The sequence below is a fragment of the Flavobacterium sp. FlaQc-48 genome (assembly GCF_044007335.1).
GTDB lineage: Bacteria > Bacteroidota > Bacteroidia > Flavobacteriales > Flavobacteriaceae > Flavobacterium.
This window is the reverse complement of record NZ_JBIPCR010000016.1, coordinates 1-57,671: the sequence shown is the minus strand read 5'-3', so window position 1 is coordinate 57,671 and position 57,671 is coordinate 1. Positions and strand designations below refer to the sequence as shown.

Genomic DNA, 57,671 nt, shown 5'->3' with positions numbered 1-57,671 from the left:
TGAAAATTTCAGGAGTAATTACATTATTAATACCAGACAAGTTATTACGGTTAAAAGAATGGGTATTTGCGGGCGTATTTTTCGACATTATCTTTGCTTTCTTTTCAAAATTGGCTGTCTTAGGATTTCCTGCTACAATCGATGCTATTATTGCCTTTATCATGGTTAGCGTAACATACATCATGTTTAGAAAATTATATGGGGCAACTTATACGATTAGAACTTAGTTTTTTAATCACAGATTTCAATTGATGGAAGCAAAACTTTGTCAAAGCTTAAACTTTGACAAAGTTCTCTGTTATACTCTAATACCTTATAGTATTTACTCCGGATTCATATAGTGTTTACTCTGCATTTTAATCCATTCATTATCCATCCAGGAATCTAAAATCCCAATTCCAAAAATCCTAGAATCTAAAATTTACCTATTCTCCAGCCAGCTCAAAAAAGCTGTTGCTTTCTCTTTTCCAACCAGTAATTTTTCTTCTGTTGGAATGGTTAATTTGATAATTAGTTTTCTTGAAAAATAATGCTCTGCTTCCCTTATTGCCGAAAAATTGAGCAAATATTGTCTGTTAATCCTAAAAAACTGAATTGGCGATAACAGCTTATGAACTTCATCAAGCGATTGTGTAATCTGATATTCTGCTTTGTCAAGAGTTACGATTGTAGGCGTTTCATTTTTAATGTAAAAAAAGGCAATATTCTCCGTTAAAATCGTTTGGTATTTATTGTTTTTGAAAACCAGAAAACTACTTTTTCCTTTATTTTCGCCCGTTCTTGTTAAGAGATAATCGAAATCAGGCATCATTTTTTTATTTCTTTGGAAGAAGTTTTTCAGTTCACCTGCTTTTTTAATTGCCTGTGAAATACTTTCTCTAGAAAAAGGTTTCAGGACATAATCAATTCCGTTTGATTTAAAGGCTTCGATCGCATAATCATCAAAGGCGGTACAAAAAATGACCGGGGATAAAACCTCAACACTTTTAAAAATTTCAAAACATAAACCATCTGCCAGCTGAATATCCATAAAAATCAAATCGGGCTGATCGTTTTCTAAAAGATAACTCACAGCACCATCTATACTTTGAATATACGACAAAATTTGAGCATCGGGCCTGATACTCAAAATGAGCTGACCAAGTGCTTTGGCCGTTTTTATTTCATCTTCAATTATTATGATAGTCATAAATCAGTGGTATTTTTACTTTAAAAATCGTTTCAGTTTTATCAATTTCAATTTCTTTGTGAACCAAATGCATAAAACGCTGATTGATATTGTCTAATCCGACTCCGGTAGACAAAATGCCCCGTTTAAGCTGAATGGGATTTTCGACTACCAGGAACTCATTTTCAGTATACAATCTAATTTTCAAAGGTTTATCAAGTGAAACTACATTGTGTTTAATGCAATTTTCAATTAATAATTGCAAAGAAAATGGCGGAATTGCCGAATCGTATTGTTTTTGATCGATTTCATTTACAACTTCAAATCCATCTTCAAAACGGGCTTTTAGCAGATATATATACGAATCTAAAATCTGGATTTCTTCTCTTAACGGAATCAAATCCATTTTCCTGCTTTCTAAGGTAAATCGATAAAAATCAGATAATTTTAAAATAAAATCAGAAGAATGCGGATCCTTCATATCGACCATCGATTTTAAAGTATTCAGGCTATTGAACAAAAAATGCGGGTTAACCTGTTGCTTCAATAGTTCGTATTGTGCCCCAAGATTTACAGCTTTGGTGCGTTCTAACTCCACTCCCATTTGCTGTGTCTGATAATTCTGAAAAAGCAAATGTAAAAACATGTACACAATCAAATTGATCAAAATGCCACGCAGTTCAAACATAATAGGCGCATCCATTTTAGAAACCTGAAAAAGTTCCTGATGTGCAATTACCAGTATCACCATCAGTAAAATCCCCATGACAACACTTAGTAAAAGTTTCCAGTTAAAGAGGCTTTTATTCGTACGCTGCGCTGAAAATTTCGGTAAACTGTAAATGTTATAGTACCATATAAAAATGGAAAACATCAGGGTAATCGAAGAGTTGATGATAATGTCTCCAGGAGTCGAACCGGTATCAAATAATTTGGGAACCGAAGCCAGAATTGCAAGTGCAATCGAACTTCCCCAAATAACTTTGAGTGAAACCTGAAAACGTTTTACTTTTGCCATAATTGCGTGCGTTTTTTTATCCTGTTGGTCAAAGATAAGTTTATTTTCAGAAGATTGAAATTGGATTTTTTAGCCTCTGTAAACATCGTTTATGTGGGTATCTAAAGCTATTTCAATTTTTTGAAAAAAGTATAGCCGTTTAGGTTTTTTATGCAGATTTAAAGAAATAAAGGCGGATAAACGCAAATTCTTTTTCCTTTGATCCGCCTGAATCCCCCTTAATGGTATGGGTGTTCCTCAAAAAAATCACCCTCTTTTTATGCCTAAAATAGCACCGGAATTCATATCCTGAACAAATCCGATGATTTCAAAATCCTGTGAGTTGTAGTTTTTAGGAAGACGAATTGCTGTGGTTCCTTTTTTGTTTTTATTTAAATCAACCGAATACAAATGACGGACGATTTGATAATGTGATAAAACCCGATTGGCATTCTCTCCTCTTTTTACATTGGTTTTAGCTTCTTTTTGAACGACAGCAAAAAATATGCGACTGTTTTTTGAAGTGCCTTCAACAGCATAATTCACAGAAAGATTTTCTCCATTTTGGGTGCTTTCTAAATTTAGACTGGCCAAAGCAGGCTTTGAAAGTGCAGATTTGATTCCGTTTCGCAAACTTGTTTCCTGCGATCCGATATAGTCAATTTTTCCATTGATGACAACTTGCGGTGTATAAACAGGATCTTTGCCCATATATTTTGCGTAATCGTATTGTCTTTTGGTATAATCGGCATCGCTAAAAATATCTTTCCAGCCTTGCTTGTCCCAATAATCAACGTGATAGGATAAAACATATACATGGTTTTCCAATTGTTCTTTTTGAATTTTTCCCAGTAATTCATCTGCAGGCGGACAACTTGAACAACCTTCGGAAGTATACAATTCTAAAAGGGCGAAACCCTTTTTATCCTGATTGCTTTGACTGAAAATGGTGTTTCCAATTAAAAGAAACAGCATCGAAAAAGCTGTTAGTAATTTTTTCATCTTCTTGAAGTTATAAGTTATAAGTTATGTTTTATGAGTAAAGAGTAAAATACTGAAAGTAAATCGTCGAATGACAAATAACATCTAACCTATAACTCTTTACTCATAAGGTATAACTTTTTACATAATATTAATTTCAACGTTTATATTTCCTTTTGTTGCTTTTGAATACGGACATGTTTGATGTGCCTGAGCAGCCAAAGTCTCTGCAGTTTTGCGATCGATACCCGGAAGACTGATGTTCAGACGCGCCTGCAAAGAATATTCTCCTTCACTAACGCACAAATCCACCTCGGCATCTACAGCAGTATCAGCCGGAAGTTTAATACTTTGTTTTGAAGCTGCAATTCCTAATGCACCTATAAAACAAGCCGACCATCCTGCAGCAAACAGCTGCTCCGGATTTGTTCCAGGACGCGGGGTTCCCGGCGAACTTAATTTGATATTCAATTGATCATCTGAACTTTGTGAAATCCCTTCACGACCACCAGTGGTGTGTGTTTTTCCTGTGTATAATACTGTTGTTTTCATGTTTTTTTTATTGTTTTTTTAAGTTGTGAAATGTGTCAATGTAATTTTAAAATTCAGTATTAAAATTTATTTCATTCCGTCTACATCTATAATTGCCTGTGCAAATGCTTTCGGATCTTCTTGCGGAACGTTGTGTCCGATACCTTTTAGAATTCGGTGTGCATATTTTCCGGTGAATTTGCTTGCGTATGCTTTTCCATCTGCAAAAGCGCCGTCAAAATCGCTACCAATTGTAATCGTGGGTACTTTTATTTCCGGTCTTACAGCCAGGCGTTTTTCTAAACTATCGTATTTAGGTTCTCCAGCTTCCAGCGATTGTCTCCATCTGTAATTGTGAATCACGATTGCTGCATGGTCCGGATTATCAAACGATTGTGCCGTTTGATCGTAGGTTTCTTTGTCGAAATTCCATAACGGAGAAGCTATTTTCCAGATCAGTTTATTGAAATCGTAAGTATTTTGGCTGTAGCCAAGTTTCCCCCGTTCGGTTGCAAAATAATATTGGTACCACCATCCTAATTCTGCTGTTGGAGACAATGGTTTTAAGTTGGCTTCAAGATTAACTACCAAATAACCACTTACTGAGACGAGACCTTTTACCCGTTCCGGCCAAAGTGCCGCTGTAACTACTGCTGTTCTTGCACCCCAATCGAAACCGCCAATAACGGCTTTATCAATTTTCAGGGCATCCATAAAGGCTATAAGATCGCTTGCTAATGCTGCTTGTTGTCCGTTTCTGAACGTCTCTCTTGCCAGAAAGGTGGTAGTACCAAATCCTCTTAAATAAGGCGTAAAAACATGATAGCCTTTTGAAACTAAAACAGGCACAACTTCATTATAGCTGTGAATGTCATAAGGCCAGCCGTGAAGCAAGATTACCGCAGTTCCTGTTGGCGGACCAGCTTCAGCATACCCAACATTTAATAAACCTGCGTTGATTTGTTTTAAAGTTCCAAGTGAATTATTTTGTTTTTCTGTTTGTGCATTAATTGCTATTGCATTTACTGAAAAAAAGGCAATTAAAACAAATGCATTTGTAAAACTGTTTTTGATTTTTACTATCGTTTTCATATTTTTTTGATTTTTGTTAGTTGATTATCAGTTAATTTCTTCCTCAAAGGTATCCTTAGACCTCTCTTTTTACAATCAGAAAACAGGTCAAATGGACGAAGTAAAGGGTGAAACGGACAGTAGGTACGTTGTGAATTATGAGATGTATCACGTTATTACTTTTACCTGAAACCTGAGCTTACTTTTTCATAACCAAAACCGGCTTCCCTTTTTCAACTATATAAGTTGCCAGTTCTGAAGCTTTTACATTTGTGTTATTTTTAGCCGAATGGATTTTTCCTGCCGGAATAAAAAGTACTTCTCCTGCTTTTAAAGTAACTGGTTTTTCGCCTTCCAATTCATACTCAAGTGTTCCTTCCAGTACATAAATAATCTCTTCTCCCGGATGTAAATGTTTCCCGAAAGCAGTATGTCCGTCAAAATCAATTCGCGCCTGAACAGTTTCTTTTCCCGGAATACTCAGATCCTGTTTTTGCAGATCAGTTCGTTTTATACCGTTTTGTGCAGCAATCTGATTTGGAATTAAAAAGGCGATGATACCTAAAATGATAATAGCGATTATGACCCATTTTTTCTGTTTTTTAGTTTCCATAACTTTGTTTTTAATGGTTAGTGAAGGGTTATCCTGACAGGTTTCGAAAATCTGTCAGGCATTATTTATTAGTTTATTATTTCCTCAATGATTTAAAAGCAGCACGAAGTTCAACTGAAAACAATTGTGGTTCTTCCCAGGAAGCAAAGTGACCTCCTTTGTTTACTTCATTAAAATAAATCAGGTTTTTGTATGCTTTTTCAGCCCATGTTTTTGGTGCCTGATATATTTCTCCCGGAAATACGGTTATGGCAACCGGGATCTTGATTTCTGCCGTTCTTTGTTCCAGAGCATTGAAATTGTTAGTGTTGTTTTCCCAATATAAATTAGCCGACGAGTTGGCTGTATTTGTTAACCAGTACAAAGAGATATCGTCGAGCATTTCTTCTTTTGTGAGTGATTTTTCAGCGTTTCCTCCACTATAGGTCCATTCGTTGAATTTATCCAGGAAAAACGAAGCCAGACCAACCGGAGAATCCGTAAGTCCATAGCCTAAAGTCTGCGGACGTGTTACCATCATTCCCGCATAACCGCCACCTTTTGTATACAATTTATTAAGCGAATTAAAAGCTGCGTTTTCTTTACCCGATAATCCTGAAGGCGCAGGATCCCCGTCTTTAAGAGCTTTTGCCACATCTGCCGGAACCGTTGCCGGCATATTTACGTGAATTCCTAATAAACCCTGCGGAGCCTGACGTGCCATGGCATCTGCAATTACCGAACCCCAGTCACCACCTTGAGAAACATACTGTTTGTATCCCAGACGTTTCATTAAAATATCCCAGGCATTTCCAATTTTTTCCGGTCCCCAGCCTGTTCCTGTTGGCTTTTCAGAAAAACCATAACCCGGCATTGACGGAATAACCAAATCAAAAGCATCTTCGGCTTTTCCTCCATAAGCTGTAGGATCTGTCAAGGGCCCGATGACTTTCAAAAGTTCGAAGAATGATCCCGGCCAGCCATGCGTAATGATTAAGGGCAAAGCGTTTTTATGTTTGGATTTGATATGAATGAACTGAATATCTAAACCGTCAATATGAGTCACAAACTGAGGTAAGGCATTTAATTTGGCTTCGGTTTTACGCCAGTCATAATCAGTCCCCCAATATTTTACCAGACTTTGAATTTGCTGTAATTTTACGCCCTGCGACTGATCTGCAACGGTTTCCTTATCCGGCCATCTTGTTGCATTTATTCGGGTACGAAGGTTTGTTAAGGATTCTTGTGAGATACTAATATGATAAGGACGAATTGCCTCTGCATTTGTTTTAGTGTTTCCCTGATTTTTTTGTGCAAAACCTGTAGCTGCGAGCAGCATAAAGGTTCCCGCAGCGATTATATGACCGAAACTGCGATTGTTTTTTTGAAGTGATTTCATTGCTTTTGATTTTTAAATTATTTGAATATCAGTTAATTTCTATGTCAAAAGTATTTCGATCCCCCTTCTTACGGAATTGGAAAACAGTCCAAACGGACGAAGTTGCGGGTGAAATGGACAATCCCTGAGTTAAAAGTTGTGGAATATGAAATGTGAATACTAAATACTTTTCTATTTTACCACAAAAAGTGTTAAGCTTTTTTTTGCAGTACTTTATAAAACGGAAAGATCGCAAAGCTATGTGTTTCATAACTTTGCGACCTGCTAAACCTTAGTGCTCTTTGCTGTTAAACGCTTTACTTTTTAAGCTAAAAAAAATTAAGCTAATACCATTCCTCCATCCATTATAATATCGGCACCGGTGATGAACACAGCAGCATCACTGCTTAAATATGAAACCATTTTGGCAACATCTGCCGAAGCTCCCATTTGTTTTAGCGGAACTTTAGCTACGACTACATCCATAATACTTTTTACGGTAGCTTCGTTTAAACCTACTTTTTTCATGACTTCCGTTTCTGTTGGTCCCGGGCTAACTGAATTCACTCTTATTTTTCTTGGTGCTAATTCTAATGCTGCCGATCTCATCACTGAATTCAATGCAGTTTTACTCGACGAATAAATAGAAGATCCGGGCCCCGGCATACTTGCAGTATTAGAAGAAAGAAACACCACCGAAGCACCTTCTTTTAAAATGGGGATAAAACGACTTAAAGTAAAATAAGCACCTTTAAAATTGACATCGATAATACTGTCGAATAATGCTTCTGTGGCTTGTTCGATATTACCTAAACCGGCAATTCCGGCGTTGATAAAAAGGATATCAACTGTTCCAAAATCCTCTTTTACTTTTGAAACCAGCTTCTCGATCTCCAAAACTTGTGACTGATCTGCTGTAATCGCCGTAACACCCAATTCCAGTGCTGCTTTCTCTATTGCTTCTTTTCTTCTTCCGGTAATAATAACCTCAGCTCCCTGCTCTTTTAATTGTTTTGCTGTAGCATAACCAATGCCACTGTTTCCTCCTGTAATTACCGCCACTTTATTTTTTAAATCATCCATTTTTTTATGTGTTTTTAAATTAATGGGACAAATTTAAACCGGAAAAGGTATTGGTTTCCTGGCGGTATCATAGAGTATACCTGATTAGGGGTTTTGAAGATAATTTTGTTTCGGAATATTTTATATCTAATTATAATCGAAGGTTAGACGTATGCTATACTGGTTTTATTATTTATATGCTATAAATGTGATTCACTATAGCATTACAGACAACATTATTCCTTGCCCCAAATCCTGGTATTCAAATCTAATTCATGAACAATGTCATGCATAAACTGAACAATCGAGAGGTCTTCGGTAAGTAAATCAGGAGTTAAGAGCGATTCGTGAATCGGAGCTTCGAAGTAATTACTGCTTAACGGAAAAGCAATATACATTTTAGAATTAAGGAACGAGAGCGAAATCGTCTCATTGGATTTATTGTTCAGGTTTAAGATTCTTTCCATCATTGCAGGTGTCAAAATATATCTTGCTTCGATTTGATTTCTGGAATAGGTCACAAACTGATTGTCAAAAGCTGTATTTTCTAACTGTACAATTTCATCGTTTCCAAAACTGAACACGTTTTTAGAAAACCACGCTCCCACCGCATTTCCAAAACTTTTTGGCCGGACAATGGTCGAAACATTAAAGTTTTTATTGAAATCGGCAACAAAAATAATTCCTTTAAAAATAGTATGCCATTCGGTACGCGTTCCGTTTTTTGTTTGCCTTTCCGTTTTGTATTCGGCGTGGACTTCGGCAAACCAAAAAGAAGTTTTTTCGACCGTACCGTTTATTAAATCTTCCGTTTTATAACGGTCCGGTTCTGTCGTAAAAAGTTCTGAACTTATAAATTCATATTCCGGAAGCCCGCTTTTAGGGGTCAGCGTTAAAGTATCGTTTATTTTTTTTAAAGCAGACCCTAATATCTTTGTTTTAAAAGCTATTTTGTATTGACGCGCATCATCATCAATCCTGAAATACATTACAATACCTACAATGGCGGGAACCAAACCTGCCAGCACAGCAACAATAGCAAATCCTATAAGTAAACCGGCGACTATAATTAATAATGCCAGTCCAAATAAAATGTAACAAGTGGTATAGGTTGAGGCTATTTTTTTGCGTTGCTCTTCTAATGTGTTCAAAACCTCCTGCAAGGCGGTATCGTGGTTTATTTCTGAATCCATTAACTATTAAAAAGTTCTTTTGCACGAATATTTTTACGCTCTTCTTCTGCTGCGGCCAAAACTTCAATTGGGCTGTAATTTAGCATACCGGCAAATAAATTCCCGGGAAACATCATAATACCATTATTGAAATCCGTAACGGAGGCATTATAAGTTCTTCTGGCAGCGGCAATTTGTTCTTCGCTTTCTGTCCAGGTCGTTTGCAGATTGGTAAAACTGGCATTTGCCTTTAAATCAGGATAGTTTTCTACGTTTACCATCAAACCTTTTACAGCGCTACTTAACTGAGTATCCAGATTCGCTTTTTCGGTATCACTGATCGGTCCTGAGATTGCTCTTGAACGAAGCTCAACAATTTTGCTTAAAGTACTTTGTTCGTAATCTGTGTATTGTTTTACGATTTCAACAAGATTAGGAATCAGGTCAAAGCGTTTTTTCAGCATGACATCAATTGCCGAGAAAGCATTGGTTACCTGATTTCTTTTTCCGATAAGGGAATTGTAATACACAATTCCAAAAAACAATAGGAAAACAACAATTCCGAGTACTATAAGCATAACTATAATTTTAAATGGTTTCAAAACAAATATAATAGAAAAGGAAACAAGTTTTATTCTTTTATTTTGAAGAATTTATGAGAAATAAAAAAATAAAACTTCATTAAGGCCCAAGTTCATACACAAAGATTAAAAAAAATCAAAATTTATTAAACACTCCTCCCGCCCTATCCTCTTTACTCGATCCTCTTTACTCTTTACTCTATCCTCTTTACTCTTTCCTCTTTCCTCTATCCTCTATCCTCTATCCTCTATCCTCTATCCTCTATCCTCTATCCTCTATCCCGCATCTTCACAACATTATAAATTATTTTTATAAACACACAAAATTATTAATTTGATTAATAACAACTACCGCCCTAAATTTGTCTCATCAAAATCAAACAACTGATTTGAGAATTAAAAAATAACTTTAAAAAATAGAAATCATGAAATTTACAAGAAGAGCAAACGCAAACTGGAAAGGTACAGGAATGGAAGGAAAAGGAACTATCAGTACACAAAGTACCACCTTAAACGAAGCACAATTATCTTTTAAAACCCGTTTTGATCAGGGTGTAGGAACCAACCCTGAAGAATTGATTGCTGCAGCACATTCAGGCTGTTTTACCATGCAGTTGAGTTTTTTACTTTCGGAAGCAGGTTTTGTACCCGAAGATTTGGATACCGTTGCCAAAGTAACTTTTGAAGACGGAACTATTACCTTAATCCAGTTAGAACTTACCGGAAAAGTACCCGGAATCTCAACAGAAGATTTTGAGAAAGCAGCACAAAAAGCCAAAGAAATTTGTCCAATTTCAAAATTATTAAATACTGAAATTACTTTGGCAATCACTTTAAACTAAATAAATTTTAATTGCAATTTCAAAAATCAATTACAATTTTTAAAATCTAAAATTTAAATTCTATAATAATGAGAACACAATATTTAAAAGAACAATTGAATCGTTATTTCATGTTCGCAGCACTGATTTTTAGTTTCTTATTTGCAACAGCAAATGCTAATGCGCAAACAGCAGCAAATGCTGCTCCTGTTAAAAATGTGGTATTGGTACACGGTGCCTTTGCAGATGGTTCAGGATGGAAAGCTTTATACCAGATTTTGACCAAAAAAGGCTATAATGTTACGATTGTTCAAAATCCGTTAAGCTCCCTTGAAGATGATGTTAAAGCAACAAATGTAGTTTTAGACAAACAAGACGGGCCCACTGTTTTGGTAGGTCATTCCTGGGGCGGAACTGTGATTACAGAAGCCGGAAACCATCCAAAAGTAGCGGCATTGGTTTATGTGGCAGCTTTTCAGCCTGATAATGGCGAAAATACGGTACAATGGCTTATGACTGCTCCTCCGGCTCCTGAAAACGGTGTATTGAATCCGGATGACAAAGGAATTGTATATTATGATAAAGCTAAATTTCATGCCGGTTTTGCTGCCGATATCAGTAAAGAAGATGCTGATTTTATGTATGCTTCGCAAGGTGCTTTTTACGCCAAAGGATTTGGAACTCCGGTTACTAAAGCAGCCTGGAGAGATAAACCGGCTTACGGAATTGTAGCTACCGAAGATAAAAGTATTGCTCCTGAAATTGAGCGCGCCATGTACAAACGTTCTAAAACAAAAGTGACAGAAATCAAAGGAAGTCACGTGGTTTTTATGTCACAACCCGAAGCTGTTGCTAAAGTAATTATTGCAGCTTCTAAAAAACAATAATTAATTTACCCCGTTGCTATTTCAATCATATAAAAAAGCCTGATATATTCATTATCAGGCTTTTCTATTACATAAACTTACTTACTGATTTGACGAAATAAGGCGAATCGTTCCAGCGTATTTTTCGATAAGCAAAATCTTTTTTAAGGGAATCCGGAAGGCAATTCCAGATTGCTTCATTCATTTTTTCGAGCAGTAATTTCTTAGAAAACGAATCTGAAACTACCAGACTGATTTCACGAACGGGTATAGGTTCTTTAAAAGGTTTGAAAAGTCCCGAGGAACCTTCGTTCAAAATAGAAAGCTGCGGAATAATCGCAAATCCTAACTGTGCCCTAACCAAATTTTTTAAAGTTTCGATCGAACTGATATCGTACGTAAATTGCTCTTTTATTTTATCCGAAGTTTTTAGTCCGCAGATATCCAGAAGTTGTGCATTGTAACAAAATTCATGGTGCAGCAATAATAATTCGGTTTTATCACCGGGTTGCAGTTCATAAAACTCATCATTCGCCATAGGGTGCAATTCATTCAGATAAGCCACAAAAGGTTCTTTGAAAATAGGGTGTTCAATTAAATTCGGGTTTCCGGTTGGAGTTGCCATAATAACAACATCAAGCGTTCCGGTTTCTAAATCCTTCATTAATTGTCCGGTATTGGCTTCTCTGATAATGAAATGTACTTTTGGGGCCACTTCTTTCATGGCTTTAATAAACAACGGAATCAGATAAGGTGATAAAGTTGAAATAATACCCAGTTTTAATTCCCCTTCTAACAGATTTTTTTCATTAACCACAAAATCCCGAATATCATCGGCTTCCCGAAGAATCTTTTTTGCACGTTTTATAATCTCAGCTCCAAGGATTGTAGGCGTTAATGGCACTTTATTTCGGTCAAAAATTTTAATACCAATTTCTTCTTCCAGATTTTTGAGCTGGATAGTAAGTCCGGGTTGTGTTACCATACAAACTTCTGCTGCTCTTGCAAAGTGGCGCTCTTCATCCAGAGCTGCAATATATTTTAATTGCTGAATGGTCATGATTATAAATTTATTTTATAAAGATAACTAAATATCAATTTCATTTATAATGCAACAAGTGAACAATGCAAAACTTTTGTTAAATGTGCTAAAATCCAAATCTAAAAAGTAAAACTTATCGTACGTTTAAAAGACGGTACTTGGGAATGCGGTAAATTCAAATGGTATTGGTTTTTGGAGCATGTTGAACTTTATCACATTCCTGATTATCGTCTTTTTTTATTCTTTGTAGCAATTTAAAATCAAAGCCCGATTTTCCCTTCGGCCCAATACGGCTGTGTATAAATATTTTTGTTTGATACGCCCTTTTCTTTCAGTGCTTTTCTAAATGCCTGGATCGATTTTGCATTTCCCAACAGGTAAAAATAACCGTTTTGCCACAAGTTCCAGATTTCAGCATCCAGTTGATGAAGCGCTTTTATAGCAAATTCGGCTTTGTTAAGTGATTTTGGCACTATATCTACATTGATGCCTAATTTTTCCGGAACCTCAACAGAAGGCTTATCTAATTCCAGAATTCCTAAATAGTTATTTTCGGTACGATTAATTTCATCTTTCATACTTTTAAAAACACTCATACAGGTTTCATCTCCAAAAAAGAAATGATATTTTGCTTCTTTGTTAAATACTTTAAAACCTCTTGGCAAACCAACGGTTATCTGATCGTTTAATTTTAATTTTTTTATACATTCACTTCCCGGGCCGTTATTGTGAATGTGAAAGATGACTTCAAAAGTTCCCGCTTCGCTATCCCATTTGCTGGGTGTATAATTGCGATAATTGGTTTCATCAATTCTGATCACTATCGCGTGTCCTATTTTAAATTTAACCTGAGGAAAAACACCTTTAAATGTCACTATTTTTATGTTGGGAGCTGGCATTTGTATGGTTGTAACACTTACTTTGCAAATTTTATTGCTAAAGGCTAATTCCATAAAATCACCAATAATTTTTGGCATAGAATTCATAATATATCGTTTTAAAATTCAATTCAAAATTGAAAATAAAACCATAAAAGGGCATTGAATAATAAATGGCGATGATTGGACTATTCGCGGAATTTTTTGCGGAATGCAAGAGGTGTCTGATTAGTGATTTTTTTAAATAACCTTGAAAAATAAGTATGATCTTCAAATCCCAGCATAAAAGCAATTTCTTTTACTTCACTATCGGTATAATAAAGCAACCTTTGTGCTTCGGTAATCATAGCATTTTGTAGCCAGTACGTCACTGATTTACCGGTTGAAGCATTGACACAATCATTTAAATGAGAAGTACTGATATTTAATTTCTTCGCAAAATAAGAAGGACTTTCTAAAAAAGTATGTTCTGAAATTAGTTTTTTAAAATTCGCACAAATTATCCCCGACTGATGCCTAAATTGCCGGACCGCATTTTTGGATTCCGAAAACATATTGGTAAAATGATACACCAGGGCATTAAAAAGACCATTAATAATCTGTGCCCTATTGGGGTTTGAACTTTTAAAAGAGCGATGTAATAAAGAAATAGTATCTAAAACTTCTTCCTGTTCTGCCGGATCAATTTTACTGAGCTGTGCTGAAATTTTTAAATCCTGAAAAATTTCGATACAATTATTCGGAATAAGAAATGGGGCAACACCTATATAATATCCCATTGCATCCGTAGAAACCTTTTTTCCATAATGAACCTGAAAAGGTTTGACCATCATAATATTGTTTGCCTGTATTTCGACATCGGTCATATCACATGTAATAATTGCCTGTCCTTCTGTTAAAACAAAAAATATAAAAAAATCATCGCGATGGGCTTCCAGTTTTTTGTCTACATTTTCTAAGCCCGTAACAGAATGATGGGCAATAAAAATGCCTCCTACTGCTTCCGGGCTCTGATTGTATATTGGTATTTTCTTCAATGATCTATTACTAAATTTATGGGCAAAAAGTAAGTCTTACAGATTTATTGCATAAAGATAAATAAAATACTCCTTTTGCCTGTATACCGAATACATTTTAAACTTGCTCTATTGCTTTTGAGAATTAAAATAATTTTCAAACAAAGCCAATTGGGCGGACAACGATTTGTTCCAATATTTCGGGTCATGCCCCCCAGGCGATTCGATGTAAAAATGTTCTATTTTTTCATTGCTCAGCAAGTGATGAAAATCCCGGTTCATATCGATCATCTGAGTATCATCTGTACCACAATCCAGAATATAAAGCTGATCCGATGAAGCCATTTCTTTTGTTTTATCAAATGTGAAATACTGTTTGGGCAAACTTTTAAAATCTCCTAAAACTTTATCTACCTGATAATGATGAAAATTTTTACCAAAACGGTTAAAATCGAGTGCCCCGCAGGAACTGCCTACAACAGCAAAAGTATTTTGATAAAAAACTCCGATATTCAATGCGCCATATCCTCCCATACTCCAACCCAGAATTCCCCTAAATTTTCGGTTTTGTGTCGTTGGGTAACTGGCATCAATATACTCTACCAATTCTTTTCCTATAAAGGTTTGGTATTGAGATGATGCATCCACTGGACTATCAACATACCAGCTATTAAAGTTTCCATCGGGCAATATGTAGATGGTATTGTATTTTTGAGATTTACTGACAAGATCCGGAATGTCTTCTTTGTAAGTCCTGTCAGGATTTCCGCTGTAGCCGTGAAGGATATAAATCGTTTTATAGGTTTTTCCGTCTACTAGTTTGGGAGTAATAATTACAGTTGGAATCTCCTTGTTCATTTTTTTACTGAATACTTTTTTGTGAATAATATGCTGTGCAGAAACGGACAGTGATACTGCCAAAAGCATCAAAGTGGTAAATAATGTTTTCATCTTTTTTATTTTTAATGATGATGCAAAATTCAATCATAAAAAAGATGAAAACATTTACATGTGTTGAGGAATTACAACTTTCTTTCTGTATGTGTACGGGCAAATTGACATTATAATAACGTGTTATCCCTTAATAATCTAACAAATTAATTTCCTAAATCTCCCTGGCTTAAGAAATCAAAATCTAAAAATAAGCACTATTTCTTGCCTTAATTCTGATAAAAATCTTTAAATTTATGTTCTAAAATCTTATTTTATGAAAAATTACGTATTAGTATTCGTCGCTATTTTAGCCTTATCTTTTAATTCCTGTACCTCAATGAAAGACACTTCAAAAACTGCCGATCTTTATAATACAACCTGGGAGCTTGAGTATATTTCAGGGCCGCGTATTGCTTTTGAAGGTCTGTTCCCTGATAAAAAACCGTTTATTAAATTTGATGAAGCTACAAAACAAGTATCTGGAAATGCAGGTTGTAATGGCTACAGTGCTCCATTTACCTTAAAAGGAAAATCACTTACTTTTGGAGAACAAGGTCCGGCTACATTAATGTATTGTGAAGGTGGCGGAGAACAAGTTTTTACAAAAACGATTAAAAATATTGATAGTTATGCTATTGATAAAGATGGCAAACTAAATTTAATCATGAAGGACATTCCAATGATGAGATTCAAAAAAGTGACTAAATAAGTTCAATTGCTTTACCTTAAAAGCACTTGTCAAAATCCCTCCATTTTTAAATGTTGAGGGATTTTTTTATTGAACTATATCTCAGTTAAATTCCGCTGAAAAAAGGTCCTGACCAAAAAAGATCGTCACAAAACAAGCGACTTGTTCCGTCTCAGACTATTGGCATTGCATAGTTCGTATTGTTACATTAAAATATTTTTTTAAAAGAGAATATTTTTTTGAAACATAGTACATATTGAGTCTAAATAAACATAAATTTGTAGCAGAATTTTACAAAAAGCAAGCCGTTCTATTGTACAATAACAATTTACAGTTCAGTGCTATCTGACTGATCAAAGCATTTATGAAGAAAACATTAAAAAAAAATATTGGCCTGTTACATTTATGGCTGGGACTTGGTTCTGGTTTAATTGTTTTTATTGCTGCCTTAACCGGCAGTATTTTGGTTTTTGAGAAAGAAATTGACAAAGCTGTACATCCTGAATATTATAATGTCGCTACAATAGGAACAACAAAAAAGCCTATTGACTATTGTACGGATATGCTTGAGAAACACTATTCGATAAAAAAGATTACCCGTATCTATACCTTTAATGATCCTTCGCGTACAATGCAAATTTTAGCAAAGGATTCAGATAAAAAAGCCCAATTTTTTTCTATTGATCCTTACACCGGAAAAGTACTGGCCTCAACACCGCAGGAAAGACGGTTTTTTGTTGTCGTTTTGGCGATTCACAGGCAATTGCTTCTGGGTGATTTTGGAGAAATACTAACAGGAACTTCCTGTTTAATTTTTGTTTTTATGCTCATTTCCGGTATTGTTTTATGGTGGCCCAAAAAGATCAAAAATCTAAAACAACGATTAACCGTTAAATGGGGTGCTTCTTTTAAAAGAGTCAATTGGGATTTTCATTCGACATTTGGTTTCTATAGTTTTTTAATTTTGCTGCTTATCTCATTAACCGGATTAAGCTTTGCCTTTAACTGGTTTCAAAACGGCATTTATTTCTTGGCTGACGGAACGACAACAAAACCTTCTGCCAAAGTAGAAAACCCAACCAAAACAGACCCTAAACTCAATCATACTGCCTTTTACCAAAGTATCTATAATGCCACAGACAGTATTTTTCCGTATAAAGGAAATATTCAGATCAGAATGCCTTCTGATACCATCAATAGTATTTTGGTCTTAAAAGAATATTCAGAAAAAACAATTCCCAATCAATCCAGTGCTGCTTATTTTGACAAATATACAGCCGAAGAAATTGAGGCAAGACCTTATGAAGCTTTTTCAAAAGGAGATAAAATAAGACGTCTCAACTACCCTATTCATACTGGAAGCATTTACGGACTGCCAACTAAGATTCTTGCATTTATAGTATCTCTTTTTGCCTTAACCTTACCTATTACGGGATTATTAATCTGGTTAGGAAAAAAGAAAAAAACAGCTGTAAAATAAGATCTCGTTTTCGCATTGAACTAATGGAATAACCATAAAAAAGGATTTAAAATATGAATATTTTAAATCCTTTTTACTTATAATTTTATTTTGGAATTAATCAGGAATTAAGTTGGTCGAAAGACCAATTCTATTTCAGGCATTAATCGTAATAATAGCCAAAATTTCTTTTTCATCTATTGAGGCGAAACCAATTCTCAGGGCATTTTCAGACATCTTCACTAAATTTATTTTCTTATCGAAAGTGGCCCAAACGGCAAGTCCGCCTTCCGGAATTTCAAATTCAATTACATCTTTAAAATCAGATTGAAGAATATCGCAGAAAAGATTCCTGCGTTGGTTATAGGATAAAAAAGAATTTTCCTAAAGAGTAAACGTCACCATAATTTCTGTGCCTGCTCCTATTTTTGATTTTATCTCAAGATGACCTTTTAACGAATTTATCCTTTCTTTAATATTCGAAAGACCAATTCCCTTTTTTACAGCGTTAACATCAAAACCCACGCCATCATCAATAATTGATAATTTCAGAATGCCGTTTTCAACCAATTGAATTTTTACATCGACTTTTTGGGCATTAGCATGTTTGTGAATGTTTTGAAGAGTTTCCTGAATTATGCGGTAAAGATTTATTTTATAGATGTTCTGAATATTTTCCCAGTCAAATCCTTCCTCAATTATGTAGTTAAATACTGTTGTGCTTAAGTCTTTTTGATCTTTAACCAAATTAGAAAGTAAAATAGTAAAATCACTGTTTTCTAAAAAAGAATCCCGACTTAAATCGTGTGAAATTGTCCTGATTTCATTTTCGATTTTTTCTAATTCAAAAATATATTCTTTCCTTTTTTCAATTGTTTTTTCATCGATCTTAGCGTTAAAAAAACCAAGGTTCATTCTTACCCCATAAATCCTGTTCATAACGCCATCATGTAATTCTTTGGCAATTTTATTTTTCTCGTTTTCCTTTGCCGTATTTATCTTTTCCTGCTGCTCACTTAGAAGCTGGTATATTTCATCACTATCATCTTTTTGCTGTTTTGCAAACTTCAGTTCTTTGTTTTTATAACGTAGATAAATGAAAACAAAAATGGCAGAGAGAACCAAAAAAAGACCAAAAGAAAAAATTAAAATGTAAAAATTTTTCCTGGTCAGGACCTGATTCTCATTTTCGACATTTGCCGTTTCATATTCAATTCTTGCATATTTATTAGCGGTCCTGCTTTGAAGACCATTTATACTATCGCTAATGGCTATATAACGATTTGCATACAGCATTTTTTTCTTCTGGTCTACTGTCGAAAGTAACTTTAAAGTTGTTAAAATTTCATTCGTATAATTCATTTTAACAGCAGTATTATAAGCCTCTTGTAAAATCTTTAAAGAACTTAAAGTATCCTTTTGAGTCAGGTAGAACTCTCCCAAATGAATCTTTTTGTAAATCACATCAGTAGTATATCCCAGACTGTCTACAATTTTTAAAGATTTTAAAAACATAAACTCTACTTTTTTATACTGTCCGCTTTTCATTTTCGAATAAGCTAAATTCGATAGTACAGTAGCATACAAACGAGGCAATTTGTTTTCCAGATCTTTGGTTAACAATGGGCTTAGTTCTTTGACTGATCTTTCGAAATCACCTTTTGCATCATATAAATTGCAAATATTAACGACAGATGATACATTATAATTATTAATCTGATCAATATCTTTATTGTCTTTCTTTAATGCTTTTAAATTTCCCAAAGCCAATTGGTGGTATTTTAACGCCTGATCATACATCAAAAGCTTTTCCAGGCAATTTCCCATTATAGTATTACAGGAATACAAAAGTTTTGCATTCTTTGACCCCTTTAAAGATTTCAGTGCTTTTATTAGCTCAACTTCACATTCCACGAACCTTCCATCATAAAATAAAACGTAGGCTTTATTAAAATACATACGTCCTAAATGGTCATAATCATGAATTTTTTTATAAATTTTCTGAGCCTGCAAATAATAAAAATAGGCGCTATCACTTTTTGTTTCATAACAATCACCAATATAATACAGAGATTTAGCAATCCCGGAACTGTCATTTTCTTTTTTTGCTAGTCTTAACGCCAATAAACTGGATGAATATGACTTTTTAATAGTATTTAGATAATAGTATTCTTCGCCGGTCTTTAAATATAAATTTCTAACGATGGAATCATTTTTCTTCCCCTTTAACTTTACAACGATCGAATCCAGGTATTTTTCTTTTTGAGAACCCGAAATAGTATCAAAATGCTTCTGATTAAACCTGATATCTCCTTTAGCTGTACTTACAGATTGCCTGCTATTCCATAACAAGTATAAAGTAATCAGGATTAAAACAATTATGGGCAGAAAAAGTTTAGAGCTAAATTTCAAAATTAGTATTTGTTAGTTTGATCCAAATATATAAATTAAAGAAGATTATTAATACCGTATTGATGACATAAAGCCCTAAAAAACCGCTTTATATCAAATTAAAAAAAAGTTTATTTTTGATACTGAAAAACATTTATAAAAATTTACTTTTACATAAATTCTAACCAGATGCCATTTAATATTTTGATTGTTGATGATCATCCAATGACAGTAGATAGTTATGTTAACCTTCTGTCTGATGAGAGTTTTAGTGCTGTTGAGCCATTGTTTATCAAAAGTTACAATTGCGAAACCGCGTACAAAGAAATACGATCACTTAAAAAGCAAAACATACCAATTGATTTTGCGATACTGGATGTTAGTTTACCCGCTTATCAGCAACAAAATATTTCTAACGGTATTGATTTAGCCACTTTAATTAAAGAAACTCATCCCGGATGCAAAATCCTATTGTTAACCATGCATACAGAAATTTTTATTGTCAACAGGGTTATAGAAGAAATATGCCCTCAGGGATTTATTTCTAAAAGTGAAGTCAATTTTGAATCATTCCCTGCCATTTGCAAAAAGATTCTATCAGGTAAAATCATCTATAGTGATGAGATAATAAAATCTCAAAAAAAATTAGCCCAAAGAAATTTTGATTGGGGCGAATATGACAGTCAGATTCTGAACCTGCTTTCCCAAGGTATTAAAATGATAGATATTCCAAATCATATACCGCTATCATTGAGTTCAATAGAAAAACGAAAGGCTATTATTAAAAACCATTTTTTATTAGAAAAAGGAGGAGATATAGAACTAATTAATAAAATAAAGCAATTGGGTTTTCTCTAGAAAATAATAAAATCCGGGATTTAATGATGAAAGCCACCTCAATAAAATATTCAAAAAACACAGAGTACTACTCTGTCAGCTTTCAGGAAAAAACCTTTGAAACTTTAAAATCCGGTAAAGAAAGTAACGCTACTATTTTATCCGATTTCGGAAAAAGCCTTAGAACTTTTGGAACTTCCCTGCTTTTACAAACTAATTTTCACTTTTTAACTGCATAGCGCGTTGTAAAAAACTCTGATGCATTATTTTGTTTTCGGCTTCATTAATCGCCTGAAGCAAATTGTTCTGATTATCTGTAATCTCATTAAGTACACTCGACATTACATCCCAGACCGGCTTCATTTTTTCAATGAGCTCCTGCCCTTTTGCCGTAAGCCGGATCAGTCTTTTTCGCTCGTCGATTTTATCTTTTTTAGAACGAATCAGCTTTTGTTTTTCCAGTTCTTTTAAAAGGCTAATAGTTGACGGGTGCGTGTATCCAATCTCATTTGCAATTTCGACAACACTCAAAACTTCTTTATGGTGCAAGGTATAAATAACCGGAAACCATTTGGGCTCAAAGTCAATTCCGTAGGACTTATAAAATAGTGCACCATCTTTTCGCAATTGTTCACTAAGACGTTGTAATCGTGTTGAAAGGGCTAAAATTCCGGATTCATCTATAATATTCATCTTTATTTTTTTAAGGTTAAATGACAAAATACATTGTCTGCACTCATCAACGGAAACGGGTCCGGAAGCCATTCTTTTTCGATACGTATAAAATGGTTTCTTTCATAAAAACGTAAAGCAGCTTCTAATACCGATATAGTTCCCAAATATAAATTATCAATTTCATTTGCTAAACAATAATCCATTAAAGTATTTAATAATTTTTGTGCGATTGCAAACTCTTTTCCGCGATATTCCTTCTTTACAAACATTTTTCGTATTGCAGCTTCTGTCTTACTAAATTTCACTAAAGCAATTGTTCCTACTAATTCATCATCTATAAAAGCACCCCAAAAATGACCTCCGTCAGCATAATAAAAATTGTTGATATCGAGCAAATCCGGCTGATCTTTTATTGTAATTGCAATATTGAATTCATTTTGCTGAATGCTTAAAATTAAATCAACAATAGCGCTTTCGTATTGATTTTCAATGGGAATTATAAGTGGTTTCATATCATTTAAATTTTATGTAACAAAACTACGTAGTTAAATACATAAATAAAAATATTTTATTGTAATTATGATTTATTTGCCATTAAGTCTTGTTTTCAGTTTTAATTTGTTTTCATACTTTTGTTTAATAGATGAAGCACACAATATTTTTTGGTCTGTAAAAAATGATGCAGATTTAAGTCAATACTTCCACTCCTTTAAATCGGTATTTTTTAAAAAGAAAATTTTGTTGCCTATATCCTTTATCTAAACTTAAATTGCCTTATAGGGTAAAAAAATAAATGTTTATGGAAAGAAATCAGAAAGAGGAATTTCAGGCACTTCAGGATACTATATATGTTTTAGGAGGGAAATGGAAACTACCTATAATCAATTCGATCTGTAACGGAAATAACCGATTTAAAGAAATTCAGCAAAGTATCCCGGGCATTACGTCACGAATGTTATCAAAGGAATTAAAAGATATGGAACTGAATAACCTGGTAAAGAGAACGGAAGACCACGATGCCAAAGTGCCCATTTTATATGAGTCTACCCCGTACTGCAAATCATTTGGCCCAATCATTTCTGAAATGATTCAATGGGGATTATCGCACAGACAGCATATTAAGGAAAATGAAAAGACAAAGTAAAAGAAATAAGAACTGAAGTGTGAAACTTATCTTAAAAAAACTAGGCTGACTTGCATATATGACCAATCGGTCATATATTTGTACCTGTAAATGAATAAGATCATGACAAAAGGAGAAGAAACCAAACAATTCATCATAGAAAAAGCAGCACCTATTTTTAATACAAAAGGAATTGCCGCTACTGCTATGAGTGATATTATGGAGGCTACCAAATTGTCTAAAGGAAGTATGTATGTTCATTTTGAAAATAAAGATGTCTTGGCCTGCGCTGCTGTTGATCATAATATTAAAGTACTGGGTGATAAGCTTCTGCTTAAAGTCAGTAAAAGCAAAACAGCCAAAGAAGAGCTTTTTACTTATATCGATTTCTTTAGTAATGCTGTAAACCCACCTCTTACAGGCGGTTGCCCATTATTGAATTTTGGCACAGAGGCTGATGACACCAATCCTGTTGTAAAGGAGAAAATAAATAAAGGCTGTAACGCTAATCAACAATTATTGGCTAATAGTGTCCATAAAGGAATTGCTAACGGAGAGTTTAAACCGGAATGGAATGCTGAAGAGTTTGCAATCGTTATGTTTGCCATGATGGAAGGCGGTCAGCTCATATCCAGAATGTCAGGCAGTAATGATAAAATGAAAGTCATAATTAAAACCTTAAAAAAAATAATAGAGGAAAACACACTCTAATTTTTTTTGCTAAAAAAATGACCGATCAGTCATATTTATAAAAATCAGAATAAACAATAAACAATAAACAATAAACAATAAACAATAAATAATAAATAATTTAATATCATGTCAAAAACAATTTTAATTTCAGGAGCATCAAAAGGATTTGGAAAAGCCTGGACAGAAGCATTTTTAGAAAAAGGATACAATGTAGCTGCAACAGCCAGAAATATCGACACTCTGGCCGACTTAAAAGCGAAATATGGTGATGCCATCTTACCGCTAACTTTAGATGTCAACAATCGCGAAGATTCGTTTGCAGCAGTAAAAAAAGTACAAGAACATTTCGGGAAAATTGATATCCTGATCAATAATGCAGGTTATGCTTTAAACGGTGCTGTTGAAGAAGCAAGCGAAAAAGAGGCCAGAGCCCAATTCGAAACTAACTTTTTTGGTACGCTTTGGTTAACTCAGGCAGTTTTGCCAATTATGAGAAATCAAAAAAGGGGTCATATTATTCAGGTTTCTTCTATTTTAGGAATTGCAACTTTGCCTAATTTAGGACTTTATAATGCCTCTAAATTTGCTGTCGAAGGTCTTACAGAAACACTGTCTCAGGAGGTAAAACAATTTGGGATCAACGTTACTTTGGTAGAACCAAACGGTTATGTTACAGATATCTGGGGTAACGGGTTCAACAGCGAGCCTATTGATGCTTATGACGGAATCAAAAAAGCTATTGCAGAACAAGAAAATGCTGATTCTTTTGGAAAAACAAGCGCTACTGTACCCGCAATCATAAAATTAGCAGAAGCAGAAAATCCTCCTTTACGCCTATTCTTAGGAAAAGTAGCTCTGCCATTTGCCAAACAAACTTACGAGCAAAAACTGGCCACGTGGGAAGAATGGGCTGATGTTTCTGTAGCGGCTCACGGTTAATCAAAAAAGCTTTTATTAAAGTAAAAACCTCCAAAATCAAATGACTTTGGAGGCTTTACATTTTATATTTTACTCATATTTAAGGTATTTCAAAACATCAATTTTGGTAACCTGATACGCTTTTGCCAAAACGATGGTCAAGGTCAGGAACATCAATAAGGTAAGTGCTAAACCAAAAGGTAACAAAGGAATACGAATACGGAAAGCAAAATTTTCCAGCCATTTTTGCAATAAAAGATAAGCTGGGATTATACCGATCATAAAACCAATCAAACAGAATACAACATATTGCTTAGACAAATCTTTGAGTAAAACATTGGTGTCAGCCCCTAATGTTTTCCTGATCGCAATTTCCCGTAACCTTCTTTCCATAGAAAAAGAAGCCAAAGCAAATAATCCAAAAATGGCAATTAGAATAACAATTCCGTTTAAGAACGAAAATAGCTGACTTTGATTTTGGTAATCTTTATAGGTACGGGCAAAATTTCTATCCACAAAATTGTATTCAAAGGGATATTCACCATCAACTTTTGTTCTCCAGAGTTTATCTATGGCGCTAATCGTTTTAGGCATTTCCTCCGGTGCAATTTTAACCGAAATATTATGCAAATCTTTTTCCATCCATTCGAAAGCTTTGATATGCATAAAAATCATTGGCGAAATACGGTTTTGAAGTCCAAAATAATTGAAGTCTTTTACAATCCCTACTACTTTTAATTTTTTATTTTCCCAGATAATTTCTTTATTAATGGGATCTTTTTCCTGTAATGTTTTAGCGGCAGCTTCATTTAGCAAAACGTTGCTGATAGTATCAGAGGCAAATTTATTTGCTAAATCCCTTCCTTTAATTATCCGTATGCCTAAAAGATCCAACATTCCAAAATCAATTGGCATTTGCTGTGTTATAACTTCTTTATTGTCTTTATAATGCAGACCGGACCACGAATTAACATCGTTTCCAATAGAAAATACTCCAGCCGAAACAGCCTGAACACCTTTGATTTTTAAAAGCTCCTGTTGTATTGTTTTGTATCGTTCAAATTGGCTTTTTCCCTTTTTAGGCTTAAAAGAAATATCCATTACCTGAGCCCCTTTAAAACCTAAGTCTTTATTTGCCATGTACTGTACCTGCTGATATGCAATAAAGGAACCAATGATAAAAAAAGTGGCAATGGCAAATTGTAAAACTAACATTCCGTTTCTGAGCCATATTCCGTTTTTGCTTCGGGAAAAATTTCTTTTCAAAACCTTTAAAGGCTCAAAATTAGACACATAAATAGCCGGTAAAACTCCCGAAACCAAAATGACAATTATAAAAATGAATATTAACTGCACATAAAACTGAGAACTTTCAAGAATTAGATTTTTGCTTAAGAGTGAGTTATAAAAAGGCAATGAAAGTTCGACAATAACCAAGGCTAACAAAAGTGAAAAAAGCGCCATTAAGGTCGTTTCAAATACAAATTGACTAATAATTTGTGATTTTGTAGCCCCCACTATTTTTCTCACGCCAACTTCTTTAGCACGTTTTACAGCATTTGCAGTAGCGAGATTAATATAATTTACAATCGATAATAGTAATATAAGAATGGATAGCCCCATTAAAATTTTTAAAAACTGAAGATTTCCATTTCCTTCAGGAAAAGGATAATTTCCCTGATAAAGCCTTGAGCCGGAAAAAGGAAGTAATTTAGGTTTTGCCTGCTCGCCATACAATTTCAAATAGGCTTCATAGGTGATTCCTTCTGACTTTGCCTGTTTTTTAAAGTTATTTTCAATATAGATATTCGTTAAGCTTTTAAGTATGGCAGTTGTATCTTTTTGCTTTTTTAATTTCAGCATTAATCCAAAATTTAGTCCCCAGCTATCCTTCTTTTTTTCCAGATCATTCTCGATTATAGTTGTGATCGCAGCCGGCATTACCGAAGACTTTTTAGATAAACTGTATATGCCGCGAACAACAAAGAAATTTTCAGCATATTTAACCTGTTTCCCCATGGGATTTTCATTCCCGAATATTCGCAAAGCTGTTTCTTCAGAAAAAGAAATACTGTTACGGTCATGAAGGGCGCTTTTTGCGCTCCCGTGAATAAATTCAAAAGGAAAAAAAGAAAAGAAATTACCCTGTGCCGAGAAAATCTTATCTACCAATTCTATCTTACCATTATACTGTATGGTTTCCTTTTCGTAATTGCTTTCGAAATAACAATAATCCTGTAAGCCTGAAGCAGTTGATTTTAAAATTGGGCCGGGTACAGGGGAATTTACTGCCCAAATATTACCCCCGCCAATATCATTAAGAACCGTGTAAATTTTATCTTTTTCAGGATTCCACTGATCGTACGAATGTTCGTCGTTCCAATACAAAATGGCAAAAATTAAGCCTGCAATTCCAATACTCAGCCCCAAAACATTCAAAGCCGTAAAAAGCTTATTGTTTTTGATGTGATAAATAAATATGTTGGTCCAGTTCTTTAGCATCTTATTCGTATTTAAGGTATTTCAAAACATCAATTTTGGTTGCCTGATAAGCCCTTGTAAGTACCACTAATAATGTTAATGCCAGTAAAGCAGTAAACCCGATTATAAACGGATAAAGAGAAATATTAATTCTGTAAGCAAAATTCTCTAACCATTTATTTAGTAAATAATACGCCGGAAATAGTGCCATTAAAAAACCTATTATGCTAAAAATAACATATTGTTTACAAAGTTCTTTTAATAAAACATTGGTTTCGGCACCGAGTGTTTTTCGGATAGCGATTTCTTTCATTCGTCGTTCAATAGAATATGAAGCAAGAGCAAATAACCCGAATAGGGCAATTATTATAACGATGACATTCAACAAAGAAAAAAGATTTTTTTGCTTCACATAATTACTATAAGACCTTTTATATTCTTTATCGACAAAATCATATGAAAACGGATATTCTGTATCTACTTTTTTGGTCCAGAGATTTTCTATATCTGTCAAAACTTGCTGCATGTTTTTTGCGTCAGCAGTGATATAAATATTATTTAAAAATGATGTAAACCAAGGCACAGTTTTAAAATGTAAAAAAGACATAGGAGGAATAGCTTCGCCGGGATTTCGAAGATTAAAATCTTTTACAATCCCTACAATAATGACTTCTTTACCGTTCCAGTCAACTTTTTTGCCTATTGGATCTTTTTCGTTTAATAACTTTAGGGCAGTCTCGTTGATCAACATCGTATTGATGGTATCCTGAGCGAATTTTGGGTCAAAATAACGTCCTTTGACCATTTTTATTTTCAACATTTCCAACAGACCAAAATCAACAGGCACGTTATTTCCGTCAACATTTATATCTTTATAATGATACGATATAATAGATTTAGAACCATTTCCTAAAGTAAAACCGCCTCCGGAAACTTCTTTAACACCTTTTATGTGCAGTAATTGATTTTTGATTATACGGTATCGGTCAAACCGATCTTTATCAGTAACTTTTTCACCATAGATATTCTTGTATGAAATATTTATAATCTGTTTCCCGTTAAAACCTAAATCCTTTGAATTCATATAATCTATTTGCTGATAAACAATATAAGATCCAACAATGAAGAAGGCAGCCACGGCAAACTGAAATATCAGCATTGCATTTCGAAGCCAGATACCGTTTTTACTTCGCCCAAAATTCCCTTTCAAAACCTTTAACGGCTCAAAATTAGCAACATAAATAGCCGGAAATATTCCTGCCAATACAACCGTTATGAAAAATATAGCAATAAGTTGTAAGTAAAACTGACCACTTTGCAAAACAAGCATTTTATCTAAAAAAGCATTGTAGTACGGTAAAGAGATTTCGACAATAACAAGCGATATTAAAATTGAAAACAAAGAAATAATAGCCGTTTCAAAAATAAACTGTTGAATTATAGAAAATTTTGAAGCTCCAATAATTTTTCGAACCCCCACTTCTTTGGCCCTTTTTATGGCATTTGCCGTAGCAGAGTTAACATAATTTACAATAGATAATAACAGGATTAAAACCGACAACCCAACCATAATAAGTAAAAATTGAAAATTGCCTTTTGCCTCTATCAAACCACCCGCTTTTGTATGCAGGCGAACTGATGCCAAGGATTCTAAGACTGGTTTTACTTCGCCATATTTTCGAATAAACTCTTTAGGCGGAATGCCTTGTTCTTTTGCACGGCGAAACGTGAGATTTTCGAAATATAGTTTCTCTAAATTACTGGTTACCCGCTGTTGATCCTCCGGATTTTTTAATTTTAATAATAAAACAAAATCAAAATTTCCCCAAAATTCAATATTTGCATTTATTCTTTCATCCATAAAATTGACTACGCAGGAAGGATTATAAACTGATTTTTTATTGAGTTTATAAACCCCTCTAACCATCAGCACTTTATTTTTCAAAACTATTTTTTTACCTAAAGCACTTTCGTTTCCAAAAAGCTGAAAAGCGAGATCTTTCGATAAACAAATACTATTTACATCCGGTAATGCCCCTTTTTGACTGCCTTCTGTAAACTCATAAGGAAAATAATCGAAAAAGTTCTTTTGCGCTGTTACAATCCTGTCAGACTGAACTTTTTTGCCATTACAATACAATATTTCATCGTCATAGTTTCCGCTTAAATAACAAAACGATTCCACTTCAGTGCTTATAGCTTTTATTGCAGATCCTACTGATGCAGAACTCGATGACCAATAGGTTGTGGCATCCATCTTATTTGCTACTAAAAAAACGTTATCCTTATTAGGATTCCATTGGTCATACGAATGTTCCTCGTTCCAATACAAAGTGGCAAAAATTAATCCTGCAATTCCAATACTCAAACCCAAAACATTCAAAGCAGTAAAAAGCTTATTGTTTTTGATATGATAAATAAATATGTTGATCCAGTTCTTTAGCATGATTTAGTTTATTGAATTGTTTACTAAAACATCTACATTTCTATGGTTCATTTTTTCTGAAAGTATGATTCCATCTTTCATTACAATTGTTTTTTGCGAAAACGAAGCATCATAATCTGAGTGTGTAACCATCAGAATTGTGGCACCACTTGCATGAAGATCTGTCAATAATTCCATTACTTCATTACCATTTTTACTGTCCAGATTTCCGGTAGGCTCATCGGCAAGAATAATTTTCGGGTCATTGATTAAAGCTCTCGCAACGGCCACACGTTGTTGCTGACCTCCTGAAAGCTGTTGCGGATAATGTTTCAAACGATGCGAAATACCCAGTATAGTAGCTATATTTTCTACTTTTTTCTTTCTTTCTGATGACGGAACATTATTGTAAATCAACGGCAATTCGATATTATCATAAACCGATAATTCATCAATTAAATTAAAATTCTGAAAAATGAACCCAATGTTTTCTTTTCTGGCTTTTGACTTTAATTTATCCTTTAAGCCAATCATTTCCTGTCCTAACAATTCATAACTTCCACCAGAAGCACTGTCTAACAAGCCGATGATGTTTAGTAAAGTTGATTTCCCACTTCCGGATGGTCCCATAATCGAGACAAAATCGCCTTCGTTTATCGTTAATGAAATTTCGCTCAAGGCATTTGTTTCTACTTCTTCGGTTCTGAAAATTTTTGAAAGCTTTGTAATCCTGATCATAATAATTTGTTTTTGATGTTTGTTTTTCTTTCTAAGAATGGTATTGCCGAAGTAAAAAACAGATCCTAAATTAAGATAATTGATAACATAATCTATAAATATCTATTTTTGTTACATTTACCAGCAATAATGATTCTTCTATTTGATGATTTGCTAATGGTAATGTGATTTTCATGCCAAAAATTTAAAATTTGTAACTGCCTTATTTTAAATTTTTTATTATTTAAAAGAATTTAAAAGTGTCCAATAATGGACAGCTTTCGTCCAAAACCGAACAAAAATGAAAAAGACAAATGCCTCAATTTTAATCATAGACGATCAGGAAGACATTCTTTTTGCGTCGAAAGTCTACCTTAAAAAATATTTTGAAGACATTTATACCCTCAATAATCCAAAAAACATTGTTGAATTATTGTCGAAAAAAAGCATTGATGTCGTGTTGCTCGACATGAATTACCGAATAGGTTTTGAAGACGGACGAGAAGGTTTGTATTTATTAAAAGAAATAAAAACACTTTCGCCCAAAACCGTTGTGATTTTAATGACTGCTTTTGGAAAAGTCGAAACCGCTGTTGAAGGTTTAAAATCCGGTGCTTTCGATTATATCCTGAAACCCTGGGAAAACATAAAATTACTGGAATCTGTAAAACAAGCTGTTGAGAAATCCCGCAAAGAACAGAAGAAGGAAAAAAATATTGAAATTGAAAATGACTTTTTTACAGGTACTTCTGAAATTATAAAAAAAGCATATTCATTAGCCGATAAAGTCGCCAAAACCGATGCGAACGTTTTGATTCTGGGTGAAAACGGAACCGGAAAATTTGTTCTGGCACATCATATTTTTAAGCAATCCGAAAGGAAAAACAATCCATTTGTCGCCGTTGATTTAGGTGCTTTAAATTCTAATATTTTCGAAAGTGAATTGTTCGGATATGCGAAAGGTGCTTTTACTGACGCCAAAACAGATACTCCGGGACGTTTTGAAATGGCACAGAACGGCACTATCTTTTTAGATGAAATTGGAAATGTTCCGCTTCATTTGCAATCTAAATTGCTACAGGTTATTCAAACCAAAACAGTAACCCGATTAGGCGAAACAAAAGCAAGGCCATTAAATGTTCGTATTATTACCGCAACCAACCTAAACCTGAAATTAGAAGTTGCCGATAAAAATTTCAGGGAAGATTTATATTACCGTATCAATACCATGGAGATTGTTTTGCCTCCGTTAAGAGAACGTCATGAAGACAAAATTCCTTTGGCCCAATACCTTTTGGATAAAATGACCGAAAAATACGGAAGAAACGAAATTGCTTTTGATAAAAAAGTGCCGGAGCAAATTGAAAAACACGCCTGGAACGGAAACATCCGGGAAATGGAAAACAAAATCGAACGTGCCGTTATTCTTTGCGAAAACAATCAGATTACGATTGCTGATTTAGATTTGGAAACCATAACGGCTTATGAAGAACACACAGATGATATTCAGCTTTCTTCGGTTGAAAAAGCTACAGTCGAAAAGGCATTGCTTAAAAACAACAATAATATCAGTAAAACTGCCGAAGAACTGGGCTTATCAAGAGGTTCTTTGTACCGTCGTTTAGAAAAATATAACATCAGCATCCATTAATATGTTTCAATCCTTTAAAACCTACAAACTTCTGTTTCTCAGATTAATTATAATCGTCCTGGCGATTGAGATTTCTCTTTTTTTCTTTAAAAAAGGGTTACTTTTTACAGGTGTATTCGGGATTTTTATCGTTCTTATCCTCCTGCGCGAAATGTATTTTTATATTCGGAATTTTGTCTTGCTCTACAATAAAACGATCGCTTCGATCTTGCAAAATGATTTTAGTTCTGATTTTTCAAAACATAAATTCAATAAAAATTACCATGATTTATTTCATTTATACGACACTTTAAAAAACAAACAAAACGAGCAGATTTCAAGGGATATCATCTACCGTTCTATTTTGAACAATATTGAAACCGGAATTATTATTCTTCAAAAGCAGGATAACGACTGGAATATATTTTTAATGAATGATTACTTTTCGACGCATTTTAATGTGCCGAAAGTATCGAAATGGAAATACCTGAAAAACCAATTGCCCGCATTATGCGAGATTATCGAACAGGACAATTTTCAGGAAGTAAAAACGTCAATAGAGATTAGTGTTAATGAACAAAATACACAAACCTTTGTTTTGCAGGCTTCGAGAACAGAAATTTTTGAATTGGATTATTTTATCGTCTTGCTAGATTCGATTCAGAATGTAGTAGAGAAAAAAGAGAAAGAAGCCTGGGTAAATTTGATGAAAGTCATCTCGCATGAACTTTTAAATTCGATAACCCCCATTCGTTCTATTTGCCAGAATCTGCAGGATTTAGTCGAACAGGATGTTATGTCCTCAGAAGATTTAGAAGATGTCAAAAATAGCGTCGAAACCATGTTAAGGCGAAGTGATCATTTGCAAAAATTTGTCGAAGGGTATCGAAAACTTGCCATGTTGCCTTCTCCTAAAAAAGAAAAAACAGAATTGCAGCAATTGATCGATAATGGTCTTCAGATTATGAACCCTTTATTGAAACAAAAAAATATTGAGATCGTCAATACAATACATTTCAAAAGATACATTCATGTGGATCCCCAACAAATAGAGCAAGTATTCATTAATCTTTTAACCAATTCTATGTATGCGTTGAAAGACAGCTTGCAAAAGCAGATTTTTATTTCGGCAGAAACCAAAGAAAACAGGATCTTTATTAGAATTGCCGATACCGGAAAGGGCATCGAAAAAGAAATTGAAAACAAAATATTCCTTCCGTTTTTTACCACCAGGACAGAAGGAGCAGGAATTGGACTGACATTGTGTAAAAGCATTATTGAAGCTCATGGAGGTTACATCAACCATAAAAGTGAGGACCAAAAAACAGTTTTTGAGATTTGTCTGGTTGAGGAATAAATATTCATATTATGTAACATCTGTCTAAAATTATATAACTCTCATTTACTGCTTTTAAAATAATTTCATGGAATGAAAAATACCGTAATTTTATTAGTAGATGATGACGAGGATGACTGCGAACTTTTTATTGCAGCAATCGCTTCATTAAACAAAGATATTCTCACAACAATTTCCAATAATTCACTAGAAGCCTTAAACAATTTAAAGACAGCAACCGTTTTGCCTGACTTTATATTTCTGGACATGCAGATGCCGTATTTAAGCGGAGCAGAATTTATAACCGAATTGCAGCAGGTTCCTGAATTGAGTAAAATTCAGGTAGTTGTTTATTCTTCTCATTCGCATGAAACCCTAAAAAAATTAACCAACGAATTTAATTCGGTGCAGATTTTCACAAAACCCAATAATTTTCATGAACTCGTAAGTACCTTAGATGCCATACTTTAATTCGAAATCATATAACATTTTAGGAAAATAGTATAAATTCAAAAAGCAATACTTCTAGTACCTTTGAATCAGGATTTTACCATTAATCCCTTAATTATTATGTTACTACAATTGATTTCAAAATTATTCGAAACCGAAGAATCTGATTATAATGACTATACTATTGTAATCCAGATTAATGATAAAGTCTTGCCGGAAGATAAAAGAAACCAGTACGTTTTACCATTACATGATTTCCTGACAGAAAACAATTATGGTGAAATTTGTGGTGGCGGAATCCTGAAAGAAGAACCAGGAGAAATTATATTTTGTGATATCCATATCAAACTTTATAATGATGAAATCACTGAAAGCCTGCTAAATCATATTAAGAATTATCTTGAAGATTGCGGTGCTCCCAAAGGTTCAAAAATCATTATAGAAAAAACGCATCAGGAAATTCCTTTTGGAATAAATGAAGGGATTGCCCTATATCTCGATGGAGAAAACACTGCAAAAAAAGATCAGGACACTTATAATATAGAATTTGTTCAGTCTGAAATTTCAAAATTAACCAATACTTCTCAGGAAAGATACTGGAAAGGAAACACTACAACCGGTTTGTATTTTTACGGACAATCATTCGAAAAAATGAAAGACAACATATCTGATTTCATGCAAACCTATCCCTTATATAAGAGCGCACGAATTGCTCAGATCGCTTAAACATAAAAAAGCGCCAAATCAACAGACTTGGCGCTTTTTTGTATCGCTAAATGTTTCGTTATTGTATTACCAGCCTTTTACAGCTCCGCCTTTAAACTCGCGAATCGCTGCCTGCTCCACTTCTGCAGATTGAAAAGCCTGTAAAAATTGTTTCACTTTTTCTTCGTTTTTATTATCCTCACGACTGACCACTAAGTTTACATAAGGAGAATCTTTATCTTCAACAAACAAAGCATCACGCGAAGGAATTAATCCGGCTTGTGAAGCAAAAGTATTATTGATTATGGCAATCGATACATTTTCATCATCAAGGGATCTTGGCAATTGAGGTGCTTCTAATTCTAGTATTTTTAGATTTTTAGGATTACTCACAATATCCGTTACTTTTGGCAATAATCCAACTCCGTCTTTTAGTTTTATCACACCGTTTTTCTCTAAAAGCAATAACGAACGGCCTCCGTTTGTTGGATCATTAGGAATGATAATAGTGCTCTCATTTTTCAATTCCGAAAGGTTTTTGATCTTTTTAGAATAAGCCGCAATCGGATAAATAAATGTTTTTCCAATGATGGCCAGTTTGTACCCGCGTTGTTTAGATTGTTCGTCTAAATAAGGTTTATGCTGAAAAGCATTCACATCAATATCCCCCTGACTTAAAGCTTCGTTAGGAATTACATAATCGTTGAAAGAAATCAATTCTACTTCAAGTCCGTATTTTTCTTTTGCTACTTTTTTAGCTGCTTCTGCAACTTTATATTCCGGTCCGGTGGCCACTCCAACTTTGATGTGGTGCGGATCGTTTTCTTTACTTTTTCCGCAATTTGCCACAACAAGTGATAAAACAATAATTCCGGCTGTTTTAAAAAAATTCTTCTTATTTATCATCTTTCTAATTTTTAATTTCAATCGTTAACCCTAACTTCTAACTCTTAACTCTTAAATCTTAACTTCTAACCTTTATCGATGGTCAAATCGTTTTGATAAAGCATCTCCGGCAAACTGAATTAAGAATACCAAAATAACCAGTAAACCCAGTACTGAATTCATGGTTACGGCATCATAACCAATGTAACCATATTGATAACCCACCTGTCCTAAACCACCTGCTCCAACAGCTCCGCCCATTGCAGAATATCCCACAAGTGTGATCAAGGTGATCGATGCAGCATTGATCAAAGATGGTAAAGCTTCCGGAAGCAGCACTTTGTATACAATTTGAAAAGGTGTTGCGCCCAAAGCTCTTGCCGCTTCGATTAATCCTGAAGGTAACCCTAAAAGACTATTCTCTACAAGTCTTGCAATAAATGGTGCTGCGCCAATACTTAACGGAACCAATGCGGCGCTAACGCCAATCGAAGTTCCTACCAAAGCACGCGTAAACGGAATCATCCAGACAATTAAAATAATGAATGGAATAGAACGAAAAATATTAACCAAAACCGATAAAATCCTGTTTAAAACCGGTTGTTCTAATATTTGATTTTTTCGGGTAAGGAAAAGTAAAATACCTGTTGGAAGCCCTAGTACAAAGCCGAAAAAGCCTGACACAAATGTCATTACTATCGTTTCCCAGGTTCCTTTTAATAATAAGTCAATAATGGATTCAGACATAACCTATAATTTCTGTTTTAATGTGTTTCGAAATAAAATATTGTATTGCAGCTTCGTAATTTTCGCGTTTACCCGACAATTCGATTAACATTACGCCAAAATTCACGTCGCCTGCCTGATCCATTTGGGCGCTTACAATTTTAAAATTCGTATCGAACAATCTTGAAACTTCAGAAATTACGGGTTCATTTACAGATTTTCCGGTCATTTCCAATCGCAACAACGGGCTCAAACCTTCGCCATCTTCTTTTTGCAGTCTTTCCTGGTATACTCTCGGAATATCAAGATGCAATGACGAAGCAATAAATTCTTTTGTCAGTTCGTGCTTCGGATCTGCAAAAATTTCACCTACACTTCCCTGCTCTATTAATTTTCCGTGGCTGATTACTGCTACCTCATCACAAATCGATTTCACGACTTCCATTTGGTGCGTAATCAATAGAATCGTGATGTTTAGACGACGATTTATATCTTTCAGTAAGTTTAAAATAGATCGTGTTGTCGCAGGATCAAGCGCACTTGTCGCTTCATCGCACAACAATACTTTTGGGTTATTGGCCAAAGTTCTCGCAATCGCAACCCTTTGTTTCTGCCCCCCTGAAAGACTCGCCGGATAATCGTTTGCTTTTTCTTTTAAGCCTACTAAATCCAGTAGTTGTGCAACACGGATTTGTATATCTGATTTTGAAATTCCAACAAGTTCCAGCGGAAAAGCCACATTCTCAAAAACAGTTCGGGACGAAAGCAGGTTAAAATGCTGAAAAATCATGCCTATTTGTCTTCTTTCGATCGCCAGTTGTGCATTTGATAACTGCATTAACCATTTTCCATCTACGATAATCTCTCCAAAAGTAGGTCTTTCCAGTAAATTCACACATCGGATCAAGGTGCTTTTACCTGCACCCGAAGTTCCAATTACCCCAAAGATTTTCCCCGGCGGAACCTTAAGCGAAACATCTGACAAAGCAGTAACAATCCTGTCTTTCTGATGAAAAGTTTTAGTAACATTCTTTAATTCAATCATTCCGTAATTCAAGTTTAAAAACAAAAAAGCCCTTCAGTTAAGTATGAAAGGCTCTTTGAAATAAATAGTATCATTTTATAAATAAGCCAGCTCCATACATCTCATTACAGGATTGCAGCACATCATCATGTTGCAGCTGTCATAATTTGTATTCTGGTCATCGTTTCTCATTGTTGCGGCAAATTTAATGAGATATTTTTAATTTTAGCACAAAAAACAGCAAAACTTTTATTAACCTATCAATATAATAGACTAATACTGAAAATCAGGAGCTGTTTCCAGCTATACGCTTGTATCTTTATCTGCTTAAAGAAAGCAAATAAAGGATACCGCTACTATCTGGGCTAAGACACTCCTTTTCAGAAGGCTTTTTGTCAAATTAAATATCACCCGGGGCGAAGTCGAAATGCACCACTTAATTCAACGGATTAATGCATCACAGGCAATCAGGACCGACAATCTTTGTCGAATTACTACTGTGATCCTTCCTTGGTCAGGATGACAAGAAAAAAAATCTGCACAAATCTGTGTTATCGCGATAGCGAACCCGTGTCATCAGCGTACCATTAAGTTCTAAGTTTCAACAGAGCCTGAAAATAACTACTTCTCTTTTCCGGCATCGAGTAAAATAGCCAATTGAATACACGGCGAATCAGACCGATTGCTCCACGCATGGTTTGTTCCTCTTTGCACTACAATATCTCCGGCCTGCAACAGCGTTTCGCCTTCATCAACAATTAGCCAAATCTCTCCGGACAAAATCACAATATAATCCAGCGTATCGGTTTGGTGCATCAGCGGATGTGGCTGACCTTCAGGCGCCACAATACCCAACTCGGCATCCGGTGGAATCTGAACGTACCTAAAATAACTTCCGTTTTTGGGAGTATGGGGAAAAGCAGTATTTTCGATCACTTTTTCTTCTTCCAGTTGAACCGGCATGCGATCCGTCGACCAGATATCGGATATAATCAAACCCGGAAAATGCTCTGAAACATTAGAAACGATCTCATCCTTTTCAATTATTGATTTTCCATTTCGTAAACCTGTAACGATCCTTCTTGGAATTGTTTTCATAAAACTATTGTATTTGCATGATTAATTTCTTGCCATTTGTTTTGTTCCCGCGAAGTATGGCATGTGCTTTTAAAACTGTATCAACTTCCAGATTGCCTATAATTTCAATATCCGGCGGCGTAATCAATTGCTGTTTTAGTAAAGAAGCTATTTCTGCCAGTCCGTTTTTATAATAATCATATTTCTTTTCCAGGCCATAAGCATAATTCGAAATATTAAGAATCGTTGCGCCTCTGCTAAAAAGAACTTCACGGGAATCTGATGTTAAAAAATTGGTTACATCTGCATAAGTTCCGTTTGTTTTTAAAAGTCTGGCTGCCGCAGCAGCGATTTCATTCCCCACCAAATCCACAACAAAATCAAAACGTTCATTATTATTTAGCGCCAAAGCTGTCTTGTACACATCATCGTTTCTGTAGTTGATTATCTGGTTGTTTTGTATGCCAATACTATGCAGAGATGCGATACTATTTTCGTTTCCGGCGGTAACCGTAAGATATTGATATCCCTTTGCCTGCAACAATTTAAGAAGCATATTCCCTACTCCTCCGGCTGCACCGGTTATAAAGATTTTGTCATTTACATTCGCTTTCATTCTGTTAATACACTGTAGCGCTGTTAATCCAACAGAAGGAATTGCTGCGGCCTGATCTAACGAAATATTCTCCGGTACATGCATTACAATCGCTGCCGGAACACAAATATATTCGGTATAAGTACCATTTGATCCCATGCTTCCGGAACCACAAAATACGGCATCACCAATTTTAAAATCGGTAATATTATTTCCAACTTCGGAAACAATTCCCGAAAATTCCCGGCCCAATATTGGCGAATGCAACAACTTGCGTTCCATTGCATTTTCTGTCATCTGATAATCGATCGGATTAAAACCTGCCGCGCTTATTTTTATCTGAACCTGATCACTTTCAGGTTGAGGTGTTTTTACCTCTTCGGGATAAAACCCTCCATTTTGATGTAAAACGATTGCTTTCATTTTTATTCTTTTATACGAAATTAGAATAGAAATCCCTTATTTTTGCTATGGGTTAACCCGAGGTAACCGGTTACCCAAGAGAAACTAGTATGGCAAAAATTAACGATAACGGAACGCTTAGAGAAGCCAATTGTTCAGAAGAATTAATGGCAATGCGTGATAGCCTGGATGTTTTGGGCGGAAAATGGAAACTGATGATTTTACGTTTCCTGACCAACAGAACGCATCAGATTATTAATTTTAAAAAAATGCAACGCGAAATCGATGGCATTTCTGCCAAGATGTTAAGCAAGGAATTAAAAGAATTAGAAATCAATTTGCTTATTTCCAGAACAGAACAGCAAACACGACCAATTACGGTAGTATATGCTATTACTGAATATGGAAAATCAGTGCTTCCGGTTACAGAAACATTAGTACAATGGGGTTTAAGCCATCGCGAAAAAATCATTGAAACAATTGGTAAATAACTACTGAACTGACTTTCTAAAATAAATCAGTTTTGGGTCGGATTCATTTGCAAGAGGTTCTTCAAAACTAAATTCTTCATAATGCAGCGATTGTAATACTTCGATTAAGACAGTGTCAATCTCTAATACTTTTACCCAGATCAAATCGTGTTTTCTTTGCAGCGCTACCTGTTGGGCACGATTAAAAAGCACTGTTATATCATCAGGACTGGAATAAACTACATGTTCTGCTCCAATAGCTTTGTTGGCACCCAGGTTTTGATTGGACAATCTGGAAGAATTCAGCTTCATAAATGACAATGGATTGTCTCCCTCATACGCCATCAGCATTTCGACCGAAAAATCGTTTTGTATCCTGAATAGTTTTTGATGCGAAAGATTTTCGGCAACAAACTTTTCACCTAATTCCTTTTGTCCCAATAAATCCGAATAGAATTCAAGGGCTTTCTTTTCCATCCAAACCACATTATCGTTAATGATCACTACAAATTGTGCAACTTTAGTCATGTTTACTTTTTTTAAACAAAATTGCACAGATTAGCTTTAAAAGAAAAGAGCAAAATGTCAGCTCTTTTGTTCAATAAGTCGCTTATTGCCGTAGATTCAAAAAAAATTTTCTAATTTAAAGCAAACAAAGTAAAAACAGAATTAGTGATATTCAATAATCTTGTATTTACCAATAAATCAGCCCCATAATTCATAACGCTCAGCATTTCTTACGATATTCCAAAGGCGAAATGCCCACATGAGTTTTAAAAAACCGTCCAAAAACCGACTGATTCGAAAAGTTTAATACATCACTAATCTGATTAATAGTCAAATCTTTGTTTTGCAGCAATACTTTAGCTTCCAGGATTACCATATCGTCAATCCAGTTACCGGCTGTTTTTCCGCTATTCTTTTTGACAACTTCTGAGAGATACTTACGGGTAATGTGTAATGAATTGGCATAATGCTGAACAGATCGCTGACTTAAAAAATCCTTAAACAGGATTTCTTTGAATTTTTCGAAAATTGGATTTTGTACTGTGTCTTCAGCATTGCTTTTTTGAATATTGTCAATTTCATAAATCAGTATATAGAGATAGCTCCTTAAAATAACAGCCTGATTTTCATAATTGCCTTCAAACGTCTGACTGATCAAATTAAAGATCTGTTCAAATTTATTCTTATCTTCTTCTTCCAGTTTAAACACATGATGATCCTCAAAAAACTTATATTGTAACAGAAAAAAAACATTCGTTTGTGTCTCGAGAAAAAATTGGGGCTTAAAAAAAATAATATCAATTAGAATTTCATTGCTGTCCTGTGCAAAACTTCGTATCACTGATGGGCTTAAGGCAATAATAGCGGGAGCATGAATTACAACTTTATCAAGTCGGGTTTGCATGACAATACTCCCTTTTCTAAGAAACTCAATCGCATAACTTTCTGCCCGATAAGGTTCACTAATATAAGGATGGTCTTTCGCCTGTATATAAAAGTAATCGTTTTTATTTTCGGTATTTGTAAACAAACTCTTGTGATGTTCCAGCGAATATGTTGTAATCTTATTGTTCAATTGTTTTGCTTTAATCGATATTCAAATATAGTCAATGCTAATTTTATATGCCGCAACAAAAAACAAATAGCCTATAATAAAAAATGGCGCCCTATAGCGCCATTGTTCGTAATATATCAAGCTGACCATAATTATGGTTTCTTGTCAATTTTATATAATCTTCCTCCATCCGTAACAGCATATAAAGCGCCATCAGCTCCTTGTGTAACATCTCTAAACCTTTGGTTTTCTGATGCCAGCAGTCTTTCTTCTCCTACTACTTTATTATTTTCGATCGCAAGACGTACAATATGCATTCCGCTTAAAGCGCCAATAAAAAGATTGTTTTGCCATTCCGGAACGCGATTACCGGTATAGAAAGTCATTCCGCTTGGCGATACAACCGGATCCCAGTAATAAACAGGTTGTTCCATACCTTCCTGTTGCTGAATTCCTGCCCCAATTTTTTCTCCGCTGTATTCAATACCGTATGTTATCGTTGGCCATCCGTAATTTGAACCTGCTTTTAAACGATTGATCTCGTCACCGCCACGTGGTCCGTGTTCCGCCAGCCAGATTTCCCCGTTGTTGGGATTAAGCGCCAAACCTTGCGGGTTTCTGTGTCCGTAAGTATATAATTCAGGTAATGCCCCTGTTACGCTAAAAGCTGGATTTCCCGTTGCCGGTTGCCCGTCTTTTGTGATTCGCACCACTTTCCCTAAACCGGAAGTAAGCGATTGCGCTAATGGTCTTGTCTGAAGTACAGAACGTTCTCCGGTACTTACTACAAGATTTCCAGTTTTATCAAAAAGGATACGTCCACCATAATGTAAAGTACTCGCATTGGCAGGAGTTGCACGATAAATTACAGTTGCTCCTTCTATTGTTTTTTCATCTGCTGATAATTTTCCTTTTGCAACAGCCGTATTATTTCCACCGCCAACAGCTTCAGAAAAAACCCAGTAAATCATGCGATTCGATGCAAATTCCGGATCTAATACCAAGCCTAACAACCCGCCCTGATCTGCTGAATTAACAGCAGGAGCTCCTGTAATTGGTGCACTTACAACACCAGCGGTTGTAACAATACGAAAAGTACCTGTTTTTTGCGTCACTAACAATCTGCCATCGGGAAGGCTTTTTACACCCCACGGAGCTGTTAACGCACTAGTAATAACATTGGCCTCATACGGTGTATTGGTAATAACACCATTAATACGGGTTTGTCCCGCAAAAGCAGGTTTATAAGTAGTGTTAGCAGCATTTCCTTCTACAGGATTGGTAACAGTACCAGGATTGGTATCCACGTCTTTGTCATTCGAGCAGCTCAAAAAGGTAAATAAAAGGCTCGAAAGCATCGTAATAGGTTTTAAATTTCTCATGTTGCGAATAATTTTAAGTTATATGTAAATAATTTGGGTAGAGATCAAATTTCAACAATTAGAATGAGAACTATTTATATAATTCATCCGAAAATTTATACAATTAACAGGCATTATATTATAATTCAACGTTATTAATACTATTCATGAGTCAAAAACATAGAAAAAAATTATGTTTTATAAAATTAATTTTTACATTTGCAATCATCAGATGATATGACAAATGAAAACATTAATCCAAAAAAAATCTCTTGCGCAGGAAGTAGCTTCTAAAATAGAAGAGCAAATAGCATTAGGGCATTATAAAATCAATGACAAATTACCTATTGAAGCAGAGCTTATGAAAAGCTTTGGTGTGGGACGTTCCTCGATTAGGGAAGCAATGAAGATTCTGGCAAATTCGGGCTTACTTCGTATTCAGCAAGGTGTGGGTACCTTTGTAGAGCAAATTAACAGTACGCGTGAACCTATGGATCAGCGCTTAATGCGTGCCAATGCTCAGGATTTAGATGAGGTGAGACAATTATTAGAAATGAAAATTGCTGAAAAAGCCGCCCTCAACAGAACTGAAGATGATATCGAGGCAATGAAACAGCATTTAGCCACCAGAATGATTGCCGCCAATGAAAATAATCTCGAAGAATGTGTTGAAGCTGACATACAATTTCATGTTGCAATTGCCGAAGCATCAAAAAATGAAATCCTCGCCGATCTCTATAAATCAGCCTCTGTACATCTTAAAAAAGGATTTCTGCACCTGTATCCTGACACTCAGATATTCAAAGATACCTCTGCGATTCATGAGCAGCTTTTAGAAAGTATTATTGCAAAAGATTCTAAAAAAGCCTGGAATACAGTTGCAAAAATTATAGGACATATTAATTACTAATTTTTATCCAAATTCATCAGATGATCTGATTTTTAATTTAACTATGGAAACAAACACCAATTCTACAAACACCATTAGCAATTCTAAGCAGTTGGCGCAGCAAACTGTTTTCTCTATTTTATTTACCATTAGCTTTACGCATTTTCTTAATGATATGCTTCAGGCTGTTGTTCCAGCTGTATACCCTATAATTAAGGATAAGTTTCATTTATCTTTTACTGATATTGGATTAATTACTTTAACCTACCAGCTTACCGCATCTATACTCCAGCCATTCATTGGATTTTATACTGATAAAAAACCGCGTCCGTATTCGTTAGCCATTGGAATGACTTTTACCTTACTTGGTTTAATTGCAGTTTCTGTCGCTTCCAGTTTTCTCAACATTCTGCTTGCCGTTAGTTTAATCGGGATTGGTTCTTCTATATTCCACCCGGAATCATCAAGGGTTGCGCATTTGGCCTCAGGCGGAAAAAGAGGTCTTGCTCAATCTATTTTTCAATTAGGAGGAAATGCAGGAAGCGCTGTGGGGCCTTTGCTTGCCGCAATAATTGTAGTGCCTTATGGTCAGTTTTATATTATCTGGTTTAGTATTGCTGCCATAATTGGTATTGTGATACTTTCCGGTATTGCCAAATGGTATCAGGAACATTTAAACCTAAGAGCTTTAAATAAATCGGCAGCTACAGAAGAAATTCATCATTCGCTTTCCAAACAAAAAGTTATATTTTCTTTAGGTATTTTATTGGTTTTGATCTTTTCGAAATATTTCTATATGGCAAGCATGACCAGTTACTACACTTTCTATCTTATTGATAAATTCAACTTAACAGTACAGCAGTCCCAGGTTTACCTTTTCGCTTTTCTTGGTGCAGTCGCTGCAGGCACTTTGTTTGGCGGGCCATTAGGAGACCGTTTTGGCAGAAAATATATTATCTGGATTTCGATCTTAGGAGTGGCACCTTTTACCTTATTATTACCTTATGCTAATCTTTTCTGGACTGGTATATTGTCTGTTATTATTGGCTTAATCATATCATCGGCTTTTTCAGCAATTTTAGTGTACGCAACTGAACTTGTTCCCGGAAAAGTAGGTTTGATAGCGGGACTTTTCTTTGGACTGGCATTTGGTATGGGTGGATTAGGTTCTGCAATCCTGGGTAAAATAGCCGATGCCACCACTATTGAATATGTTTTTAAAATTTGTGCCTTTTTACCTCTAATTGGAGTGTTGACAGGTTTGCTTCCGAATATTGAAGGGAAGAAAAAAACGGTAAAAAATTAAACTAAGAAAAATTATTTTTTACTGTGAAAGCCTGATATGAGAATTACGATTAAAAGAATTTTCATATCAGGCTTTTGTATACCTGTATTCCATTCTTTGAGATGAATAAAAATAAAAGATTATTGTTCCTGAAAAAGCTTTATACCAAAGCACAAGCGTGACTTTTGTCCCAATATTAAAATTACATTAGAAATGGAGTTTTCTTCCCTAAATAAACTTGATTTACTAATATTAATTTTTACATTTGCGTTATTTTTAATTATTCTAAATAGAACACTGTTTTAGAAACCATAATTCGTTTAGAACTGAATCTCAAACTAATTTAAAATAATAAATATCCCAATATGAAAAAGAATATCTTTATCTCTTTTGCATTAGTCGCTACTTTATTTGTTAGTGCTCAACAAAAAAACACCTTATTAGAGCAGTCTTTCTGGAAGACGGCTCCAGATGTTGCTGCAGTTAAGGCTGAAATAGCCAAAGGAAATAATCCGGCTGAAGCCAATGCCAATGCTTTTGACGTAACTACTGTAGCCATAAACAACGATGCGCCTTTGGCAAGCATTAAATTTTTACTGGAGCAACCCGGAAATCCGGTAAACAAATCAACACACGATAATCGTATTTATTTACATTGGGCTGCGTACAGAGGAAACACCGAATTGGTAGAATATCTTATTTCTAAAGGTTCTGATGTTAATTTTGAAGACAGCCATGGTACTACTCCTATCGCTTTTGCTGCTGTTAACGGCCTACTGAATCAAAGTGTTTCAGAAGCCTTTTTTAAAGCAGGAATTGATCCTAAGAAAAAATACTCAGATGGTGCAAACCTGTTACTTTTAAGTATTCCGTTTGATAAAGACCTGGCACTTACGGATTATCTTATTACCAAAGGATTGTCTTTAAAAGATACCGATAAAAACGGAGCCACTGCTTTTGATTATGCAGCCAGAATTGGAAATGTAGCCCTTTTGAAAAAGATCGCTGCAAAAGGAATTAAAGCTACAGACAACGCCCTTTTTATTGCCACACAAGGAGCGCGCAGAGAAACAACCCCGCTTGAAACCTATAAATATTTGGTTGAAGAAGTAAAAATTAAACCTACTGCTGCAAATAAATCAGGAGAAAATGTACTGCATCTTCTTGCCGGAAAACAAAACCAGGCAGAAATAATTACTTATTTCTTATCAAAAGGTGTTGATGCCAACAAAGTAAATAATGACGGAAATACACCGTTAATGATTGCTGCCGGAAGAGAAATTACGGTAGTCGAAAAACTATTACCGGTTACCAAAAACATCAACTTACAGAATTCAAAAGGAGAATCAGCTTTGACTTTTGCGGTTAGATCAGGAAATCCTGAATCAGTTGCTCTTCTTTTAGATAAAGGCGCAGATGTAAATGTAAAAGATAAAGACGGAAATAATTTAGGCATCTATTTAGTACAATCATACCGACCAGCCGGGCGCGGTGAAGCCAATGCAGCAAAAGATCCCTTCGAGGCTAAAGTAAAATTACTTCAGGATAAAGGCCTAAACTTAGCTGCTGCCCAAAAAGACGGAAGTACCTTATATCACTTTGCCATTGCCAAAAATGATTTAGCTTTGCTTAAAAAATTAGCAGCTTTAAATATTGATGTAAATGCGAAAAACAAAGATGGTATGACAGCCTTGCATAAAGCTGCAATGGTAGCAAAAGATGATAACATTTTAAAATACCTAATTTCGATTGGTGCCAAAAAAGATATTAAAACTGAATTTGATGAAAGTGTATATGCATTAGCAAAAGAAAATGAATCACTGACGAAAAATAACGTTTCAATTGATTTTTTGAAGTAGGTTAAAAGTTAAAGGTCATACTTTAAATATAATTCATAGCTCATAATTCATAACCCGTAATAATTCACAATTAGAATGAAATCTATAGTAAAAATAGCGCTAACAAGCGCACTAATTTGTTTAATCTCCTTTCAGTCAAATGCTCAGGCAGGCAAATACAAATGTATGTTGCAAATGTCAAATTACATGGGAGAAGGTGCTTATATCGTCGTTTCACTTATCAATCCTGCCGGAGGATATGAAAAAACGCTTTACGTAATGGGTGACGATAAAAAATGGTACAAATCATTAAAGGAGTGGAATAAATTTCATGCTCAAAAATCTGAAGATATCAGCGCCAGGACAGGAGCTTCAGTAACAGGTGGAGATCGTAGCATTACGACTATCGAAATTGAGGATTCTAAAATCAATAAAGGATATAAATTAAGATTTGAATCGGCTGTTGAAGATCAGAAATATTACGTAAGCGATCTTGAGATTCCTTTAACAACGGAAGGACTTGCTGATAAAACAGAAGGAAAAGGTTATATCAGATACGTACGATTAAACAAGATTTAATAGTATCGCTTAAAAATAAAATTGCCACAGATTAAAAAAGATTCTTTTTCTGTAAAGTGAAAAAATCAGTGTAAATTCGTTTCATCTGTGGCAAAAAATTCTCAATTACATTAGATTACACTCAATGACTCTTTCTTTCTGGCGTTATACACACTTGGCTCTGGCTTTATTTTCTTCTTTGTTTTTAATACTAGCAGCAACAACAGGAATTATTCTGGCAGTTGATGCCATGCAGGAAAAAACACTTTCGTACCGGGTAGAAAATTTTGATCAGATAACGCTGGGAGAAACATTAACTGTTTTAAAAAAAGAATATTCTGAAATTACAGAACTCAGTGTAGATCATAATCAATTTGTAACCCTTCAGGCAATCGATCAGGATGGCAACGACATCAACTCCTATATTGATCCTAAAACAGGCAAAAAGCTTGGAACTCCAATAAAAAAAAGCGAGTTTATTCAATGGGTTACCGGTTTTCATCGTTCTTTGTTTCTTCATGAAACGGGACGATTTTTTGTTGGCGTTATTTCCTTTTTATTGCTGCTAATTGCGATTTCAGGTTTTGCACTTGTCCTGAACAGACAAAGGGGCATTCGCAATTTTTTCTCGAAAGTAGTCAAAGAATATTTTGCTCAATATTATCATGTCGTTTTAGGCCGTTTAGCTTTAATTCCAATTTTGATTATTGCCCTTACCGGAACGTATTTATCGCTGCAAAGATTTAACTTTTTCATGGGTAAAGAGAAAAATGAAAAAGAAAAGACAGCAATTATTGCAGCTCCAAAAGGCAAGACTACATCAGTATTTACCACTACCCTTTTAGCCGATGTCAATAAAATCGAATTTCCGTTTACAGATGATCCGGAAGAATATTACATCATCCAGTTGAAAGATCGTGAAATTGAAGTCAATCAGGTTACAGGTGCTGTTGTGAGCGAAAAACGTTCTCCGATGACTACACAACTGTCTGATTTAAGCCTTAATCTTCATACCGGAAAAACCAATGCCATCTGGGCATTTATATTGGCCATTGCCAGTATTAACATTCTCTTTTTCATCTACTCCGGTTTTGCCATTACCTTAAAACGAAGATCAAGCCGCATTAAAAACAAATTCAAAGCGAACGAAAGTAAATTCATATTATTAGCAGGTTCTGAAAATGGAAGCTCATTGCGATTTGCCAATGCCATTCTCAAACAATTAATTGCACACGGAGAAAAAGCTTTTATTACCGAATTGAATAGCTTTTCTGTTTTCCCGAAAGCCGAACATATTATCGTATTCTCCTCAACTCACGGATTGGGAGATGCACCTTCTAACGCAAACAAATTTTTATCGCTTTTAAAGAAACATGCACCGGAACAAAAGATCCGTTATTCTGTAGTTGGTTTTGGATCGAAAGCCTATCCTGATTTTTGTGGATTTGCCTTTGAAATTGACAAACAGTTACAAAATCAAGATTGGGCAGAACGCTTCTTAGAAGTTCAAACGGTTAACGATAAATCAGCAACCGAATTTGTAGAATGGATCAGATTATGGAGTGCCAAAACAGGAATTCCGTTAGCCACTACCCCATCTTTATACAATCACGTTCCAAAAGGTCTGCAAAAATTAATGGTTTTGGATAAAACTCCCATCTCAGAAACCGAACATACTTTTATATTGACTTTACGTGCCAATAGCAGATCAAAATTTGCTTCTGGTGATTTATTGGCTATATATCCTGCCAACGATTCGAGAGAACGTCTTTACTCTATTGGAAACCACTCCGGAAATGTACAATTGGTCGTAAAACTACATCCCAACGGATTGGGATCCGGCTTTTTAAATAATCTGGAACCGGGAAATACGATCAAAGCCAGAATTATCAATAATAAAGCTTTTCATTTTCCTAATAAAGCACCAAAAGTCGCTTTTATCTCCAACGGAACCGGAATTGCGCCTTTCTTAGGTATGATCGAACAAAATAAAACCAGGAAAGAGATACATCTTTATAGCGGGTTTAGAATGGAAACGCCAACACTTCTAGCTTATAAAAAGTTTGCCGGAATTATGGTAGAAAAAGAACATCTTGATCATTTTCATGTGGCCTTATCACGCGAAGCTCAACATATTTATGTAATGGATTTAATCAAAAGAGATGAAACCTTTTTTATTAATTTATTAAAACAAGGCGGCGTGATTATGATTTGCGGATCGCTTGCCATGCAACAGGATGTTGAAATCATTCTGAATCAATTGTGCCTGAAAAATGGAACAAAAAGTTTATCCGAATATAAAGACAACGGACAATTATTAACAGATTGTTATTAGGATCTGTTTTTTAGATTAAAATAAAAATCTGCCGGATCTCTGTGAAAAAACAATTATGGGCTGCGAATCGATTGCGGGTATAATTATAAAGAATCGCTTTTTATCCGTTGAAACTTTTAAGAAAATTATATGTCAATTCAAAAGTCACTTTACCGTTTTCTGTTTCTTTCTGTCATAGTGTGCAGCTTTTCTGTTAATGCACAAATACTGAGAAAAAGAACCACACTGCTTATGGGCGGACGTTTTGATATCACAATTGTTGCCAAAGACTCACTTTCGGCAGAGCAAAATATCGATGAGATTATCGCAGAAATTACCCGAATCGAAAATCTAATTTCAGACTGGAAATCTACTTCTCAGGTATCTGAAGTCAATCAAAATGCCGGAATCAAACCCGTAAAAGTCGACCGGGAAGTTTTTGAATTAACGCAAAGAGCGATACAATTTTCTAAAGCCACAAAAGGCGGATTTGATGTAAGTTTTGCCGCAATGGACAGAATCTGGAAATTTGACGGATCTATGACCGAAATGCCTTCGGCGGAAGCCATAAAAAAATCAGTCGAAAAAGTAGGTTATAAAAATATCATTTTAGATTCCGTTCAATCGACTGTATTCTTAAAATTAAAAGGCATGAAAATTGGTTTTGGCGCTTTAGGCGAAGGATATGCGACAGATAAATGCCGAAATATGATGCTGGCAAAAGGCATCAAAGCCGGAATCGTAAACGGATCCGGTGATATGACCGCATGGGGAAAACAACCCAATGGCAAAGACTGGAACATTGGTATGACTAACCCTTTTCATCCCGATACTTTATTTGCAGTAGTTCCGCTAAACAATGGCGCTGTTACCACTTCGGGAAGCTATGAAAAGTTTGTAGTTTTTAACGGAAAACGTTATTCTCACATTATAAATCCTGCAACAGGTTATCCCGCAACCGGTTTATGCAGCGTGTCTGTTTTTGGTCCAAATGCAGAAACCGCAAATGGCCTAAGCACTTCTTTAATGGTTTTGGGGCAAAAAGAAGGCCTTCTTCTTCTAAAAAAATACCCGGAATACAGTTGCATAATGATCACAGACAACGGTAAACTTGTAAAATCTAAAAACTTCAAAATCAAAAAGTTTAAGGCCAAGTTGTGAAGTTATGGTCTGTCAGTCCAAGCTAAAAAATCAGCTAAAATCCCACACCGTTTTATCATCCTGAGGCACGAAGGATCGCACCAATAATTCGCCAAAGATTGGAGACTTGCTGTACATAGCTTCTTATGTGATCTTTCATACCTCAGCATGACATGATTGAGATAAAAAATAAAGTAAAATACCCGCCCCGTTTTGTCATCCTGAGGAACGAAGGATCGCACCAATAATTCGCCAAAGATTGAAGACTTGCCGTACATAGCTTTTTGTGTAATCCTTCGTTCCTCAGCATGAAAAGATTGAGATAAAAAATAAAGTAAAATACCCACCCCGTTTTGTCATCCTGAGGAACGAAGGATCGCACCAGTAATTCGCCAAAGATTGAAGACTTGCCGGGCATAGCTTCCTATGTGATCTTTCATACCTCAGCATGACATGATTGAGATAAAAAATAAAGTAAAATACCCACACCGTTTTGTCATCCTGAGGAACGAAGGATCGCGCCAGTAATTCGCCAAAGATTGAAGACTTGCCGTACATAGCTTTTTTGTGTGATCCTTCGTACCTCAGCATGACATTTCTTACTTCTTCCCTCAAATCCCCAACATTAAAATTTCTAATGCAATTCTAACAATCTTCTAATTCCTTTATTTAGATTAAATATAAACAATAGTATAGTTTTGCGATCGTATTGATAAGTAAAATTAATTATGAGGTTTCTATTCTTTGTTCTTTTGATTCTTAACGTCTCCGCTTATTCTCAAACTGGTAAAATTGCAGGAAAAGTAACTTTTGAAAATTCTGAATCAGCATTTGGAGCTACCATAATGATTTTAGGAACACAAAAATTCGTTATTGCAGACCGTGATGGAAAATTTGAATTCAAAGGATTAGCATACGGAAATTATACTTTAGAAATTTCATTTCCTGAAGCCAAAACAAAAACGGTCAGTCTACATTTAAAACAACTTTCACATGCTATCCATATTTCATTAGCAAAAACAAATAATGCGAAATCGCTTAAGGAAGTAATTATTCAGAAAACGACCGCCAAAAAAGAAATTATGGAAAAAGGTTTTGCTGTAAACGTAATTGAAACACAGGAAGCCGCCAAAAGAAACCTTCAGACAAATGATTTGCTTGACCGCTCCGGAGGTGTCCGGATCAGACAAAACGGAGGTTTAGGATCAACCGTTGATTATAACATTAATGGAATGTCAGGAAATGCAATTAGGATTTTTATTGATGGTGTCCCGATTCAAACCTATGGAGCGTCATTCAGTTTAAATAGTATTCCGCCAGCGCTGATCGAACGCATTGAGGTGTATAAAGGCGTTGTTCCTGCTTATTTAGCTGATGATTCACTTGGAGGGGCCATTAACGTGGTTTTGAGAAAAGGTGCAAAAAATTCCCTAAATGCTTCTGTTTCTTATGGCTCATTTAATACCGTTCAATCTAATTTTAATACTTCTTACCGAAACAAAGATGGTTTTACAATAAAGGCCAATGCTTTTCAGAACTACTCTGATAATGATTATGAAGTTTGGGGAAGATTTGTTTATAATATCGCACCAAACGGACGTTACGAATACATCAGGGCTAAAAGATTTGAAAGTATGTACAGATCGTACGGAGGAAGGCTGGAAGCAGGTTATACGAATGTAGGCTGGGCAGACAGCTTCCTGATTAGTTATAATGGTTCACAGGATTATAATCAGATTCAGCATGGTCAATATATGACCAAACCCTACAAAGGACGTTTTAGCGAAGCTGCTGCAAATGTTTTCAGCCTGAATTATAACAAGAAAGATTTCCTGATTAAAGACCTTGATTTTTCTGTAATTGCTGTTTATAGCCATAGAAATGATGTAATCAATGATACTGTAAAATGGAACTATAACTGGAATGGCGAAAAAGCTCTTGGTTTATACGGAGATCCTATACGTTCTAATACAGGCGCACAGCAGGGACCTGCAACAATCAATCACATGACCTCGGATATTTTTAACACACGGGCAAGCCTAAGTTATGCGATCACTGAAAATCATAAAATTTTAGTGAGCACTATGACCTACATTCTCGACCGAAATGATTTTGATGAAATGAAACCTGAATTAGTTCGAAATTTTGACGTTACCCGCGATTTGAATAAAACCGTTTCATCATTTGCTTACGAAATGTCTGCATTTGAATCACGCCTGCGAACCAATCTATTTTTTAAGAATTATAATCTCAAAAATGAACAACGGGATCCACAAATTGTAAACGAAAATGGCCAAAATGCCGTACGCGAAATTATTACTTCTAAAAAAACAAATTTTTCGGGATACGGTATTGCCGCTTCCTATTCTGTTACACCAAAAGTAATGCTGATGGTTTCTGCCGAAAAAGCAATCCGGTTGCCATCTGAAAACGAAATCTTTGGAAACCCGGGAGAAAACATTTTAAGCAATTCTAATCTTGGCCCTGAACAGAGTAATAATTTCAATGCAGGTTTACGCTTTGGCCCTTATCAGATCAACAATCATAAAATTACACTTTCCGGAAATGCATTTTGGAGAAATACCGAGGATAAAATTGTTCGTGCCATCAGTGACCGTTTAAATGAAGCAGTTCAGGCATCGCCTTTTATAAACTTAGGAAAAGCACAATCAGTTGGTTTTGAAGCTTCTTTTCAATATTCTTATAACAACAGATTTTTTGCCGGTATGAATCTTTCAAAATTTAACTCTCTTTACAAAGACAAATACGACGCTAACAATAATATTCTTCCTTATTACAACAAACAATTACCCAATGAGCCGTATTTTAATATTAACGGAAATCTTCAGTACAATTTTAAAAATTTAATTCAGTCCAAATCAGAACTAAACATCTATTACTATTGTGGTTATGTCGCTCCTTTTTATAATTCGTGGCTTGAAATTGACAGAACTACAGCACAATTCCCACACGACTTAGGATTGAGTTATGTTTTTCCAAACAAACAATTCATTGTAAGCTTTGATGCCAAAAACATTACAGACGAACAACTTTACGACAATTTTGCGGCACAAAAACCCGGAAGAGCTTTTTACGTGAAGCTAAATTATACAATCAACAAGTTTTAATCTCAAATTAATTAATTTTTAATGCTATAAATATGAAAAAAAGTACATTTAAATTACTTGCATGTGGTTTGTTTTTCACCACATTTGCCTTAACAACAAGCTGCAGCAGTGATGATAACAAAAATGAAACACCTGTTAATCCGGAAACCGAAGGCCGATGGATCACACTTGCAGGTGCATTAATGCAGACAGAGCCTGGTGATGGAAACGGCGGAACAAAAGTATTTTCTGTAAGTAAAGAAAATGCCAAAGACCCTAATTTTTCTATTAATGTTTATGATAACGGATCACCTGTACAATCCAGCAGAACAGCTCGTCTACAATCATCTGTAGATGGAAGTACGCTTTTCAACATTACCTATACAGGTGCAAACGGCGGTGAATTTATGACATATAAAGTAAACGGCGCTGCTAATTTTGCACAATCCGGAACTACAGTTAATATCTCACAATATGCCGGAACATCTCCAAGATGGGTAAAACTTTTTGACGGAGATAAAACAGGTGTTGCCGTAAATGTAACGACTCCTGTTATTGTTACTAATGCCGACAAAAGCTACAAGCATACAAGAGGAACGGCGACTGTTTTATCATTGAACATGCAGCAAACTTTAATTTCAGCATTCAAACAATACGAAATTGCTTTATCTGCTCAGGAAGAAGCACAAGGACATCACATTTTTCGATTAGATGCCCCAACGCTTAACAAAGCCGGAAATAAATTGATTATTGGTACCTGGATGCGCAAAACAAATCCTGCAACCGGACAAAACGAAGCTACATTTGACCGTTTAGGTTCTAAATCTGTAGTGGTAGATTATCCTTCATTAGAGAACCCACAAGTAATTACTTCAACAGTTACTTTTGGGGATACCAGCGGATACCGTAGTTTCAACAGTTTTGTAGGTACAGATGGAAACATTTATCAAGCTACTCAAAGAGATACAAAAAATGGTTCATACATCTTAAGAATCAACCAAAGCAATCAATATGATAATGCTTATGCATTTAGTTTAGATACTGCTCTTGGGGTAAAGGGTTCTTATATTGACGCCTGGAGATATGCGGGTAACGGAATAGCGTATGCTGTTTATACTCATAATGACACTAACGGTCAGGGTTTTGTGGCAAGAATTGACCTAAATGCAAAAACAGCTAAAAAAGTAGATGGTATCGCTTACGATGCTGATTTAGACTTTGGACAATATCAGGGATTTGTGGTTGATGGAAACGATCTGTACATCGCAGTTACACCGGTTGGAAAAGACGGAAACCTTTACATTATTGACATTCCTACAGGAGCTGTTGCGAAAGGGGCTAAACTAATCAACAAGCCCGGAAACCACTATATCGGTGTATTCTAAAAATTTACAGCAGCAAAACAGCGAACTGTAACTATTGCTATTACTTGAGTTTTTTTTTTAATTAGAACATTCCGCTTCAGACTTTTGGAGCGGAATGTTTGTTTTAAATCTGAAAATTTTGTCCTGATAGCCAATGCACCTCAAAAAACAGTTACAAGCTTTTCATTCTCAGGAACAAAGAATCATGCGCGTTGAGCACCTACGGTTGTGAAATACCGGAGAAATTTCTTTTTCCTCAAAATTGACAAAAATATAACTGTTCATTCTAACGATAAATAGGTATTGAAACTAATCCACTTTTATTTCAATTGCAGAAACTGGAATCCCCTTTCCCGTCGAAGCTTTTAATTGAATATTTTCTTTCTTCCCATTCGACTGAATAATTACAATACATTTGCCATTAAACAATTTACAGGAACTGGCTTTAAAAGAATCCAAATTGGCCTGATAACCATTATCAACTCCAACCAGTTTTCCTCCACCCAAGACTTCAAAATCAATTAAATCATTAGCGTTTGGAAGCAGATTCCCATCCTTGTCTACAATAGAAACCGTTACGTAAACCAAGTCGTAAGTATCATTTTTGATCGTGGTTTTATCTGCTTTTAAATCAATTTTGGAAGCTTCACCCGCAGTATGAATTGCTGCCTCTAAAACTACTTTTCCGTTTTTTCTCGAAATAGCTTTTAATGTTCCCGGTTCGAATTTTACACGCCATGAAATATGTAAATCATCATTTTGTTTTGCTTTCTTTCCAAGTGATTTTCCGTTAAGGAATAGTTCAACTTCATCCGCATTATTGTAATACGCCCAAACCTCTACTTCCTGACCTGCTTTCCAGTTCCAGTGCGGGAAAATATGAAGAACAGGTTTTGTTGTCCATTCGCTTTGGTACATATAATACACATCTTTTGGAAGTCCGGCTAAATCAATAATCCCGAAATAGGAACTTCTTGCCGGATACGGATATGGATCCGGTTCTCCAATATAATCAAAGCCTGTCCAGATAAAAGTACCCGCCATAAAATCCTGTTTCCTGATGGTTTTCCAATTTTCTTCATGTGTAGCTCCCCAATAGGATTTTACCTGATCGTAAGCCGAAACCGTCCAGTCTGCATTGCCGTCAAAAGGAGCACCATGTTTTGTTGGCCACGCTTTAATTCCTTCCGGTAAATCGTAATGTCCGCGCGTTTCCAACGCTGAAACACTTTCTGAAGCTAAGATTTTCTGTCCTTTAAAACGTTCCGGGAAATCTTTGTAATCTTCGTGTTTGTAATTAAAACCTAGAAGATCCAAAGCACCTGATTGATAAATAAAATTTTTCTCGATTATATTCTCCGTCAAAGCTGAAGTTACGGGACGGGTCGTATCCAGAGATTTTACAATTTTAGCCAATTCTCTTGTAATAGCAATTCCCGTGCTGTCAAATTGTTCCCTGATTTCATTACCAATACTCCACATCATCACCGAAGGATGGTTGCGGTCTCTTTTAATAAAATCTTCTAAATCCTGTTTGTGCCAGGCATCCCAGTCTTTGTGATAATCGTTGGTTACTTTTTTCTTCTTCCAGACATCAAAAGCTTCATCCTGAACGATAAATCCCATTTCATCACACAATTGCATCATTTCCAGTGAATGCGGATTATGCGACATTCTGATCGCATTCGCTCCCATTTCTTTCAGCAAAGTTAATTTCCTTCGAACCGCATGAATATTTTCTACAGCGCCCAATGCGCCATTATCATGATGCAGGCAAACCCCTAATATTTTTGTTGGTTTTCCGTTTAAAGAGAAGCCTTTCTCAGCATCAAAATTAAAAAAACGGAAACCAAGAGGGGTTTCATAATTATCAAGTAATTTCGATTTTTCATAAATTTTCGTCACCACTTTATACAAATACGGATTCTCTGTGCTCCATAATATTGGCTGATTTAAAACCAAATCATGAATCTTTTTTTCTGATGTTTTTGCTGTTATTTTTTCTGTTGAAGTAAAACTGGCCACTTCTTTATTGTCTGCATTTAAAATTGAAGTAACCAGTTTATACTCTTTTGAAGCAGCATTGTCATTATCAATCGTAACTTCTAAATGTATTTTTGATTTTTCGGCAGTCACTTCCGGCGTTGTTACAAAAGTTCCCCACTTCCCTACGTGCAGTTTTTCACTGGCCACTAAACGTACATTCCTGTAAATTCCGGAACCGGTATACCATCTTGAATTGGGCTGTGCATCGTTATCGACTTTTACAGCAATTACATTTTGCTTTTTGTCAAAATTCAGATATTTCGATAAATCGTAGCCAAAAGAAATATATCCGTTAGGACGAATTCCTAATGAATGCCCGTTAATAAATACTTCACTGTTTTTAAAAACACCGTCGAATTCTATGGCAACCGATTTATTCTTCCAATTGGCAGGAACAGTAAATACTTTACGATACCAGCCTTTTCCGGCGGGTAAAAATCCCTGTGCCTGTTTTGTTTTATTGTCTTTATCAAAAGCCCCTTCGATACTCCAATCGTGCGGTAATTGAAGCGTTCTCCAATCTGTAGTTTTAAAATCAGATTGAATTGCCGTTGGATAATCCCCTAATTTGAAGTTCCAGTTTTTATTGAAATCTTCTACAATTCTTGCTTGCTTTCCTTGTGAGAAAGCAATTGTTGAAAACAATAATATTGCTGCAATTCTAATTTTTTGTAAAATGCTTTTATGTTTAATCATAAATATGTTTTTTATTCTAATCTAATCTACACCCGTTTTTTCATTTCGACGTAAGGAGAAATCACACTCGTAACTCGACAAAGATTGGCAACATTCTGTATGGAGTTTCTAGTGTGATCCCTCGTTCCTCGGGAGGACAAAAATGAAGCGAACCTCACTTTGCGGGTCTTCGACTCCGCTCAGCCTGACAAATCAATGATGAAAGCCTCCGAGTAAACCTTACCACCCAGTTTGTCATTTCGACGTAAGGAGAAATCACACACGTAACTCGACAAAGATTGGCAACATTCTGTATGGAATTTCTAGTGTGATCCCTCGTTCCTCGGGAGGACAAAAATAACGCGAACCTCCCTTTACGGGGCTTCGACTCCGCTCAGCCTGACAAATCAATGATGAAAGCCTCCGAGTAAACCTTACCCACCCAGTTTGTCATTTCGACGTAAGGAGAAATCACACACGCAACTCGACAAAGATTGGCAACATTCTATATGGAATTTCTAGTGTGATCCCTCGTTCCTCGGGATGACAAAAATGACGCGAACCTCACTTTACAGGGCTTCGACTCCGCTCAGCCTGACAAATCAATGACGAAAGCCTCCGAGTAAACCTTACCACCCAGTTTGTCATTTCGACGTAAGGAGAAATCACACACGTAACTCGACAAAGATTGGCAACATTCTGTATGGAATTTCTAGTGTGATCCCTCGTTCCTCGGG

General features: G+C 35.3%; 51 protein-coding genes (1 of these 51 running past the window's edge). 22 read left to right on the top strand and 29 right to left on the bottom strand.

The window, feature by feature from the left end:
* Positions 1–227: the 3' portion of a DoxX family protein gene (locus ACHRWY_RS21270; protein WP_395357360.1), read on the top strand. Its footprint begins 163 nt before the window's first position; 227 of the gene's 390 nt are visible here — the last part of the coding sequence; its start codon lies off the left edge, out of view; its stop codon occupies positions 225–227.
* A gap of 194 nt (positions 228–421) precedes the next feature.
* Here ACHRWY_RS21270 and ACHRWY_RS21265 read toward each other — a convergent pair whose 3' ends face one another.
* The 10 genes from ACHRWY_RS21265 to ACHRWY_RS21220 all read right to left on the bottom strand — a co-directional run bounded on the left by ACHRWY_RS21265 (position 422) and on the right by ACHRWY_RS21220 (position 9,530).
* A complete protein-coding gene (locus ACHRWY_RS21265) occupies positions 422–1,189 on the bottom strand; it encodes a LytR/AlgR family response regulator transcription factor (RefSeq protein WP_395357358.1) in 768 nt (255 codons plus the stop codon).
* Positions 1,170–2,186, bottom strand: coding sequence for a sensor histidine kinase (locus ACHRWY_RS21260; protein WP_395357356.1), 1,017 nt, complete (start codon positions 2,184–2,186; stop codon positions 1,170–1,172). The genes ACHRWY_RS21265 and ACHRWY_RS21260 overlap by 20 nt, the downstream gene beginning before the upstream one ends.
* Before the next feature lie 246 nt (positions 2,187–2,432).
* A complete protein-coding gene (locus ACHRWY_RS21255; protein WP_395357354.1) occupies positions 2,433–3,167 on the bottom strand; it encodes a DUF1223 domain-containing protein in 735 nt (244 codons plus the stop codon).
* Between the two features lie 120 nt (positions 3,168–3,287).
* Positions 3,288–3,698: an organic hydroperoxide resistance protein gene (locus ACHRWY_RS21250; protein ID WP_395357352.1), complete on the bottom strand. Its 411-nt coding sequence runs from the start codon at positions 3,696–3,698 to the stop codon at positions 3,288–3,290.
* 66 nt (positions 3,699–3,764) lie between these two features.
* Positions 3,765–4,769, bottom strand: a complete 1,005-nt coding sequence (locus ACHRWY_RS21245) for an alpha/beta fold hydrolase (RefSeq protein WP_395357351.1) — start codon at positions 4,767–4,769, stop codon at positions 3,765–3,767.
* Positions 4,770–4,947: 178 nt separating this feature from the next.
* Positions 4,948–5,361 (bottom strand): cupin domain-containing protein, encoded by a 414-nt coding sequence (locus tag ACHRWY_RS21240; RefSeq protein ID WP_395357349.1) that lies wholly within the window; start codon positions 5,359–5,361, stop codon positions 4,948–4,950.
* A gap of 76 nt (positions 5,362–5,437) precedes the next feature.
* Positions 5,438–6,739, bottom strand: coding sequence for an epoxide hydrolase family protein (locus ACHRWY_RS21235; RefSeq protein ID WP_395357347.1), 1,302 nt, complete (start codon positions 6,737–6,739; stop codon positions 5,438–5,440).
* A 318-nt stretch (positions 6,740–7,057) separates the two neighbouring features.
* Positions 7,058–7,801, bottom strand: coding sequence for an SDR family oxidoreductase (locus tag ACHRWY_RS21230; RefSeq protein WP_395357346.1), 744 nt, complete (start codon positions 7,799–7,801; stop codon positions 7,058–7,060).
* Positions 7,802–8,016: 215 nt separating this feature from the next.
* On the bottom strand, positions 8,017–8,973 hold the full coding sequence (locus ACHRWY_RS21225; protein WP_395357344.1) for a DUF3137 domain-containing protein: 957 nt from the start codon (positions 8,971–8,973) through the stop codon (positions 8,017–8,019).
* Positions 8,973–9,530 carry a LemA family protein gene (locus ACHRWY_RS21220; protein ID WP_395357342.1) on the bottom strand — a complete coding sequence of 186 codons (558 nt, stop codon included), beginning with the start codon at positions 9,528–9,530 and terminating at the stop codon, positions 8,973–8,975. The genes ACHRWY_RS21225 and ACHRWY_RS21220 overlap by 1 nt, the downstream gene beginning before the upstream one ends.
* A gap of 428 nt (positions 9,531–9,958) precedes the next feature.
* On the opposite strand from ACHRWY_RS21220, the gene ACHRWY_RS21215 reads away from it, so the two are divergent.
* The gene (locus ACHRWY_RS21215; RefSeq protein ID WP_395357341.1) at positions 9,959–10,375 is read left to right on the top strand and encodes an OsmC family protein; all 417 of its coding nucleotides are present in this window, start codon (positions 9,959–9,961) and stop codon (positions 10,373–10,375) included.
* 68 nt (positions 10,376–10,443) lie between these two features.
* Entirely contained in the window at positions 10,444–11,241 is a 798-nt protein-coding gene (locus tag ACHRWY_RS21210; RefSeq protein WP_395357339.1) for an alpha/beta hydrolase, read from the top strand.
* Positions 11,242–11,308: 67 nt separating this feature from the next.
* On the opposite strand, the gene ACHRWY_RS21205 is transcribed toward ACHRWY_RS21210, so the two are convergent.
* The 4 genes from ACHRWY_RS21205 to ACHRWY_RS21190 all read right to left on the bottom strand — a co-directional run bounded on the left by ACHRWY_RS21205 (position 11,309) and on the right by ACHRWY_RS21190 (position 15,107).
* A complete protein-coding gene (locus ACHRWY_RS21205; RefSeq protein ID WP_395357337.1) occupies positions 11,309–12,280 on the bottom strand; it encodes a LysR substrate-binding domain-containing protein in 972 nt (323 codons plus the stop codon).
* A gap of 242 nt (positions 12,281–12,522) precedes the next feature.
* On the bottom strand, positions 12,523–13,248 hold the full coding sequence (locus ACHRWY_RS21200) for a siderophore-interacting protein (RefSeq protein ID WP_395357335.1): 726 nt from the start codon (positions 13,246–13,248) through the stop codon (positions 12,523–12,525).
* 80 nt (positions 13,249–13,328) lie between these two features.
* Entirely contained in the window at positions 13,329–14,177 is an 849-nt protein-coding gene (locus ACHRWY_RS21195; protein ID WP_395357334.1) for an AraC family transcriptional regulator, read from the bottom strand.
* Positions 14,178–14,285: 108 nt separating this feature from the next.
* Complete coding sequence (locus ACHRWY_RS21190; RefSeq protein WP_395357332.1) at positions 14,286–15,107, bottom strand: alpha/beta hydrolase; 822 nt, start codon at positions 15,105–15,107, stop codon at positions 14,286–14,288.
* A 256-nt stretch (positions 15,108–15,363) separates the two neighbouring features.
* Here ACHRWY_RS21190 and ACHRWY_RS21185 point away from each other — a divergent pair, with 256 nt between their 5' ends.
* Entirely contained in the window at positions 15,364–15,798 is a 435-nt protein-coding gene (locus tag ACHRWY_RS21185; RefSeq protein ID WP_395357330.1) for an META domain-containing protein, read from the top strand.
* Between the two features lie 343 nt (positions 15,799–16,141).
* Positions 16,142–17,257 (top strand): PepSY-associated TM helix domain-containing protein, encoded by a 1,116-nt coding sequence (locus ACHRWY_RS21180; RefSeq protein ID WP_395357328.1) that lies wholly within the window; start codon positions 16,142–16,144, stop codon positions 17,255–17,257.
* A 363-nt stretch (positions 17,258–17,620) separates the two neighbouring features.
* Here the strand turns inward: ACHRWY_RS21180 and ACHRWY_RS21175 are convergent, their stop codons facing one another.
* Positions 17,621–19,648 carry an ATP-binding protein gene (locus ACHRWY_RS21175; RefSeq protein ID WP_395357327.1) on the bottom strand — a complete coding sequence of 676 codons (2,028 nt, stop codon included), beginning with the start codon at positions 19,646–19,648 and terminating at the stop codon, positions 17,621–17,623.
* A gap of 168 nt (positions 19,649–19,816) precedes the next feature.
* Between ACHRWY_RS21175 and ACHRWY_RS21170 the strand changes: the two genes are divergently transcribed.
* Positions 19,817–20,485, top strand: coding sequence for a response regulator (locus ACHRWY_RS21170; protein WP_395357326.1), 669 nt, complete (start codon positions 19,817–19,819; stop codon positions 20,483–20,485).
* A gap of 192 nt (positions 20,486–20,677) precedes the next feature.
* Here ACHRWY_RS21170 and ACHRWY_RS21165 read toward each other — a convergent pair whose 3' ends face one another.
* Positions 20,678–21,157, bottom strand: coding sequence for a MarR family winged helix-turn-helix transcriptional regulator (locus ACHRWY_RS21165; protein WP_395357324.1), 480 nt, complete (start codon positions 21,155–21,157; stop codon positions 20,678–20,680).
* A 2-nt stretch (positions 21,158–21,159) separates the two neighbouring features.
* Positions 21,160–21,651: a GNAT family N-acetyltransferase gene (locus ACHRWY_RS21160; RefSeq protein ID WP_395357322.1), complete on the bottom strand. Its 492-nt coding sequence runs from the start codon at positions 21,649–21,651 to the stop codon at positions 21,160–21,162.
* Between the two features lie 287 nt (positions 21,652–21,938).
* On the opposite strand from ACHRWY_RS21160, the gene ACHRWY_RS21155 reads away from it, so the two are divergent.
* The 3 genes from ACHRWY_RS21155 to ACHRWY_RS21145 all read left to right on the top strand — a co-directional run bounded on the left by ACHRWY_RS21155 (position 21,939) and on the right by ACHRWY_RS21145 (position 23,894).
* Positions 21,939–22,283, top strand: coding sequence for a winged helix-turn-helix transcriptional regulator (locus tag ACHRWY_RS21155; protein ID WP_395357321.1), 345 nt, complete (start codon positions 21,939–21,941; stop codon positions 22,281–22,283).
* Positions 22,284–22,385: 102 nt separating this feature from the next.
* On the top strand, positions 22,386–22,973 hold the full coding sequence (locus ACHRWY_RS21150; protein WP_395357319.1) for a TetR/AcrR family transcriptional regulator: 588 nt from the start codon (positions 22,386–22,388) through the stop codon (positions 22,971–22,973).
* A 108-nt stretch (positions 22,974–23,081) separates the two neighbouring features.
* Positions 23,082–23,894 (top strand): SDR family NAD(P)-dependent oxidoreductase, encoded by an 813-nt coding sequence (locus ACHRWY_RS21145; protein WP_395357318.1) that lies wholly within the window; start codon positions 23,082–23,084, stop codon positions 23,892–23,894.
* A gap of 69 nt (positions 23,895–23,963) precedes the next feature.
* On the opposite strand, the gene ACHRWY_RS21140 is transcribed toward ACHRWY_RS21145, so the two are convergent.
* The 3 genes from ACHRWY_RS21140 to ACHRWY_RS21130 are packed head-to-tail and all read right to left on the bottom strand — an operon-like array spanning position 23,964 to position 29,517.
* Positions 23,964–26,375 carry an ABC transporter permease gene (locus ACHRWY_RS21140; RefSeq protein WP_395357316.1) on the bottom strand — a complete coding sequence of 804 codons (2,412 nt, stop codon included), beginning with the start codon at positions 26,373–26,375 and terminating at the stop codon, positions 23,964–23,966.
* A 1-nt stretch (position 26,376) separates the two neighbouring features.
* Positions 26,377–28,800 (bottom strand): ABC transporter permease, encoded by a 2,424-nt coding sequence (locus ACHRWY_RS21135; protein ID WP_395357315.1) that lies wholly within the window; start codon positions 28,798–28,800, stop codon positions 26,377–26,379.
* 3 nt (positions 28,801–28,803) lie between these two features.
* Positions 28,804–29,517 (bottom strand): ABC transporter ATP-binding protein, encoded by a 714-nt coding sequence (locus ACHRWY_RS21130; protein WP_395357313.1) that lies wholly within the window; start codon positions 29,515–29,517, stop codon positions 28,804–28,806.
* Between the two features lie 280 nt (positions 29,518–29,797).
* On the opposite strand from ACHRWY_RS21130, the gene ACHRWY_RS21125 reads away from it, so the two are divergent.
* The 4 genes from ACHRWY_RS21125 (at position 29,798) to ACHRWY_RS21110 (ending at position 33,638) form a co-directional block, all read left to right on the top strand.
* Positions 29,798–31,147 (top strand): sigma-54-dependent transcriptional regulator, encoded by a 1,350-nt coding sequence (locus tag ACHRWY_RS21125; RefSeq protein WP_395357311.1) that lies wholly within the window; start codon positions 29,798–29,800, stop codon positions 31,145–31,147.
* Between the two features lies 1 nt (position 31,148).
* Positions 31,149–32,483, top strand: coding sequence for a sensor histidine kinase (locus ACHRWY_RS21120; RefSeq protein WP_395357309.1), 1,335 nt, complete (start codon positions 31,149–31,151; stop codon positions 32,481–32,483).
* Between the two features lie 72 nt (positions 32,484–32,555).
* Complete coding sequence (locus ACHRWY_RS21115) at positions 32,556–32,933, top strand: response regulator (RefSeq protein WP_395357307.1); 378 nt, start codon at positions 32,556–32,558, stop codon at positions 32,931–32,933.
* A 99-nt stretch (positions 32,934–33,032) separates the two neighbouring features.
* The gene (locus tag ACHRWY_RS21110; protein ID WP_395357305.1) at positions 33,033–33,638 is read left to right on the top strand and encodes a hypothetical protein; all 606 of its coding nucleotides are present in this window, start codon (positions 33,033–33,035) and stop codon (positions 33,636–33,638) included.
* Positions 33,639–33,704: 66 nt separating this feature from the next.
* On the opposite strand, the gene metQ is transcribed toward ACHRWY_RS21110, so the two are convergent.
* The 5 genes from metQ to ACHRWY_RS21085 form a co-directional block, all read right to left on the bottom strand.
* Entirely contained in the window at positions 33,705–34,523 is an 819-nt protein-coding gene (metQ, locus tag ACHRWY_RS21105) for a methionine ABC transporter substrate-binding lipoprotein MetQ (protein ID WP_395357303.1), read from the bottom strand.
* Positions 34,524–34,595: 72 nt separating this feature from the next.
* Positions 34,596–35,249, bottom strand: coding sequence for a methionine ABC transporter permease MetI (locus tag ACHRWY_RS21100; protein WP_395357301.1), 654 nt, complete (start codon positions 35,247–35,249; stop codon positions 34,596–34,598).
* Positions 35,242–36,273 carry a methionine ABC transporter ATP-binding protein MetN gene (gene metN / locus ACHRWY_RS21095; RefSeq protein WP_395357300.1) on the bottom strand — a complete coding sequence of 344 codons (1,032 nt, stop codon included), beginning with the start codon at positions 36,271–36,273 and terminating at the stop codon, positions 35,242–35,244. Before metN ends, ACHRWY_RS21100 begins: the two co-directional genes overlap by 8 nt.
* A gap of 600 nt (positions 36,274–36,873) precedes the next feature.
* Positions 36,874–37,350, bottom strand: coding sequence for a cupin domain-containing protein (locus tag ACHRWY_RS21090; RefSeq protein WP_395357299.1), 477 nt, complete (start codon positions 37,348–37,350; stop codon positions 36,874–36,876).
* Between the two features lie 4 nt (positions 37,351–37,354).
* The gene (locus ACHRWY_RS21085; RefSeq protein WP_395357297.1) at positions 37,355–38,347 is read right to left on the bottom strand and encodes an NADP-dependent oxidoreductase; all 993 of its coding nucleotides are present in this window, start codon (positions 38,345–38,347) and stop codon (positions 37,355–37,357) included.
* An 89-nt stretch (positions 38,348–38,436) separates the two neighbouring features.
* On the opposite strand from ACHRWY_RS21085, the gene ACHRWY_RS21080 reads away from it, so the two are divergent.
* Positions 38,437–38,817: a winged helix-turn-helix transcriptional regulator gene (locus ACHRWY_RS21080; protein ID WP_395357296.1), complete on the top strand. Its 381-nt coding sequence runs from the start codon at positions 38,437–38,439 to the stop codon at positions 38,815–38,817.
* Here the strand turns inward: ACHRWY_RS21080 and ACHRWY_RS21075 are convergent, their stop codons facing one another.
* The 3 genes from ACHRWY_RS21075 to ACHRWY_RS21065 form a co-directional block, all read right to left on the bottom strand.
* Entirely contained in the window at positions 38,818–39,324 is a 507-nt protein-coding gene (locus ACHRWY_RS21075; RefSeq protein ID WP_395357295.1) for a hypothetical protein, read from the bottom strand.
* A gap of 199 nt (positions 39,325–39,523) precedes the next feature.
* A complete protein-coding gene (locus ACHRWY_RS21070; protein WP_395357294.1) occupies positions 39,524–40,378 on the bottom strand; it encodes a helix-turn-helix domain-containing protein in 855 nt (284 codons plus the stop codon).
* Between the two features lie 131 nt (positions 40,379–40,509).
* Positions 40,510–41,739, bottom strand: a complete 1,230-nt coding sequence (locus tag ACHRWY_RS21065; protein WP_395357293.1) for a PQQ-dependent sugar dehydrogenase — start codon at positions 41,737–41,739, stop codon at positions 40,510–40,512.
* Positions 41,740–41,962: 223 nt separating this feature from the next.
* Between ACHRWY_RS21065 and ACHRWY_RS21060 the strand changes: the two genes are divergently transcribed.
* The 8 genes from ACHRWY_RS21060 to ACHRWY_RS21025 all read left to right on the top strand — a co-directional run bounded on the left by ACHRWY_RS21060 (position 41,963) and on the right by ACHRWY_RS21025 (position 54,234).
* On the top strand, positions 41,963–42,628 hold the full coding sequence (locus ACHRWY_RS21060; protein ID WP_395357292.1) for a FadR/GntR family transcriptional regulator: 666 nt from the start codon (positions 41,963–41,965) through the stop codon (positions 42,626–42,628).
* 43 nt (positions 42,629–42,671) lie between these two features.
* Positions 42,672–43,913, top strand: a complete 1,242-nt coding sequence (locus tag ACHRWY_RS21055) for an MFS transporter (protein WP_395357291.1) — start codon at positions 42,672–42,674, stop codon at positions 43,911–43,913.
* Between the two features lie 344 nt (positions 43,914–44,257).
* A complete protein-coding gene (locus ACHRWY_RS21050) occupies positions 44,258–45,751 on the top strand; it encodes an ankyrin repeat domain-containing protein (RefSeq protein WP_395357290.1) in 1,494 nt (497 codons plus the stop codon).
* A gap of 75 nt (positions 45,752–45,826) precedes the next feature.
* Entirely contained in the window at positions 45,827–46,309 is a 483-nt protein-coding gene (locus tag ACHRWY_RS21045) for a DUF2271 domain-containing protein (protein WP_395357289.1), read from the top strand.
* Between the two features lie 124 nt (positions 46,310–46,433).
* Entirely contained in the window at positions 46,434–48,623 is a 2,190-nt protein-coding gene (locus ACHRWY_RS21040; protein ID WP_395357288.1) for a PepSY domain-containing protein, read from the top strand.
* Positions 48,624–48,752: 129 nt separating this feature from the next.
* Complete coding sequence (locus ACHRWY_RS21035) at positions 48,753–49,763, top strand: FAD:protein FMN transferase (protein WP_395357286.1); 1,011 nt, start codon at positions 48,753–48,755, stop codon at positions 49,761–49,763.
* Between the two features lie 707 nt (positions 49,764–50,470).
* Positions 50,471–52,870, top strand: coding sequence for a TonB-dependent receptor (locus ACHRWY_RS21030; RefSeq protein WP_395357284.1), 2,400 nt, complete (start codon positions 50,471–50,473; stop codon positions 52,868–52,870).
* Between the two features lie 32 nt (positions 52,871–52,902).
* Positions 52,903–54,234, top strand: coding sequence for a hypothetical protein (locus tag ACHRWY_RS21025; RefSeq protein WP_395357283.1), 1,332 nt, complete (start codon positions 52,903–52,905; stop codon positions 54,232–54,234).
* Positions 54,235–54,522: 288 nt separating this feature from the next.
* Here the strand turns inward: ACHRWY_RS21025 and ACHRWY_RS21020 are convergent, their stop codons facing one another.
* Positions 54,523–56,955 carry a sugar-binding domain-containing protein gene (locus ACHRWY_RS21020; RefSeq protein WP_395357282.1) on the bottom strand — a complete coding sequence of 811 codons (2,433 nt, stop codon included), beginning with the start codon at positions 56,953–56,955 and terminating at the stop codon, positions 54,523–54,525.
* Between the last annotated feature and the right edge of the window lie 716 nt (positions 56,956–57,671).

Excerpts from the sequence above, each read along its gene's own strand:
- ACHRWY_RS21265 (WP_395357358.1), bottom strand. The coding sequence starts at position 1,189 with ATGACTATCATAATAATTGAAGATGAAATAAAAACGGCCAAAGCACTT.
- ACHRWY_RS21260 (WP_395357356.1), bottom strand. The coding sequence starts at position 2,186 with ATGGCAAAAGTAAAACGTTTTCAGGTTTCACTCAAAGTTATTTGGGGA.
- ACHRWY_RS21255 (WP_395357354.1), bottom strand. The coding sequence starts at position 3,167 with ATGAAAAAATTACTAACAGCTTTTTCGATGCTGTTTCTTTTAATTGGA.
- ACHRWY_RS21250 (WP_395357352.1), bottom strand. The coding sequence starts at position 3,698 with ATGAAAACAACAGTATTATACACAGGAAAAACACACACCACTGGTGGT.
- ACHRWY_RS21245 (WP_395357351.1), bottom strand. The coding sequence starts at position 4,769 with ATGAAAACGATAGTAAAAATCAAAAACAGTTTTACAAATGCATTTGTT.
- ACHRWY_RS21240 (WP_395357349.1), bottom strand. The coding sequence starts at position 5,361 with ATGGAAACTAAAAAACAGAAAAAATGGGTCATAATCGCTATTATCATT.
- ACHRWY_RS21235 (WP_395357347.1), bottom strand. The coding sequence starts at position 6,739 with ATGAAATCACTTCAAAAAAACAATCGCAGTTTCGGTCATATAATCGCT.
- ACHRWY_RS21230 (WP_395357346.1), bottom strand. The coding sequence starts at position 7,801 with ATGGATGATTTAAAAAATAAAGTGGCGGTAATTACAGGAGGAAACAGT.
- ACHRWY_RS21225 (WP_395357344.1), bottom strand. The coding sequence starts at position 8,973 with ATGGATTCAGAAATAAACCACGATACCGCCTTGCAGGAGGTTTTGAAC.
- ACHRWY_RS21220 (WP_395357342.1), bottom strand. The coding sequence starts at position 9,530 with ATGCTTATAGTACTCGGAATTGTTGTTTTCCTATTGTTTTTTGGAATT.
- ACHRWY_RS21215 (WP_395357341.1), top strand. The coding sequence starts at position 9,959 with ATGAAATTTACAAGAAGAGCAAACGCAAACTGGAAAGGTACAGGAATG.
- ACHRWY_RS21210 (WP_395357339.1), top strand. The coding sequence starts at position 10,444 with ATGAGAACACAATATTTAAAAGAACAATTGAATCGTTATTTCATGTTC.
- ACHRWY_RS21205 (WP_395357337.1), bottom strand. The coding sequence starts at position 12,280 with ATGACCATTCAGCAATTAAAATATATTGCAGCTCTGGATGAAGAGCGC.
- ACHRWY_RS21200 (WP_395357335.1), bottom strand. The coding sequence starts at position 13,248 with ATGAATTCTATGCCAAAAATTATTGGTGATTTTATGGAATTAGCCTTT.
- ACHRWY_RS21190 (WP_395357332.1), bottom strand. The coding sequence starts at position 15,107 with ATGAAAACATTATTTACCACTTTGATGCTTTTGGCAGTATCACTGTCC.
- ACHRWY_RS21185 (WP_395357330.1), top strand. The coding sequence starts at position 15,364 with ATGAAAAATTACGTATTAGTATTCGTCGCTATTTTAGCCTTATCTTTT.
- ACHRWY_RS21180 (WP_395357328.1), top strand. The coding sequence starts at position 16,142 with ATGAAGAAAACATTAAAAAAAAATATTGGCCTGTTACATTTATGGCTG.
- ACHRWY_RS21170 (WP_395357326.1), top strand. The coding sequence starts at position 19,817 with ATGCCATTTAATATTTTGATTGTTGATGATCATCCAATGACAGTAGAT.
- ACHRWY_RS21165 (WP_395357324.1), bottom strand. The coding sequence starts at position 21,157 with ATGAATATTATAGATGAATCCGGAATTTTAGCCCTTTCAACACGATTA.
- ACHRWY_RS21160 (WP_395357322.1), bottom strand. The coding sequence starts at position 21,651 with ATGAAACCACTTATAATTCCCATTGAAAATCAATACGAAAGCGCTATT.
- ACHRWY_RS21155 (WP_395357321.1), top strand. The coding sequence starts at position 21,939 with ATGGAAAGAAATCAGAAAGAGGAATTTCAGGCACTTCAGGATACTATA.
- ACHRWY_RS21150 (WP_395357319.1), top strand. The coding sequence starts at position 22,386 with ATGACAAAAGGAGAAGAAACCAAACAATTCATCATAGAAAAAGCAGCA.
- ACHRWY_RS21145 (WP_395357318.1), top strand. The coding sequence starts at position 23,082 with ATGTCAAAAACAATTTTAATTTCAGGAGCATCAAAAGGATTTGGAAAA.
- ACHRWY_RS21140 (WP_395357316.1), bottom strand. The coding sequence starts at position 26,375 with ATGCTAAAGAACTGGACCAACATATTTATTTATCACATCAAAAACAAT.
- ACHRWY_RS21135 (WP_395357315.1), bottom strand. The coding sequence starts at position 28,800 with ATGCTAAAGAACTGGATCAACATATTTATTTATCATATCAAAAACAAT.
- ACHRWY_RS21130 (WP_395357313.1), bottom strand. The coding sequence starts at position 29,517 with ATGATCAGGATTACAAAGCTTTCAAAAATTTTCAGAACCGAAGAAGTA.
- ACHRWY_RS21125 (WP_395357311.1), top strand. The coding sequence starts at position 29,798 with ATGAAAAAGACAAATGCCTCAATTTTAATCATAGACGATCAGGAAGAC.
- ACHRWY_RS21120 (WP_395357309.1), top strand. The coding sequence starts at position 31,149 with ATGTTTCAATCCTTTAAAACCTACAAACTTCTGTTTCTCAGATTAATT.
- ACHRWY_RS21115 (WP_395357307.1), top strand. The coding sequence starts at position 32,556 with ATGAAAAATACCGTAATTTTATTAGTAGATGATGACGAGGATGACTGC.
- ACHRWY_RS21110 (WP_395357305.1), top strand. The coding sequence starts at position 33,033 with ATGTTACTACAATTGATTTCAAAATTATTCGAAACCGAAGAATCTGAT.
- metQ (WP_395357303.1), bottom strand. The coding sequence starts at position 34,523 with ATGATAAATAAGAAGAATTTTTTTAAAACAGCCGGAATTATTGTTTTA.
- ACHRWY_RS21100 (WP_395357301.1), bottom strand. The coding sequence starts at position 35,249 with ATGTCTGAATCCATTATTGACTTATTATTAAAAGGAACCTGGGAAACG.
- metN (WP_395357300.1), bottom strand. The coding sequence starts at position 36,273 with ATGATTGAATTAAAGAATGTTACTAAAACTTTTCATCAGAAAGACAGG.
- ACHRWY_RS21090 (WP_395357299.1), bottom strand. The coding sequence starts at position 37,350 with ATGAAAACAATTCCAAGAAGGATCGTTACAGGTTTACGAAATGGAAAA.
- ACHRWY_RS21085 (WP_395357297.1), bottom strand. The coding sequence starts at position 38,347 with ATGAAAGCAATCGTTTTACATCAAAATGGAGGGTTTTATCCCGAAGAG.
- ACHRWY_RS21080 (WP_395357296.1), top strand. The coding sequence starts at position 38,437 with ATGGCAAAAATTAACGATAACGGAACGCTTAGAGAAGCCAATTGTTCA.
- ACHRWY_RS21075 (WP_395357295.1), bottom strand. The coding sequence starts at position 39,324 with ATGACTAAAGTTGCACAATTTGTAGTGATCATTAACGATAATGTGGTT.
- ACHRWY_RS21065 (WP_395357293.1), bottom strand. The coding sequence starts at position 41,739 with ATGAGAAATTTAAAACCTATTACGATGCTTTCGAGCCTTTTATTTACC.
- ACHRWY_RS21060 (WP_395357292.1), top strand. The coding sequence starts at position 41,963 with ATGAAAACATTAATCCAAAAAAAATCTCTTGCGCAGGAAGTAGCTTCT.
- ACHRWY_RS21055 (WP_395357291.1), top strand. The coding sequence starts at position 42,672 with ATGGAAACAAACACCAATTCTACAAACACCATTAGCAATTCTAAGCAG.
- ACHRWY_RS21050 (WP_395357290.1), top strand. The coding sequence starts at position 44,258 with ATGAAAAAGAATATCTTTATCTCTTTTGCATTAGTCGCTACTTTATTT.
- ACHRWY_RS21045 (WP_395357289.1), top strand. The coding sequence starts at position 45,827 with ATGAAATCTATAGTAAAAATAGCGCTAACAAGCGCACTAATTTGTTTA.
- ACHRWY_RS21040 (WP_395357288.1), top strand. The coding sequence starts at position 46,434 with ATGACTCTTTCTTTCTGGCGTTATACACACTTGGCTCTGGCTTTATTT.
- ACHRWY_RS21035 (WP_395357286.1), top strand. The coding sequence starts at position 48,753 with ATGTCAATTCAAAAGTCACTTTACCGTTTTCTGTTTCTTTCTGTCATA.
- ACHRWY_RS21030 (WP_395357284.1), top strand. The coding sequence starts at position 50,471 with ATGAGGTTTCTATTCTTTGTTCTTTTGATTCTTAACGTCTCCGCTTAT.
- ACHRWY_RS21025 (WP_395357283.1), top strand. The coding sequence starts at position 52,903 with ATGAAAAAAAGTACATTTAAATTACTTGCATGTGGTTTGTTTTTCACC.
- ACHRWY_RS21020 (WP_395357282.1), bottom strand. The coding sequence starts at position 56,955 with ATGATTAAACATAAAAGCATTTTACAAAAAATTAGAATTGCAGCAATA.